This window comes from Verrucomicrobiia bacterium (assembly GCA_035629175.1).
GTDB lineage: Bacteria > Verrucomicrobiota > Verrucomicrobiia > Limisphaerales > DASXHY01 > DASXHY01.
This window is the reverse complement of sequence record DASPIL010000017.1, coordinates 1-57,671: the sequence shown is the minus strand read 5'-3', so window position 1 is coordinate 57,671 and position 57,671 is coordinate 1. Positions and strand designations below refer to the sequence as shown.

Sequence of the window (57,671 nt, the reverse complement as noted above, 5' to 3'; positions counted from 1 at the left end):
TGCGCGGGAAAGATTGTCGAACAGGATCACGGGCTTGCCACCCGACAACAGCCGGGCCGCGAGGTTGGTGCCAATAAACCCGGCGCCTCCTGTGATCAGCGCCGGCCGCCCCCGATGCCCGTTAACGCTATTGACGCCTGTTGCTGGCGAGTGCAGGTGGCCCGCCGCACCTCCATTGTCGCTCCCCAAGGCCTTCGTGGTTCGCCTGCTCATACAGTCAGACCTCGTGCTGAGAGTTCGGCGCTTGCCTGCGCGACGCGATCTTCCGCAACCTGGCCCTCGAGCCATGTCACCAACTCATTCAAGCCATTATCGAGCGAGACCTGCGGCTCGTAGCCGATGACGCTGCGCGCATGGCTGATGTCCGCGAAACAATGACGCACGTCGCCAATGCGATACTTGCCGGTAATTTCGGCCTCAATGTGCTCCTTGCCCATTACGGACGATATGCGTTGAGCGAGGTCGCTGATCGTGTAGTGCTGGCCGCTTCCGATGTTGAACACCTGCCCCGCTGCCGCGGGAGTTTCCAAAGCCAGACGGCATCCCCGCGCGACGTCGTGAACGCTCACGAAGTCACGCTTCTGGAGGCCGTCTTCAAAAATCATGGGTGGATTGTTGTTCAACAAGCGCGAGGCGAATATGGCCATCACGCCGGTGTAAGGATTCGAAAGCGCCTGGCGCGTTCCGTAGACATTGAAAAAGCGGAGCGCCACGGTCGGAATCTGGTATGCGCGGCCGATGATCAGGCACATCCGTTCCTGGTCGTATTTCGACAACGCGTAAATGGAAGCGAGGGCCGGTGATTTGTTTTCGGGCGTTGGCACCGGCGTGAGAACTCCACCCTCGGCATCGTGAAGCTCCCAGTCGCGCGCCTTGAGCTCCTCAAGGGTGCGTTCATGACCGGGAACAAAATCTCCTATCGGCGTCCGATACAACCCCTCTCCATACAAGCTCATGCTGGATGCAACCACGAGCCGCTCCACGGGCTTCTCAATGAGGGCCTCGAGCAGCACCGCGGTGCCCTCGTTGTTTACGGACGTGTATTTCGCCACTTCATACATGCTCTGGCCCACGCCGACCATTGCTGCAAAATGATAAACCGCGTCCACGCCTTTCAGGCTGCGGCGAACCGCGTCCCGGTCACGCACATCGCCGACCACCAGTTCCACGTCAGAATCCAGATACTCAGGACGCTGCTGTTTGGGTCCATGAACCTGTTCGGAGAGAGAATCCAAAATCCGGATTTGATAGCCCTGTGCGAGAAGTTCGTCCGTGAGATGTGATCCAATGAACCCTGCCCCACCGGTGATCAGTATTCGTTTCATTTTAAAGACTTCGAAGTGGTTCGAAGTTGTTTTCACAGTAGGCTGCACACCGGGACGAACAATCAGGGCTTCACCCCGTACTGCCCAGAGAAACGACTCCAGCGCAAGTAGCTGCTCACCAAAACACCTGTTGACAAGGCCTCGCACTGTTAGGCATAACACTGCCATGCTTCAAAAGGAACTAGTCGCCGCGTCAACCGTGCCGCTGGTCCTGTCTGTGCTCAGCGAGGGGGAAAACTACGGTTACGCCCTGATCCAGCGCGTGCGCGAGCTATCGCGGGGTCGCATCGAATGGACAGAAGGAATGCTCTACCCCGTTCTGCATTGGATGGAAAAGGAACGTTTGATCGAATCGGAATGGCGCGAAGCCGAAACTGGCCGGAAGCGAAAATACTACCGTCTTCGGAAGGAGGGACGGGCGTCGCTGCAAACGGAAAAGCAACAGTGGATGGCCGTGCATGAAACCCTGACCGCTCTATGGAAACGAAACCCGCGTTTGACCTGAACCAAAGGATCAGCGAATGGCGCGAGCATTTCGCGTCTTCCGCGGCGCTCCGCCCGGACGATGTGTATGAAATCGAATTGCATCTGCGTCTGCTGACAGCTGAGTTCCAGAGGATCGGATTATTGGAAGACGAAGCTTTCATGGTGGCTTTGAAGCGCATCGGAAGCAGCCAAACCCTTGAACGCGAATTCGCGAAAGTGAATTCGTCGGCTGTGTGGGTGGACCGGTTTCTCTGGATGCTGATCGGAATCCAAACCTGGGCGCTTGTCTACGGTCTCGCTCACACACTCGGCCGAAGCCTCCTCATGCTCGGCTTCCGAAATGCAGAACAAGTGAACATTAGCACTGGTGCAACCGTGTTCGTTGCGGGGCAGCTTCTCACGTTCGCAGGAAGTCTGTTCCTTGTAGGGTGGGCCACATCGGGTCGCGGCAATCGCTGGACTGCCGCCATCAGCCAGGGGCTTCAGCGACGCGGCGCAATCACAATCACCGCCATCGCTGGCCTCGCCCTGGCCCTGGTATATCTCCTCAACGCCGCCTTGCCGGTTTTCATCTGGAAGTTTATCACGCCCTCGGGAATGCTCGCCGTCTCACAATCCCAGCACTACGGTTACCTGATCAGCGGACCCATTCAGGCAATCGCCATGGTGGCAATGACCTTGATGGTGGCAAGGCGGCGCAGGGCGTTGAACGCACGATAAACTGTCATCGATGCGCCCGCCGCAGCAGGACAATTGTGGTCTCGGATGCAGCCACATTCATTTCAACCCGGCTGCCCGTGGCTGAACGCGCCAACGTCGCGCGAACGGGCTCGCCGGCGGCGTTAAAAGCCGATGCCGAACCTGATACACCGAACGGCAACTGCACGCTGACGAACCCGCGTCTTGGATTGTCCGTGCTTCCATCCCCCGGCCGCCACTGCCCGTACACATGGTTCTGCAACCAGGAAACCAGAACCACCCTTCCGTCGCGCAGTTCAAACGCATGCGCGTGAAACTTGGGTCGAACGGCAGCCGTTACGCGAACCTCGTGATCGATGCATCGAAAGCCCTGGCCAAACAGTGAAGCGAAAAATCGCAACGCATGCATTGCAGGCTTTGCGCCACCCTGTTCATCCAACACGCCCAGGTGCCGGTTGTTGACATCGCCGATCACCTCCTGGGTTTGAGGGAGGTCGTTGATGCGATACCATGCGATGAGGGAAACGTCGTCCATCGCTGCGAGCATGGTCAGCATGCGGAACAACGCCGCGGCCTGGAAGTTGTCGGTATGCTCGTAGCCGTACTGGGCGCGGTATTGGCCTGACACGTGCGCGCCCCGACGAAAGCTGCTGTAGCCGACCTCGGCCATCCAAATGGGCTGATCCAATCCATGCTGGCGAAGGATGTCGCGCGCGCGGCCCACGTAACCCGGGAGATACTCCAACGGCTCGCTCGACCACGTCTCGTAATAGTTGTGAAGATTCACAACATCGACGTGCTCCATCGCCTCGCCGTTCGTCAGCACGGACTCGAGAAAATTGAGGTCCCAGGCAAGGCCGCCAAACACCACCTTTGCATTCGGATCGGTTTGACGAACGGCGCGTGCCCCAGCGGTGAGCAACCCTGCAAACTGTTCGACCGAACCTGCCCAATACGCAGGATTATCAGGCTCGTTCCATAGTTCCCACGAGTGAATGCGGGTCTTGTAGCGCTCAACGAGTGCCCGCATAAAGCGCGCGAAATCTTCGCTGTCGCGCGGTGGATGCTGCCAGAAGTCGTCTTCATTGCTCGTCGAAGCCCAGCGCGGCGTGTAACAGACGTAGGGGATCAGGCGGATGTGGAATTCTTCCGTAGCCATGCGAACGAACTGGTCCCAGAAACTCCAGTCATACTGTCCGCGTTCCGGCTCCATCGCATCCCACCCAAATGCGATCCGCAATACGCGCAGCCCGTTCGTGGCTGCCACTTCCAGATCGCGGCGCGCCGCCGCGATCGACCGCGATTCCTCAGGGTAATCCTCGCAAATGCCGATCGGGAGAACGCGAAAGGCCTTATCTGCAGGCGTCTGGCAGCGCGACTCGTTCGTTGCGACACAACCCGCGCTCAGCCATGCCATGCACATCGAAGCTGCAACCACTTGCGCGAGGCGAGTAACTCTGGCTGGCATCATGCCGCCAACATTGCCGCCGAACGTCAATTGTCACTTGGGGTTGGCGCCCCCATTCAATCTACACGTTGAACTTGAAGAGGAGAACGTCACCGTCCTTGACGACGTATTCCTTGCCTTCCATGCGATACAAACCCTTTTCGCGTGCCGCAGCGACGGAGCCGCATTGCATGAGAGCGTCGTAGGCGACCGTTTCCGCCTTGATGAAGCCGCGTTCGAAATCGCTGTGAATGACGCCCGCCGCCTTCGGCGCCGTATCGCCCGCGTGAATCGTCCACGCGCGCACTTCCTTTTCACCAGCAGTAAAGTAGGTGCGCAATCCAAGCAGGTGGTACGTCGCGCGAATCAATTGTCCAACGCCGCTTTCCTGCACCCCCAACTCTTGAAGGAATGCCTTTGCTTCCTCCGGTGAGAGGTCAATCAGGTCGCTCTCGATCTGCGCGCTGATCACGACGGCTTCACAGGCGAGATGCGTCTTCACATATTCGCGCACCTGCAGCACGAATGGATTCTGATCGCCCGTGGCCAGTTCCGATTCCTTCACATTGCACGCGAAAATCGTCGGCTTGTCGGTCAGAAGGTAGAACGACTTTGACAACACCTTCTCCTCGGGCGTCAAGGTTACCGTCAGCGCGGGTTTGCCCGAGTCGAGGACAGGTTCAATCTTCGTCAGGACTGCGTCTTCCGCCACCGCCGCCTTTTCCCCTCGTTTCACGTCCTTGGCCAGCCGCTCGCGGCGCTTCTTCACTGCGTCGAGGTCGGCAAGCACGAGTTCCGTGTTGATCACCTCGATGTCACGCACGGGATTGACGCTGCCCGCGACGTGGTGAATGTCGGGATCTTCAAAGCAACGAACGACCTGCACGATCGCATCCACTTCACGGATGTGGCTGAGGAACTTGTTGCCGAGCCCTTCACCCTGCGCCGCACCTTTCACCAAGCCGGCGATGTCCACGAATTCCACCGCGGCCGGAACAATGACACTCGTCTTGGCAACGCGTGAGAGCGGTTCCAGGCGCGGATCCGGCACGGTCACAATGCCCACGTTGGGGTCGATGGTGCAAAAAGGGTAATTCGCCGCCTCGGCCTTTCGGGTGCGAGTGACGGCGTTAAACAGGGTGGATTTGCCCACATTGGGCAACCCGACAATTCCAGCTCTCAACATAAAAATCAGGGCGTGCCCGGAGCACGGCAAAATAGGTCTGATACAGTGCTCAGTCGGGCCGCCCAAAACAAGCGGGATCTGTTGCATTTATGTTGCCAAGTGGATGGCCGAAATCCTTTACTATGCCGCGATGCCAGACGAGTTGATCCCGACGCGAGCGTCGTTGCTAAACCGGTTGAAAGACCTCCAGGACCAGGCAAGTTGGCAGGACTTCTACAATATTTATTCCCGGCTGATTTTCGACATTTCCTTGAAGGCCGGATTAACCCGCACGGAGGCGCAGGACGTCGTGCAGGAGACGATTGTGTCCGTCGCCCGCCACATTCCGACGTTCAAGTACGATCCATCGCTCGGCTCGTTCAAGAACTGGCTGCTGACGATGACCCGCTGGCGGATTACGGATCAATTGCGGAAGCGTGGTCCAGTGATGGTGCATGACAGCGAAACACAAACCGGCACGCGCACGATCGAACGCATTCCGGATCCGACCGTGGACATATCCGCTGACACGTGGGATGCGGAATGGAAGCGCAGCCTGATCGCGGCTGCGGAAGGGAACGTGAAGCGCCGGATCGATCCACTGAAATACCAGATCTACGATCTGTATGTGCACAAAGGCTGGGCGCCGGAAAAGGTGGCAGCCACGTTCAACATCCAGAAGAACAATGTGTACGTGAACAAGACCCGAATCGATGCGATGATTCGCGATGAGGTGGGGCGGCTCGGGAAGGAGATGCTTTAGGGGCCGAGGCGATCTGGCTTGGCAGCATATTGGGATTTGCCTACCGTCGGGCCGTGATTGGCGTTATGCGATTGATCGGGGTATTCAACGCGGCGATCTGGCTCGGCGGGGTCGTGTTCTTCACTGTCGTTGCAAGCCCGGCGCTCGGGTCATCCGCGATGGGCACTCTCCTGCAGCCGCGTAACATGCCTTACTTCGCTCCGGGCATTCAGCATGTGCTGCTCGGATACTACTTCCAATTTTTTGTCGTGTGCGCCCTCATCGCCTTGATTCATCTGACTTTGGAATGGCTCTACCTGGGCCGCCCGAAGTCCCGCAAGCTTCCACTGATCGTCCTGCTTGGATTGCTCGGTTATGGAATCGTCGGCAGCAACATGATTCAACCTCATCTCAAGACCACGCATGCGATCCGCTTCTCGGCAAAGGCCAAGCCCGTGGAGCGGGACGCGGCGGCCCGTTCGGTCGGACGATGGCACGTTGTTGTGTTGCTTGCGCAATGCGGAGCAATCGCCTGCCTCGCGGTTCATTTCTGGCGCCTCGCAAACCCTTCAGACACACCACGTTTCGTGAGTTCCGTAAAATTCCGGGGTTGACCAATACAGGGTTATCGTCAAAGGTACCGGCGTTAAACCAAAGAGCGCCTCGGGCGTCTCACGGGAATATGTATGATCTCTAACGAACGTCCCTCGCCTTTCGGCAATCGTCCACCCTACGGCTCTCCGAAACCGCCCGTTAACGAGGACACTCTGAGGACCGACCGCATCCAGATCGAACGCAAGATGTTTGTGTTCACGCTGAAGGAAAATCCCCGCGGCCGCTTTCTCCGCATCACCGAAGACGTCGGTGGCCGCCGCGACACCATTATTATTCCGGCCCCGGGTCTCGAAGATTTCAAGCGGTTGGTTGATGAAATGGTTAAGGCGGCTGCAGAAACCCCTCCCAAAGCTTAACCTCTTCGCGGGTTTACGGAATTAGCTCGAGCTACGAGCCTTCACCTTTCGCGGCTTCACTCGAGGCGCATCTCCCCACAAAGTCTCAAGGTCGTATTTTTCCCGCATGTCGTGGCGCATGACATGCACGATCACGTCGAAGTAATCCAAAACAATCCACGCGGTCTGCAGAGCCCCATCGATCGCCCGCGGACGCAGCCCCTGCTCGTCGCGCAGTGAGTCAACAATCTCGTCCATGATTGCCCGCAGGTGCGGCTCGCTCGTTCCTGTCGCAATCACAAAATAATCCGTCACCGAAGACAGCTCGCGGACATCGAGAACCGTGATATTTTCGGCCTTCTTGTTATCTGCCAGTTCGCGGCAAAGAAGCGCGAGTTTTTTGGAATCCATGTGCCGGGAAAATGCCCCACGAACACTCAAAGATAAAGTCGATTGTTGTGGATGGCTTCAGCAACCGCGCGGGGAAGCAGCGCTCCGACTGGATGTCCCTCGCGGATTCGCGCCCGAATTTCCGACGACGAAATGCGAATAGGAAAACCGGAAAGAAATTGTCCCCGGAATGGCGGCGGAAACTGAACGTGATCCTGCCCGGGCCGGGGTACGACCACGAAAGTGGCAAGCCGCGCCAGCTCCTCGGCATCGCGCCACTTTGGCAGCTGCACAACGTGGTCGCCGCCAATCAGGAAAAACAATTCAGCTCCGGGAAACTTCACGGCGTAATCACGCAGCGTGTCGATGGAATACGAGATGCCGCCGCGGCCAATTTCCTGGTCATCCACCGCGCACCAATCATATCCCGCGAGTGCCAGGCGCAGCAGGCGCAACCGTTGGCGGCCATCGATCGCCTGAAGACCGGCCTTGAAGGGAGACTGCGCGGCGGGAATGAACACCAGGCGGTCGAGCCCGAGTTCCTCCCGGGCTGCCTGGGCTACGAGGAGGTGCCCGACATGCACGGGGTCGAACGAGCCGCCAAACAGTCCGATCTTCATTTATTGACGTCCTTCACTAACAACAGCGCCGAACACCATTAAACTGTTGCTCGGTCGTTTCGACATACAGTTGCTCGCGCGTTTTTTCCTGGGTGCAAGGGTTGTCCTCCCCGCAGCGAACCTGCTGCGCGATCTGCGCCCGCTCGAGCCTCGCCTCGCCAGACAATTCCTTCAGCAACGCGAACGCCACGGTAAGCAGGCTTGCAACATGCAGCGGGCGCGCCTCCGCGACCGCGTATTCGGGCAGCCAAACAATAGGCGCCTCCCTCAATTGCGCCGCTTTCCGCCGGGCGAGCAGCAGGATCCACTCGCGAATGCTCATCAAAACAATGATCGATACCAGAACCAGGAAAGCGCCCGCAACCAATGCATCCAGGGTTTGATTGAATCGCACCGCGCGGTTCGCGCGCAATGCCTTCTCCGCGGCAGTCACGGCGATCGCGTCTCCGCCTCGCCGTGCCGCTTCGAGCGCAGCGCTCAATGCAGGTGCCTGCTGCCTTAACTGTTCAGCGTGTGCGAGAAAACCGATGCGGGCGTCACTGTGCCAGATCTTTTGCACGCCAGCCGTGAAGGTCACTGCCAGCAGCCAGACCAGTGGAACCAGTGCGATCAATGCGACCGCGGGGCGCCGCCGTGTTGTCGCGTCCTGCCCCGGTTGCAATTGCATCTTCAGCAGGATGGTAGTGCCAAGGCAGAGCGCAATTGCGGCAAGCATCTGGTTGGCGATTCCAAACAACGGCCAAAGCGAGTTGATTCCACCCAGCGGGTCCTTCACCCCTTGAATCAGAAAATACCCCCAGCCCGCCACCATCAGTGCGCTGGCCAACACATTACCGCCCAGGCTTTTTGTGTCGCCCAACGGCTTCCAAGCCGCACCCAGAAAATCCTGCAGAATGTAGCGTCCCACGCGCGTGCCTGCATCCAGCGTTGTTAGGATGAACAGGGCTTCGAACATAATCGCGAAGTGATACCACAGGTCGAGCCATCGGCCGCTGACCACACGCGAAAAGATTTGCGCCATTCCCACCGCCAGGGTGGCTGCACCGCCCGTGCGGCCAAAGAGCGTCGTTTCGCCCAGGTCATCCGCGAGCGCCTCCATCTGTGCGGTGGTCACGGAATACCCGTAAGCATTGACCTTCTCCACGGTCGCCGCAGGGTCACCCTTGATGTTCATGCTCAGATAGACACCTGGATCGAGCGTGCACGCGGCAATCATCGCCATGATCGCGACAAGCGATTCCAGGCACATTGCACCGTAACCAATCGGCCGCGCATACGATTCTCGCGTGATGATCTTCGGGGTCGTGCCGCTTGCGATCAGGGTGTGGAACCCCGAGATCGCGCCGCACGCGATCGTGATAAAACAGAATGGAAAGACTTTCCCCGCCACGATCGGCCCCGACCCATCGATGAACGAAGTCACCGCGGGCATCTGCAGGTCGGGCAACAGCATCAGGATGCCCGTGGCGAGGGCAAGAATGGTCCCGAGCTTCATGAAGGTGCTGAGGTAATCACGCGGTGCGAGCAACAGCCAGACCGGCAGCACGCTCGCGGCGAGTCCGTAAATAATAATTGCCCACGCCAGATTCAGCTCGTTCAAAGCCAGCGCCTGCGACCATGACGCGCTTTCGTGCACCAGCTTCCCGCCCCAGACGGCGAGCAGCAGCAGCACGACCCCGATTGCCGATGCTTCAAGCACCTTGCCAATGCGCCAGAATCGAAGGTATCCGCCCATGAACAGCGCGATCGGAATCGTTGCAGCCACCGTGAATACGCCCCACGGGCTTTCCGCCAGCGCCTTCACGACCACCAACGCAAGCACCGCGAGGAGGATCATCATTATTGCCAGGATTGAAATCGACGCGATGGTTCCGGCAGGCGTGTTCAATTCCTCCTTCACCATCTGGCCGAGCGATTTTCCGTTGCGGCGCATCGACGCGAATAGAATGATCAAGTCCTGAACCGCGCCGCCCAGGACGACGCCGATCAAAATCCAGAGCGTTCCCGGAAGAAAACCGAACTGCGCTGCGAGCACCGGCCCGACCAGCGGACCCGGCCCGGAAATCGCCGCGAAGTGATGGCCGAACACGATCCATTTGTTCGTCTTGCAGAAGTCCTTGCCGTCGTCCTGAACCTCGCAGGGAGTGGCGCGCCGGTCGTTCAAAAACAGGACGCGTGCGGCGATCCATTTGGAATAAAAGCGATACCCGATGGCGTAGGTGCAGAATGCCGCGATCAATATGTAAGCGGAATTGATCCTCTCGCCTCGATGCAAGGCGAGGCTTGCAAACGCCCACGCTCCGGCAAGGGCAAGCGCCAGCCAAAACAACATGGCCAAAAACTTTTTCATTGGGATTGGTCTACCATTCGCTGCAGGGACGTTTTACATGCAATGCCGCATCGTAGACCAGACGCCCGCTGCGAGATCAACTCAGAAAGTGTGGGCGTCGCGTGCGGAGGCAGATCAGCATGCGCGCCGCGCAGGGTTCTGGCACCTTGAACCCGCCCGGCCGCGGCGGTAGCGTCTGACGAAATGGACGACCCCATAGAACTGCCGATCGATGGAGTGCTCGACCTGCATACGTTTCGTCCCAGGGAGGTGGGCGAGCTCGTGCCCGATTACCTGGCGGCGTGCCTTGCGAAGGGAATTCTCCAGGTGCGCATCATTCATGGCAAGGGAACAGGCCAGCTGCGCACGCGGGTTCACGCGATCCTGGCCAGGCATCCGGACGTGCTGTCGTTCACGCTGGACCACCCCGAATTGGGCGGCTGGGGCGCTACGCTCGTCAAGCTGCGCGAGCCCGGGACAGCTAAATCCCCGTAGCGGGCTCGATTGTCACCTTCCGCACCTCGAATTCGCTTCCCTCGCTCTGTATCGCGATGAAGCCCGAGGTCACGCTGCAATCCGTCACCTCATTCAACAGCTTCCCGTTGACCGAAGCCTTCAACGTATTTCCGCTGCAAACGATCTCGTAGCTATTCCATTGGCCGACAGGTTTCTCGTTAGGCTCGCCCTTCATCGCCACGCGTCCCGTCTTGTTCTCATCATTCACCTTGCACGTGGTGTTTCCCATGAGAATCAGGTCGCCGTGGTGGCGCGATTGTCCCTGGCATTCGATCGCGCGCGGCCACACCTGGTCGGGCGCTTGTACGTGCAGCAGAATGCCAGTGTTATCGGCCCGCGGGGCAACTTTTACGAAACGCCATTCGACGGTCAGCTTGTAATCGCGATACGGGGTCTCGGTGCGGATGTATCCGTAGGGCTGCCCGTTGCAGTGCAACACGCCATTCGTAATGCCCCACGTGCCTTTCGGATCCGCATTGGTTCGGAACGCAAACGTCCAGCCTGAGTAGTCTTTTCCATTGAACAATTCAGTTTTGCCGGCCGGCTTCTGAGGCTCAGGATCTGCGGCGGAAACTGCGGGGGCCGAAATGATGGCGAATATCGCTGCAGCCGTGATTATTGAAACGTGACGAAGGACAGTTGGCAGGGGTGACATAGGGCGGCAAGCTTCCCGCCAGAACACAATTCAGTCAAGCAATGCGCTTGGGATTCGATTACTCCGGACGCATCTCCATAAGTGGCGCCACGCGTCCTTGCAGCCTGGAAAATCGTGAACCAGGAGGCATGCTCGGTTTTCCGATTCTTCTTCGAATCAGTTGTCCATCCGAGCATTAAAGATTTGCCCACTCATCTTCCTCCGCTATCTCTACGTCCTCCTGTTCAAATCCGTTTGAACGTCTCCACGCACCCGCATCGTAAAAGGTTCCTTCCGTCTGGCTCGAAGCCGGGCTCCCACGGCGGGCAGTTACGCTGCGGGCTGCAGTTTCCGGAGCTCAGCAAACCGCAAGCGCGCTTCCTTCCATGCGTCGGGTTGTTTCGGCTCAAACTCAGTAACTTCGCTGGATGCGCGCACCACCGAACGGATGTCGCTGAGGGATTTCAATTCACCATTTGAGCGGGCCTGAACGAGGACGTTGCCGAGCACGGTTGCCTCAACGGGTCCTGCAACGACGAGCAGGTTGGCAGCATTCGCCGTGAACGTGTTCAGCAACTGGTTGCGGGAACCGCCGCCCACAATGTGCAGCACTTCGATCCGTTGCCCTGTCAATTGTTCGAGTCCCTCAAGGACCACCGCGTAGGTCAGCGCAAGGCTTTCGAAAATGCAGCGCGCCAGTTGTCCTTCCGTTTCAGGCACAGGCTGGCCCGTTTCGCGGCAGTACGACTGAATCGCCTCCGCCATGTCCGCGGGATTTAGAAAACGGCTGTCGTCGGGGTTCACGAATGAACGAAAGGCCGGGGCCTCGGCAGCCAGCCGGGTCAGTTCATCGTAACTCAGCGTGCGTCCCTTCTCGCCAAAGCACCGGCGGCATTGCTGCAAGAGCCAAAGCCCCATGATGTTCTTCAGGAGCCGATACGTCCCATCGATGCCGCCTTCGTTGGTGAAGTTGAGTTCCAGCACGCGCGGAGAGAGCAACGCATCCCGCACTTCAACCCCAAGGAGCGACCATGTTCCCGAACTCAAGTATGCCCAGTTGCTCTTGCCCGTATGCACGGACGGAACGCCCACCACGGCTGATCCTGTATCGTGCGCGGCGGGGGCGACGACATTGATCCGCTCAATTCCAGAACGTTCGGCCACCCGGGGCCTCAGCTGCCCGATGCGGGATCCTGGCGGAACGATCTCCGGAAAAATCCGCGCAGGCAGCCCAAGCTTTTGCAACAAATCCGAGTCCCAGGCGCGTTTACGCGGATTCACGCACTGGCTTGTCGTGGCAATGGTGAATTCCGATGTGCGTGTGCCCGACAGAAGGAAGTGCAGGTAGTCCGGCATCATCAACAGCGTCTCCGCTGCGTTCAACAATTCTGGATGGTTCTTCTGGTGCGCGAGCAGCTGGTACAGCGTGTTGATCTCCATGAACTGCAACCCTGTCGCGGTGAAAATGTCCGCTCGCGGGACTCGATTGAACGCGCGCTGAAACATGCCGCGTGTCCGGTTGTCCCGATAATGAAAGGGATGCCCAAGCAGTTCGCCACTTTGGGAAAGCAGGACATAATCAACACCCCACGTATCCACGCCCACCGAAACAATGCGTTTGCCGAAGCGCTTTGCAGCCGCCGCGAGGCCTTGCTGGATTTCAGCCCACATCGCCAGCACATTCCATCGAAGGCCGTCGTTGATCATCACACCGCCGTTCGGAAACCGATGGAGTTCCTCCAGTTGAATGCGTTTTCCGTCCCAGAGACCCGCCATGAGGCGTCCGCTTTCCGCGCCGATGTCGATGCCGAGATATACCTGCTGATCCATAACTGAGTGGTTGGGAATGAAGCGCGCCCGCCGAAGGCGGCGGGCGCGGGAGGGTTCACAAAACGATCTTCTTAAACCTGGGCACCAGCAGATGCATGAGACACCAGGCGGTGAGGTAGGCAAGGCCGCAAACAACAAACATGACTGCGTACCCAGCTTCGATCCGGTCCAGCGCCTTGAAATGCGCGAGGAGCTTGCCCGCAGCATAGGCAATCAAAATGCCGCCTGCCGCGCCTGCCATGCCGCCGATGCCGGTCACGGATGCGACCGCTTTCTTGGGAAACATGTCAGAAACCGTTGTGAAGATATTCGCAGACCATGCCTGATGGGCTGCACAGGCGATGGCGATGGTTGCAACCGCCAGCCAGGTGTTGATCGTCCCCAACTTCGACGCCAGCAGAACGGTGAGGGGGAACAACGCGTAGATAAACATTGCAAGCTTGCGCGCCTTGTTCGGATCCATTCCGCCATTGATGAAGCGCTTGGGCAGCCATCCTCCGACAATCGAACCCACGGTCGATACGCAATAAATCACTGCAAGCGCCACATCCCACTTGATGACGCCAGGGATGTTCGCCGGGAGTCCAGAATACGAGGGATTGAGAGCCATGAATGATGAAATCTTGCGTTCATTCTCACCTGCAAGAAACGCAGGCAGCCAGAACAGGAAGAACCACCAGATGGGATCCGTCAGGAACTTTCCAACAAAGAACGCCCAGGTCTGGCGAAACGTGAGAAGCTTGAACCACGAAACCTTTTCCTGCGCGACGTCCGCCTTCTCGGCCTCCTGTTCGTCGACATCGCTATGAATGTAATCGTATTCAGCCTGGGAGAGCGCTCCTGACTGAAGCTTGGCGATCGGCGACCCATAAAGACGATACCAGAAGAACAACCAGGTAAAACCGATGGCGCCGATGATGACGAATGCCCATTCCCATCCGATGCTGTTTGCGATGCGCAGCACAACAAGCGGGGCGACAATTGCTCCGATGTTAGCGCCTGAATTGTAAAGCCCGGTTGCGAACGCACGCTCCTTCTTGGGAAACCACTCCGCAACGCACTTGTTTGCCGCCGGAAAATTTCCCGCCTCCGTAACACCCAGCGCCGCCCGCCAGAAACCAAAACTCCAGGTGTGATGGCCGAACGCGTGACCGATCGCCGCCACGCTCCATCCAATCAGCGCCCAGGCGTAGCCCGATTTGGTTCCGACCTTGTCGATAAACTTGCCCGCGAACAACATGCCGACCGCGTAGGCAATCTGAAAACAGATAACCACCCTGGAGTAGTTGATTTCCTGCTGCGCGATGGTCGCCGTGGACTCGTTCGAACCAAAAACGCCGGCGGCCGAAAGCACCGGCTTCAATATGCCGAGCACCTGCCGGTCCATGTAATTGATCGTCGTCGCTGCAAATATCAGCGCGCAGATGGTCCAGCGATGGCGTCCGATGGCTTCGTTCACCGCCGTGAAATTCATTCCGGGTGTGGATCCTCCTGTGTTGGGGGCGACGGGCTCGGTCGGGTTCGGCATACGTGAGGTTGTTTATTGATTACTGATCAGGCTGACGCGATGGATCGCGAAAACAGCCGTTTCATCAGCCGCGTCCTGCGCGTGGATCTCGTCCCAGGGACGCGCTGCGATGGCTGCATGGTTGTGTTTTGTAGCCGTCGCCCCGCTACGGCACAAGCAGATACGTTTGCATTCCGCGATGAAATTTCGGCCCGCGAACCGGCCACTCTATCCGTTCGCAGTGATGCCTCACTCCACAACGCGCAGCCGATAGAATTTGGAACCGCTCCCGATCGGTTCGGTCACCACCTTCTGGTCGCCGATGAATTCTGGCTCGGTCTGGACTGTCGCCCATTCGTTGGAATTGCTGATGTCACTGGCCGACTGAAGCACGAAGTTGTTCAACACGGACGGCCACGCAATGCGGATTTGGTTCGCGGACGAAAAATCGGCTGTTACGACGGGCACAACAAAGATCGTCGTGTGCGTGACCGACGTGTTGTTGGTTGAAGTGGGGTCGGGAAAACCGCCCGCCACGGTGGCCACGTTCTCGATGACACCCGTCGCCTGGGGCGTGACGGTGAGGGTAATCACAGCCCGCGCATTCACGTTCAGCGATCCAACGCTCACCCGCACAGGATTGCCCGTGGTGATCGCGCCCTGCGTCGACGAGGCGGATTTAAGCGCAACGCTGCCCGGCAATAAATTGGTCAGCATCACTCCAGAAACTGCGAACGGCCCGCGGTTCGAGATTGTGATGACATAGGTGAAATCACCGCCCAGGACGCGTGATGCCGGCGCCACAACGCCGACTTGCAAGTCGCTCGTGTAATCCAGCGTGAAGATCTGGCCGCTGACCATTGTCCCTGCGGGTGACGTAATCGCGATCGGCCCCGTCGTGGCATTGGTCGGCACCACCGCTTCAAGAATTCCATTGGTGACGCTGAACGCGGCTGCTGTTCCGTTGAATGTCACTGCCGTTGTCCCGGTGAAATTGGTTCCGTGAACGATCACGTTTGTGCCCGGCAACCCGTTTGCCGGAGTGAATCCTGAAATGATCGGCAGAGCATAGAAAAACTGGCTGCTGTTCGTGGTGCTGTGAGGCGTGGTGACTTGAATCGGACCCGTGACTGCGTTCGGCGGAACCTCCGCTCCCATGGAACCATTGTTCGTGACCCAGAAATTCGGAGAAGGCACGCCATTGAAGGCCACCGCCGTCGCACCCAGGAGATTTGTTCCCACGATCGAGATGATGGTGCCTGCCGGGCCATTGGTCGGGGCAAACGAAAAAATGCGCGGCGGCATGTAGAACAATTGCGCGGATGTATTTGACCCCTGTGATGTGGTCACCGTGATCGGCGCGGTGACCGCACCATTCGGAACGGTCGCGGTCAAGCTGCCGAACGTGACCGCGGTAACATTCGGCGATGGCACCGAACCAAACCGCACCTGCAGCCCTGCCACATTGAAGTTCGCGCCAGTCACCGTGACACTTGTGCCAACAAAGCCGAAGTTCGGGGTGAACCCGTGCACGGTCGGCTGCACAACGAAATTGGTCGCGGTGATCGCGGGATTGGCGGCGGGCGTGTCGATTCGAATCGTTCCGGTTACTGCCCCCTGAGGAATGATCGCCCCGATGACGTTGTTGTTCGTGACCCAGAACGAAGTGACGGGAATTCCGCCAATCCTCAGTTGGGTGGTGTCGGTAAAGTTGGTTCCACGAATCGTGATGTTGGTTCCCGCGCGTCCAAACGCAGGGGAAAAACTTGTGATGACCGGATTGACATAAAACAGGGTGTCGTTGGTAAAGGAAGAGCCGCCACGCGTGACACTGATGTAACCCGTCGTGACGCCTGGAGGCGCGGGCACGACTAGAACCTGATCGGCTGAACTCGTGGGGGTCGCGACCCTTCCTCCGAAGCGGACGACCAGACTTCCAACAGGATTGAAGTGAGCGCCAGTCAGGGTCACCGATGTTCCTGAATTCCCGCCGCCGGGGGAGAAGCTATGAAGATATGGCCCGGGGCCAATCACCACAAAATCCTCGGCGCTAAACGTCTGGTTGTTTCCGACCTTCACCGAAATGGGCCCCGGCCCAAGCGGGGCTCCTGCCGGAACCCGCGCGTTGATCCATCCATCACCCGTTGCCGTCGCAGTTGTATCACGAACATTGTTGAAGCGCACATCGAGCGCACCGCCCGTGAAACCGCTGCCCTGGATTGTAACGAAAAAGGGATCGCCGGACGATGCATAGTGCGGCGAAAACGAAGTGATCACTGGCGCGGCAAAGGACCCGGCCAGGGATAATGCCGTCGCGACGACGGACAGAAGAAAGCGGCGGTTCATGTGTATTTCTGAATTTCTCCTCGGCAGAGACCGACCTTGCAGACCAGCCCGCCAATGCGAGTCGTTCGCTTATACCAGCGCAGCTATTCGGATGCAATTCGCTTTCCCGAGATTTCGTGTGGTTCGTGGTTAAAAATTCCCTCCGCCCACCTTGCCTTCAATTTGCGCAAATTCATCCGTCTCCTCCGTGGCCGGATTTCAATTCCGTTGCTGTCTTTTCGTGTGGTTCGTGGTTGACCATCCTCCCTTCAATTCGTGCCATTCGTGTCAACCCGTTTTGGCTTTCCCGATCTGCTTCCAGAACTCAAAAGAAGTTGCCCCACGGGAAGGGCACAAGGAGCGCGAAGACAAGACGTTTAACAGGAGCACGCAGAGGCAGCAGAGAAAGGGCAGAGGAAGCTGTTTCCGAATCCGTGTTCATCCGTTTCCATCCGTGATTAGATTTTCATCTCCACTGCTGTCTTTTCGTGTGGTTCGTGTGCTTCGTGGTTGAACTTCCTCCCTTCAATTCGTGCAATTCGTGTCAACCCGTTTTGGCTTTCCCGATCTGCCTCCAGAATTCAAAAGAAGGTGCCTCACGGGAAGGGCACAAGAAGCGCGAGGAGAAGACGTTAAACAGGAGCACGCAGAGGCAGCAGAGAAAGGGTAGAGGAAGCTGTTTCCGAATCCGTGTTCATCCGTCTCCATCCGTGATCAGATTTTCATTTCACTGCTGTCTTTTCGTGTGGTTCGTGTGGTTCGTGGTTGAACTTCCTCTCTTCAATCCGTGCAATTCCGCGTAAACCGGTTTTTCCCTTCCCGCTTTGGTTGCGACTCTGCCGCGCTGTGTATTCGTGGTAATTCGCTTTCTCCGCTTCCGAGTGAACCCGTATGATTCCTTGCGTGCCCAGCTGGCTCCCGAAAGCAAACAGAATGCAAGGAGACGTCAATCCACGCAGAAAAGCGCTTGCCCACGATTTCAAACCAACGGCAGACTGGCTCGATATGGCATTGCCGTACAAGCTCGCGACGCTGCTTTACTGCTTCGATGCCGGCGACCGGGTCCTGCTTCTGGAACGCACTCAGGAACCGAATCGCGGCCTCTGGAGTCCCTGCGGCGGCAAGCTCCACACCGAAACAGGCGAGTCCCCCTACGCGTGTGCACGCCGCGAGGCCGCGGAAGAACTCGGCCTGACGCTCGCCTCAACCGACCTGCATCTCGCGGGCATCGTGAGCGAGCACGGGTTTCTCGGACAAAGCCACTGGCTCATGTTCCTCTTCGAGGTGAAGCTGCGTCTCACCACGGTTCCTCCAGCGCATCGCGAAGGAAGGTTCGCTTTTTTTTCGCGTCACGAGCTCGATCACATCCCAATTCCAGCCACGGACCGCGAAATCATCTGGCCCTGGTTTTGGAAGCACCGCGGCGGATTCTTCGCAGCGCATTGCCATTGCCGGCCAGGATGCGAAAACGAGTGGACCATCGAAGAAACCTGGGTGCCTGTCGCGTCGAACGTTTCAGCATGAACCCGCCGATCATTGATCTCGAGAGCGACCATTACTTCATGGGCGAAGCGTTGCGCCAGGCCGCCAGAGCCTACGAAGCCGATGAAGTCCCCGTGGGCGCAGTGGTCGTGAAAAATGGCAGGATCATCGCGCGCGCAAGCAACCAGGTGGAACTCCTGAAGGATGCTACTGCCCATGCGGAAATGCTGGCGTTGACGCAAGCTGAAGGCGCGGTCGGAGACTGGCGCCTGACCGATTGCACCTTGTATGTAACCAAGGAGCCTTGTCCGATGTGCGCCGGCGCGATTGTTCACGTGAGGCTCGAGCGTGTCGTTTTCGGCGCGGCTGACCCCAAGGGAGGAGCGGCCGGCAGCGCCCTCAATTTGCTCCAGTTCCCCACGCTGAACCATCGTTGCCTCATCACGTCAGGCGTCAGGGAAGAGGAATGTCGAACACTCCTCCAAAGCTTCTTTGCCGAAAAGCGGGCGAAGAAAATCAATGGCGAATCTCATGATGGCGAGTCCATGTAGAAGTGCAGCCTTTCATCCCATCACAGAGCCCAAAATGCGCGGGTAATTTTAAATCGGAATCAAAACGCGTTGCACTGCCGTAACAACGCCGCTTAATGTTACGTGGCGTGCAGACCGAATCGAAGTACATCGAAAAGAAGGCGTATCTCTCCCGCTATACCCACGAGCGCGCGCTCGCCCGGCGGGAGTCGGACGAACGGATGGCAGCGGAGTTCAACAGCGAATGGCTCCGCGGCGTTAAGGAAGATCTCCCGCAATTCATCCCGTTTCTCACGGGCAACTGCGGCATGGAATTCCGCGGACGCATCCTGGAAATAGGCGCAGGCGCCGCGTGGCTGGGAGCCGAACTGAGCAAGCTGCCGAACGTCGTGGAGGTCATCGTCACGGATTATTCGCCCCGGCTCCTGAAGGAACAGGCGCCCCGCGTCTTCCGCGCGCTGCAGGCGCACACCTCGAAAATCACGCGGATGCCGCTCGATTTCAACAAGCTCGACTTCCCGGCAAATCACTTTGACGCGGTCGTCTGTTCGTCGGTCCTTCACCAGGCAGGCAACATGGTTCACCTGTTGCGAGAAACGAAGCGCGTCCTGAAGGCGGGCGGGCGTTTGGTGGCCATTCGCGAACCCGTCTGGCCGCTCGTGAAGCTCAAGTCCCGCGCGCGCGCGCGCGCGCGTCTGGCTGATGCCGGGGTCCATGATCCTTTCTACACACTGGCGGACTATCGCGAGTTCTTCAAGCAGGCTGGCTTTCCGATGGAAGCGAAAAGCGTGAACCTCGCGCGCGGCTTTCGATATTACGTGAACCAGCTGGTGAATGGCTTAACCCACGCACGTTACGCGTTCGTCGCAGTGAAGAGCGGGCGTTGATTCCGCCCCGACACCGCGCAACATCAGCGCAAGGACGTGCGTCCGCGGCGGGCGGGATTCGGATTCGGTCGAAGCTTGCTGGCCTGCCGGTAGCATTTATTAAACAATCGGCCCGCGTAAAACCGCCAGCCAGGGCGGTTGGCGTCGCTGGCAAAGGCAGGAACCTGCGCGTCAGGCGATAACCCTGCGCGCTCACAGAACCTCGGGAACACCTCGCGCACAGCGTAGTCGTACAACTGCAGGTCCAGTTGGTTGCGGCTGCGAATTTGTTCCACGAGCCGGGGCTGGCTCAAGATGGAATCCCGCACGGAATTGTCGCGGGCGATCCGGCTTCGCCGATACGCAAGATTCAACGGCACTGGCGTCAACCGCTGGAGCACGTGCAGCGAGAGCTCAAACTTTTCCGTCAACCCCACCGTGCCGCACCGATCGAGAAACTGTTTGGCACGTTCCAGGTCAGGGCCGCCGCCCATGATCCTGACGTGGACATTCGACATCAGCGGGCTTTGTTCCAGGGCTTCCTCCACGGTCCGCGTTTCGCCTTCACGAACGACTGCCTCCTGATATTGCGAAATCACGCGGCTGACGGGTTCGCGGAGGAAAGTCACGAAAAATGGATCAGGCGCAGGGATCCGCAGCGGATCGCTGAGGTTATGACCCGCAATGCTGCGAATCCCGGGAAACAACCGCCGCGCAAAAGCAAGGTCCTCGGCAGAAAAGCGGCGGGTGCGTGAATGCGTGGTGTGGCAATGATGCCAGCCGAAGTTGTTTTCCAGAATGAACCGGAACGACGTTCCCGCTGTTTTCGGTATGTGCACGAACACGATCATGGCTGAGCCGGGAAATAAACCGCCACAACCGCGCCAGGGTCAAGGATCATCGTGCGCGGGATTGCATGGCGCGGTCGTGAGTTGCCCATCGCCAGCCGTCAGTTGCCAGTTGTTCGTTGTTTCCCGTGCCCTTAGTATCCGCGCGAATGAAAGTCAGCGGATTCACGTTCGTGCGCAATGGCCACAAGCTGGGATACCCGTTCGTGGAATCCATTCGCTCCATCCTGCCGATCGTCGATGAATTCGTTGTCGCACTCGGACCTTCGGATGATGGGACTGGCGAAAGCCTCCACGCGATGAACGAGCCGAAGCTGCGAATCGTGCCGACTCAATGGAACGAGCGGATTCGAAATGACTACAGCATCAAGGGATATGTTTACGGCCAGCAGAAATCGATCGCGCTGTTTAACTGCACAGGTGACTGGGCGTTCTACCTCGAGGGTGACGAAGTCGTTCACGAGAACGACCTGCCGAAAATTCAGGCTTCCATGCAACGGCATCTCAACGACGAACGCGTTGAGGCGCTGTATTTCGACTATCTCCACTTCTACGGCAACAAGAACACCTATGCCTGGTCGCCTGCATGGTATCGGACGGCGCCGCGCATTCTCCGGAACACGATTCCAGCATGGGCGCCAAAGGGGCTCTTCTTCCTCGTGATGCAGGATCACAAGCGCGGGCGTTATCCGCGCGCGGCCCATGCAGACGCAACCATTTATCATTATGGCTGGGTCCGCAACGAGGCGCAGATGAATCTCAAGGCCGAGGCCGTTCACCGCTACTGGCGGAACAAGAACCACAAAATCCGCTATGAAGAGATTGATCCCCTGACATTGCGGCAATTCAAACGAGAGCATCCGAAGGCTGTGCAGCCGTGGCTGGAGCCCGCGGACGGAGTGTTCACCGCAAATCCAAACCATCGCCTCACACGCCGCGAAAAGAAGCACAGGATCATGTTGAAGCTGGAATCGTGGTTTGGATTCACGTTTAAAAAGACCCATTACTCTGTGGTTCGCTGAACCTATGACCACTCCAGGCGTCCACGAGCCGCGGGTTCTCCAGCCGGCCGGATCCGTTGATTCAATCGCACCGCCAGCCAGGACGCTCTTGCTGATCGCGTTCGTGCTCGCGCTCCTGCCCATCATCACGGACACGGCACGGTTTCATGGGGATGAGCGCTTCTACACCGACGCGGCAATTGGAATGGTTGAATCGGGCGACTTCTGGACACCACGTTATCCAGACGGAAGCATTCGTCTGTTGAAGCCGGTAATCACCTATTGGGCCGCGGCAGTGCCTTTCAAGCTGTTCGGGATCAGCCTGTTTTCTGCGCGCCTCCTGTTCCTGCTTGCGGGCGTCGGCGTCATCGTCCTCACCCACCAGCTCGCCAAAACAGTTTTCCGCTCGAACCTTGCAGCCCTGTTCGCCGCCCTGATGATGGGTTCGAATATTCAGCTCTGGACAGTTGCGACGCGGGCTACGCCAGATGTGCTGCTCTGCCTTTTCGTGCTCATCAGCATGCTGGGGTTTGCAAGAATCTGGTTTTTAAACGATCGAAGTTGGATTGCGCCGCTCATGATCTACGGCGGAATGGGACTGGCGGTACAAACCAAAGGCCTGCTGGGCCTCTGTCCGCTCGCTGCGAACCTGCTGTTCTGGATCGTGGCCCGGCCAACGGCTTCGCCCCGCAGGAGATTGCTCCATTGGCCATCGCTGCTCTGCGGGTTAACGCTGGCACTGTTCTGGTACGCCATCATGTTGCGGAGGCATGGTTGGGACAATCTCCACGATTTTTATTCAGACCAGGTGGGCTCGCGCCTGACGTGGAGCGTTGGCTTCATTCTCGGAAACTTCTGGACCTACCTGTTTGCAGGCGTTCGCCACTTCCTTCCATGGACGCTTCTCCTTGCCGGAGCGCTGGTCTGGTGCCGCAGCACGCTTCAGAACTTTTGGAAGCAACATAGAACGGAATGCCTTTTCCTGCTCTGCCTCTTCGTTCCACTCGTGTTCATCTTCGGCCTCGGAAATATTCGTCGATCGCGCTACCTCATCGCCTCGTATCCGATGCTTGCGGTTCTGATTGCGGCGCTGCTGTCGGAAGTCTCGCGGAATGAGACGCTGGTTCGGCGGCTCGGCATGGCCGTTAAGTTTCTTGGATGGGTGGCCCTGCTTCTGGGAATCGCGCTGCTCGTGCTCGGCGCGCCCGTGCATGGCAGGCTGGGCCTTGCCGGGGCAATGCTTGCGGGCGTGGGGATCATTCCCGTTCTTCGCCGCGGCCATTTGCAGGGATCGGCGCCATGGCTCTGGCTGGGCACGGCAGCGCTGGTCGGTTTCGTCTCCTTCGGAAGCTGCGTTCGTCCCGTATTCTCACCATCGCCCCTCGTCGACATTGCGCGGCAACTGCCCGCCATAACATCACCTGGCAGCACTCTTGTCACGTGGCGGGTGAGCGCGACAGATGCGGCACGCCTGCGATTGATGACGGGCAGCCAGTACTCAATCTCGGCATTGAAAACCAACATGCCGGTGCCCGCTCCAACGACGAGCCCGGTCATCACCACGGCGGCAGGGCGGGAGTTGATTTTGCAAGCGAGTTACGAACTGCGCCCAGTCACCAACCGCAACGAACGTCTTCGGCAGTCGCGATTCGGGCGGCTTGCCCTTTCTGTGGCTGAGAAATCACGAACGCACGCGATTCCTGGGTATTGGATAGGAATTCCACCGCAGCCGCCCGGCTTGCCGCCGCAGGAATGAACGATCCTGAGATCGAAGTAGAATCTTCTGTGGCCGGCGGCAAGGGGGGCGGCCGGTATGCCGTCCTTCGCAACCGCGATTTCATTCTCTATCTCGTCGGCCGGTTCTTTGCATCGATCGGACAGCAGATGCTGATCTTTTCTGTGGGCTGGGAACTATATGAGCGGACGCATGCTCCCCTGGCGCTGGGATTTGTCGGGCTTGCATTCATGATCCCAATGGTCGCGCTGACATTGCCGGCAGGGCATGTGGCGGACAGCTTCAATCGGAAGCGGATCATCATTTCGATGGCGACCGTCCTCTCCTTTGCGAGTCTCGGGCTGGCCGTCATTTCCTGGTTGCAGGCTCCGGTCATGTGGGTTTACGCCTGCCTGTTTGTGATTGCGGGGGCTCGGACGTTTCTTTGGCCCGCAAGCGCGGCTTTCCTGCCGCACATTGTGACACCGCGCCTCTTTCCGCAGGCCGTCGCATTCAACAGCGGCATATTCCAGCTTTCGTCCGTGGCAGGCCCCGCCATCGCCGGAATCCTGCTCACATGGCTCGCCAAACGCACTGAGACCCCAGCGGCCATCATTTACCTCATCAACTCCGCAGCCGGGCTGTTCTGCGTCCTGCTGTTGAGCTTGATTCGACGCGAACACGCGGTGGTGAAACGGGAACCAATATCTTTCCGCAACCTAGGAGCCGGGTTTCGATTCGTGTTCGAAAATAAGATCATCCTCGGGACGCTTACCCTCGATCTGTTCGCTGTCTTTCTGGGCGGCGCGACGGCGATGCTTCCCATTTACGCGAAGGACATTCTCTCAACGACCCCCAGCGGATTGGCAGCATTGCGCATGGCGATGCCGATTGGCGCGGTGATTTGCACGCTGATCATCGCGTATCGGCCTCCCCTGCAGAAAGCTGGACGGGCAATGCTGTGGTCAGTTGCGGTGTTTGGTGTAGCGACGATCGTCTTTGGAGTCGCACACGTGCTATGGCTGTCATTCGGGGCGTTGGTCGTGTGCGGCGCGGTGGATAACATCAGCGTCATCGTGCGCCAGACGCTCGTGCAGGTGCTCACTCCTGACGAAAAAAGGGGACGCGTCTCCGCCGTGAACAGCCTGTTTATCGGCACGTCGAACGAACTTGGGGAGTTCCGCGCGGGCATGGTGGCTCACTTCCTCGGCCCCGTCGTCGGCAACTCGATTGCAACAGGAACCATCATCGCCGTGGTCACGGGCGGCGTCGGTACCATTCTCGCCGTGATAGCGGTGGCGTGGATCTGGCCGGAGCTGCGGCGGTACGGACGGTTGGATTCGAAGGCGTGATCGAGAAAAGTCCGCAGCCGGCTTCAGGTCTGCCTTGCCCATCGATTCGCGAGCAACCCGTTGGCGAACAATTGCAGCGGATGGTACAACATGATTGGCAGCAGGATCAGCGACAAATCCTCGCGTGTTCCAAAAATCAGCATTGCGAGCGGCACGCCCATCGCCAGCGTCTTCTTCACGGAACAAAAATACGCCGCGATCAGATCCTCGCGGTTCATCTTCAGCGCGCGGCACGTCACGTACACGAGGGCCGAAATGAAGCCGAACAACAACGCCACTGCGATCAACACCTGCGCGGTCATCAACCAGCCATGACGTTCCCAGATCCGCTCATGAACAGAATCGCAGAACGCCGTGTAAACGATGAAGAGAATGACAGTGTTGCTGATGCGCGCCACCCAGGCTTTGTTCTTTTCGATGAATCCGCGCATGTGCGGGCGCAGCAACATGCCAGAGAAGAATGGCACGAGCGTCAGCATCATGATCTTGAGCAGCAGCGGCGCGAGCGGTGCTGATTGTCCTGACTGGTGCATCAGCAACTGCACCAGGATGGGTGTGAGGAAGACCCCGAGAATGTTCGACGCGGCAGCATTGAAGAGGGCTCCGGCAGTATTGCCGCGTGCGACGGCTGTGAGCACTACGGAAGTCGAAACCGTGGAAGGCAGGAGGCACAGGTACAGAAATCCCGCGCGAATGGCAGCGGGCTCCGCCGGCCACGCCACAGCCGTGATCGCATCGAGCAGAAGGCCTGCGAGCGGAAAGACGATGAAGGTGAAGGACTGAATCACCAAGTGGAGCCGCCAGTTCCCCGCCCCGCTGCGCACCTGCTCAAATGCCAGTGAAAGGCCCTGCAGGAAGAGGATCAGTGCGATCCCGCCATTATTCAGAAGGCCGGGATTCAGCCAGCCGCCGCGCGCGCCCGGCTCAGGAAAGAAAAACGCCAACGCGACCGCACCCGCGAGTCCGAGGATGAAGCCGTTGCTGCGAATCCAATGCGCCTTTGCCGGCGGAGTTTTCGTTGCCACGAGCTGCGCCAACGTTACATCGCGGCCGCGCGAAACGAAATGCGTCAAACGGTGAGGTGTGCGCGAACCATGTCATCGTTCAAGTCCCGGATCGGACCCTGCGCCACAACCGCGCCACGATCCATGATGAAAAAGTGATCGCCGACATCGAGGCAGAAATCGAGGTACTGTTCCACCAGCAGGATGCCAATCTGGCCTTCCTTCCGAAGAGCCTTGATGGCGTTGGTGACTTCCTGGGAATAATCCCGGCGTTCTCCGCCATGCAAGCCTTCGTCGCGCAGGACTTTGATCGTGTCGCCAATCTGGTCGATGATGTTCGGCTGGATTCCTTCGGTCGGTTCGTCGAGCAGGAGCACTTTGGGATTGGTCAGCAGCGCGCGGCCGATTGCCAGCTGCTGCTGCTGGCCTCCGCTGAGCACACCGCCCTTTCGCTGCAGCATGTCCTTCAGCACGGGAAACAACTGATACACGCGATCCAGTTCGCCGTTCAGTTTCTTTCCCTGCGCCACCGCGCCAATCCGCAGATTCTCCCAGACAGTCATGTTCGGGAATATATCGCGCCCCTGCGGCACGTATCCGAGCCCATGCCGCGCGCGCTGGTCTGGCTTCAGGCGCGCCAGCTCGGTGCCGCCGATCCTCACGGACCCCGAGTCGCATTTCACTGTTCCGACAATGGCCTTGAGCGTGGTGGTCTTCCCCACGCCGTTCCGTCCCATCAGGCACACGACCTGTCCCGGCGCCACAGTGAGGCTCACGTCGCGAAGAATTCGGGAACCATCGTAGGAAACGTGAATGTTGGAAATCGTCAGCATGAAGCCTGTTCAGTTCTTCTTTTTTCTTCCGAGATAAACCTCGATCACTCGTTCGTTGTTCTGAACCTCGTCAACGCTTCCCTCGCACAACACGCTTCCCTGGTGCAGCACCGTGACCTTGCGGGCAATCTGGCGAACAAACGTCATGTCATGCTCAATCACCACGATGCTGTGCTTCCCCTCCAGGCTCATCAGCAACTCGCCGGTCTTGTGTGTCTCCTCATCGGTCATCCCGGCGGCCGGTTCATCCACCAACAGGAGCCTGGGGTTCTGCGCGAGCAACATGCCAATTTCGAGCCATTGCTTTTGCCCGTGGCTTAAGAGGCCCGCTTTGACACTGGCCTTTTCAGAAAGCCCCACGGTCTCCAGCACATTCTGAATCCGTTCCCGCTGCGCGGCTGTGATTCGCGCGAATAGCGTGCTCCAGACGGTGCGGGTCCCTTCGAGTGAAAGCCAGATGTTCTCGAGCACCGTGTGGTCCACGTAAACCGAGGGCGTCTGGAACTTGCGCCCGATGCCAAGGCGGTTGATCTGATATTCGTTCAATCGCGTCAGGTCAGTGTCGCGCCCGAACTCGATCTTGCCGCGATCCGGTTTTGTGCGGCCCGTAATCAGGTCGAGCATCGTGCTCTTCCCTGCCCCGTTCGGCCCGATGATCACCCGCAGCTCGCCCTCATCCATGTAGAAATTCAACTTCGAGATCGCCTTGAAGCCATCGAAGGTTTTGCTGACGTCTTCCAGCGATAAAACAAAATCCTTGGAGACTGCTTTCATGGCTGGATGGGATGTTTTGCTGGCAGCAGGCTTTGAGAATCCTGGCCGGGTTCAGTGCCTGCCGGGAGGCGCTGCGCTCCTCCTCCGCGATCGGGTTCGGTTCGGCCGCGATTCCAATAACGGCGCTTCAGTTCACGGAACTGTGCGGGCAATCCAATGATTCCCTTCGGCATGAACAATGTCACGAAGATGAAGAGCAAGCCGAGGATGTACGGCCATTGCTCGGCAAACGCATGGGTGGCGTAGCTCTTCAAGGCGTTGATGCCAACCGCGCCGATGATGGGGCCGAGCATGCTGCCGCGGCCGCCCACGGCCACCCACACAACGGCCTCCAGGGATTTTTCCGGAGACATTTCGCTTGGGTTGATGATGCCAACCTGCGGCACGAACAAAGCCCCCCCGAGCCCCGCTATCACGGCTGCCGCGACAAAGACGAAGAGCTTGAAGTTTGCAGTCGCGTATCCCGAGAAAAGAACGCGGTTCTCCGAATCGCGGATGGCACGCTGAATCAATCCGAACTTTGTCGAAGTCAGCCATCGGCAGAAGAGATAAACTCCGAGCAACAGCGCAGCCGAACACATGTACAACGCGCGCTTCGTTCCGGGCGCGTTGACGTCGTAACCGAGGATGAACTTGAAGTCGGTCAGGCCGTTGTTGCCACCAAAGGTGAAGTCATTGCGAAAGAACATCAGGCAGGCCGCGTAGGTGAGGGCCTGGCTTAGGATCGAAAAATACACTCCCTTGATTCGCGATCGAAATGCCAGGAAGCCAAAGATGTACGCCACTGTTGCGGGCACAACGATCACCATTGCCGCTGCAAACCAGAACTGTTTGAAGGGAATCCAATGCGGAGGCAATCCGCCGGATTCGGGATACTTGGTTGCGAATTCGAGGAACACCATGAAATCGGGAATGGCGGCCTTGTATTGGCCGAGGTTGCCGATCTTGAGCATGAGATACATGCCGAGCGCATAGCCGCCCAGGGCGAAGAAAAGGCATTGCCCAAGGCTCAGGATTCCCGTGTAACCCCACAGCAGGTTCACGCCGAGCGCCAATACAGCATAGGTCAGGTACTTTCCGTAAAGGCTGAGTGTAAACGAACTCACGTGCAGCGCGCTCGTCGCGGGCACAAATGCATTCAGACAAGGCAGGAGAACCAGGGCGACGAACGACAGGATGCCAATGATCCAGAGCTCGCGTAGTTTGAAACAGGTGGAGAGCATTTCGATATAGCGGGATTAAGCCTTCATCCATCAAGGCTGCGGCTGCGGGTGACGAAAATCCCGTTCGGCCTCCATTGCAGGAACAGGATGATCGCAGCCAGCACGGTGATCTTCCCGAGGACCGCGCCGAGCCAGGGCTGCAGAATCTGGTCGGTAACCCCGACGCCAAGCGATGCCGACACGGTGCCCACGATGTTTCCAACGCCACCGAGAACCACAATCATGAAGCAATCAATGATATAGCTCTGTCCGAGGCTGGGACCCACATTCGCGATCTGCGACATGCACGCACCCGCCATGCCTGCGAGACCTGAACCCAGCATGAAGGTCATCATGTTCACGCGATCTGTGCGGACTCCCATGCAGGAGGCCATGGTGCGATTCTGCATCACGGCGCGGATCTGCAACCCAAGCGATGTTCGTGTCAGCAGCAGGTAGGTGCAGAACACGATGAATACTGCAAAGCCGATCACAAAGAGCCTGTTGAAGGCGAACAGGACGTCGTGCAGGACATAACTTCCGGTCAGCCACGATGGCGAGTTCACCTGAACGTTCGCGGCGCCGAACGTGTGCCGGAGAATCTGCTGCAGCACCAGGCTGACGCCCCACGTGGCGAGCAATGATTCCAGGGGACGCTTGTAAAGGAATCGGATGACGCCGCGTTCGAGTGCGAGCCCGGCGAGTGCGGCCGTCACAAACGATGCGAGCAGAGCCACGATGAAGTACGAATCAAAAGCGTAGCCAGTGAGCCCAAAACCGCCGACCGACATCTGCTTCCCAAACAGCGAAAACAGCAGACCTGTCCCAAAGATTCCCTGAACGAAGTAGGCGGTGTAGGCGCCAATCGCCATGACTTCGCCATGCGCCATGTTGATCACGCCCATGAGCCCAAAGGTGATCGCAAGGCCCAGCGCCGCGACCAGCAAAACTGCCGCAAGGCTAAACCCGCGGAACGCCGTGCCGAACAGGTTTCCCCACCAGAGGTAATTTTCAATTTGCGCAATGGAGAGGCGAACCGCGTGCACCAGCGTTTCGGGATGGCCCGAGGACTTCCCTGCGAAAGTCTTTTGCAGGTTCTTGAGGAATTCGAGCCCGTTGATCGATCGCATTTCGCCCAACTGGGTCACAGCGGCGATCTGCACGTTCGTATCGGTCGACGCCATCAGAGTGAGTGCGATCGCTTCCTTCAAAAGCTTTCTCACCTCCGCGTCGTTCTCAATCGCGATCCGATTTTGAAAGTGCGGGAGATACTCTGCGTTCTGTTCCTGGCCGAGCTTGATCACAGCGTCTCTTCGCATTTTTGGCTGCGGATTGTTGACCGCGTACAGATCGAGCGTGGTCTTGATGGCGCGGCGCAGGCGCGAGCTGTTGTCGATTGCGGTGAGATCACCTTGCAGAAACAGGACCGGTTTGCCGGCGGCATCAACAATGAATTCACCTGTGCTGACATCGATCCCCCGCGCGCGGCCTTCGGCATCGAGTTTTGAATCCAATAGGATAGGCGCAGGAGATCCGTTTGTGGGGTGATGAAGAAAGAGCTCGCCGACGCGCCATGCGGCCAGGGCACGGGAAATCAGGCCGTCATCGGCGCCGACCAACTCCCGAATCAGCGCGATCTGCTCGGCGGCATCCTGGCTGATGGCGGCCTGGGTGAGAACTGATCGAAAACGATTCGTGGGTGCAGTCGAATCCGCCGCATCGGCGGCCAGCACGAGGCAACAAAGCGCCAGGACACAATAAATGCGATTCACGTGGTTGTTGGTTGTTGGGTTTCCGCAAAGGGGAGGCGGGCAGTGACGCCCGCCTCCTTGAATTCTGAACTGATCCTGGAGGAACTATTTCAGAAATTTTTCGCTGAAAGGCTCGGCGGCCACGCCAGTATAGGTCTTGATGACCTTGAACTGGCCGCTCGCCATCGTCTCGCCGATGTAAACATTGTTCACGAGGTGATGGTTCTCCTGCATCGTCACTTCTCCCGCAGGACCTTTGAACTTCTGGCCGACCAGCGCCTTGCGCACGGCATCCACTTCAAAGGTGCCCGCCTTTTCCACAGCCTGCTTCCACAGGTTCACGCCGATGCGGGACAGGTTCATGGGGCTGCATGTGACGCGGCCTTTCGGATCGACGCCCGTAACCTGGTAATCAACGCCGGTGACTTTCGGATCCTGCAGCCAGGCCTGGAAGCTCTTCACGAACGCGTCGTTCTCGGGATTCTTCAAGGACATGAAATAAGTCCAGCAACCCAGCTGGCCGACGAGCTCCTTCGCGGGCAGGCCGCGGAATTCATCCTCGGAAATCGAGAAGGAAACCACAGGGCAATTTTCCGATGTCAGCCCCGCGTTGGCGTACTCTTTAAAATACGGAACATTCGTGTCGCCGTTGAGAGTGCTGATGACGCAGGCGTTTCCGGAGGCAGCAAACTTTTTGATTTCCGCCACGATCGTCTGGTAGTCCGTGTGGCCGAAGGGAGTGTAGATCTCAATGATGTCCGAATCAGGAATCCCCTTCATCTTGAGATACTGCTTCAGGATCTTGTTGGTGGTGCGGGGATAAACGTAGTCGGAGCCAAGCAGGTAAAACTTCTTCTTTCCTTCCGCGAGCATGTAATCGACCGCGGGGATCGCCTGTTGATTCACCGCTTCGGCCGTGTAGAAAATATTCTTCGACAACTCCTCGCCCTCGTACTGCACGGGGTAGAAGAGCAGGCCGTTGTTGCGCTCGAACACCGGCAGGACCGATTTGCGGCTGACCGAGGTCCAGCAGCCGAACACGACCGAAACCTTGTCCTTGACGAGCAACTGCTCCGCCTTCTCTGCAAAGAGCGGCCAGTTGGAGGCTGGATCCACGACCACGGGTTCGATCAGGTAATTCTTCCCGGCGACTTTGACACCGCCGCTTTTATTGATCTCGTCGAACGAAAACAGCAACACGTCCTTCAGCGAGGTTTCGCTGATGGCCATGGTGCCGCTGAGGGAATGCAGCACACCGACTTTGACGACGTCAGCCGCCTGGACACCAAGCGAAACGCCGGCGGCAATAGCGGCAAGCAGGGATTTTTTCAGCAGTGAGAGCTTCATTGGATTGAGTGCGATTTCTTCGGGTTTAGTTCTGAGCTGCACCGATGCGACGGCATCATTCGCGTCAGCGAATTGCCATCACCCAATGATGGCAGCGCAAGCGATTCCCCTTTAGCACCCGATATGCCACGGACCAATTTCATGATTTCCACAAGGAATGCGCCTGTGACGAAAACGATTCATCTGAATCGTGAGTATCGATTTGCACAGTGCGCGCATTACTCAACAGCGGGTGCTGATTCCGTGCAGCACTGAAGCGCGCGGGGAACGGTGTTCCGTCGGACCCGGGATTTTCGCCACAACAGTCACGCGTCGAATTCAGATTGGCGGCCGATCGAGTTTGCGAAATGCCCACGGCGACACGGCGCAGCGCGGGCAATTCACGCCTTCACCGTTTTGAAATTCGTGTGCGTGCGAGGCAGAACATTTTCCATCGCGGCGATTCTGATTGGACCTTCGTTATGCAACACGAATTGGGGGAGGCATCGATTCTGCTTGGCGGGGCGTGAACCGAACGCGGTGCGCAAATGGGCGCCCGTCTCAAAACCAAAACCTATAACAAACAAACTATGAACATAAGTAAATGGACGCAGGTCCTCTTAGGCGCCGGTCTGATCACCCTCCCAGCAGTTGCGCAGGCCGCAGAGCTCGAAACACCCTCGCTTTTGACCGCCGTATCCTCCACCACCCTGAGCGGTTACATCGATACCTCCGCCGTTTGGAAGGTGGGAACTGGCAACGCAAACATGCCTGGCCGCGTCTATGACGGAGCCGATACGCAGGATGGCTTCAATCTCAATGTTGTCAGCCTTACGCTCACCAAGCCGCTCGATGAAGGTGAATGGTCCGCGGGCTACAATGTGCAGATGCTGCTCGGCCCCTGGGCGACAAAGCGCGGGACCCGATCGATCATTGGTTCCGGGGGCGACCTCGCGATGAACGAAGCGGTCATCCTGCTGCGCGCGCCCGTCGGCAACGGCATTGATTTCAAGGTCGGCCAGTTCGGAACCTACAACGGTTACGAAGCGTTCGATACTTACAAGAACCCGAACTGGAGCCGTTCTTACGGGTTCTATATTGAATCCTCCGCGCACACCGGCATCTCGGCGAGTTACAAGTTCAACGACATGTTCAGCGCCATGGTGGGCGTCGGCAACATCGCCGGCTTCAACAATCAGGCCGACGCGAAGTCCTCCATTGAATCGCGCAAAGCCTACCTCGGTATCCTGACGTTCACGGCGCCCGGAAGCTTTGGTGCGATGAGTGGCGCCACATTGTCGGCGGGCTACACCTATGGCGACGCCGTGCCAGCGGGCGGAACCAATGGATTCAACAATGTCTCGGGCATTCCGAACCCGGACGGACGATGGAGCCAGGGGAACTTTTATGTCGGCGGCGCCATTCCATTGCCGGTCTCGGGCCTCAGTCTCGGTTTCGCATATGATTACACGCATGGATATCTGTTTGAAGAATCCTATGCCGAAGCAGCGGCCTTGTACCTGAGCTGGCAGATCACCGAGAAGATGAAACTGAATACCCGTGCTGATTATGCGTGGGGCAGCAACGGAACCTTCGGTTACATGACCTCGGACGGCGAAAAGAACGAGCTCCTGTCACTCACCGGAACTCTGGACTACGCCCTTTGGAAGAATGTCATCAGCCGCGCCGAAGTGCGCTGGGATACTGCACTGTCGGGTGACCGTCCGTTTGGAGGCAAGGTTGATCCAACCGACCGGAACGCCGTGTCGCTGGCCCTGAACTTCATTTACCAGTTCTGATGGCTGGCTGTTGAAAAAGATCTGATCGCTCTGGTTGTGGCGATCATGTTGGGGGGCGGGCGCATCCGTTGTCCATTTCGGGTGCGCCCGTCTTAATGCTTTGCCACCGCTGCCCCGTCCTCTGCCTCGTGTTCGCGGTTTCTCTGAACGGATTCAACCGCCTCCCGTTCGTCGGACGGCTTCTTCGGCGGAGCTTCCTGTTCAGCGGCCGCGCCGGGTTCCAGGCGCAGGACGGCAAGGATCGGAAAGTGATCCGAACCGATCTTCTTCAAGCGCTCGATCTTCACCAGCGTGAAGTCATCGGAGTGGAAGAGATGATCCAACGGAAATCGCAGTATCGGAATGCGGGCATGATAGGTATTGAAGAATCCGCGGCCCACACGCGGATCGAGCAGCCGGCTGATTCGACGGAACATGCGGCTCGTATGCGACCATGCCACGTCATTGAAGTCTCCAGCAACGATCACGGGGCCTTTGACCTTCTGAATCTCCTTCGCGACGAGCACCAACTCGGCATCCCGCTGCGTGCTATCCATCGGCTCATGATCATTTTCCGCAGGTCGTCCCGGCGGCCTTGGATGCACCCCGTAGAAGAGAACCTCCTGGCCGCCGCATCGAACGCCCGTTCGTATGGACGGTACGCCGCGGTCCGTCAGGAAACGCACCTCCGGATTCACCAGCGGTAATCGCGAATACAGGCTGATTCCATAAGTATTCTCCAGTGGATGCAGCAGGGTATGCCGATATTCGTTCGTCAGGGACTGCAGCTCTCTCGTCCACCGCTCGTCTGCCTCTGTGATGAGGATCAGGTCTGGATTCGTTTCGCGGATGATGTCGAGGAGAGTTTTTGCATTGCGATTCCCCTGGAGAACGTTTGCCGCGAGCACCGAAACCATTTCCTGATTTCCCTTCGCCGGGAGCACCTGTTTTGAAGCGAGGCGGGTGTATGGAAAAATCCAGCAGAAGTTCGCCGCCACGCACAAGCCGGCCACGGCGAGCAGGGTCCACCCGAAGGTTGGAGGAAACATGCCGCGAGAAAACACGAGTGCAATCGCGAGCAGAAGCCCGAGGATTGCGATCTGCAGATGAGAGAAGTCAAACACCCGCACCCACCAGGCGTCCGTCCGAAACAGCGGCAGGACGGTGCCGAGAAGCACCACGACTGAACCCGCGATCAGCAACGCCTTGAGCATGTTGGCCGGCAGTTACATAACCCATGCAATCCCTTTTATTATTGCCGCCAGCAAACCCACGCCCCCCGCTACCAGCGCGAATACACTGAGAACTCCTCCCCTGACATTTTTTGAAAAGGCCAGCAACACGCCGATGACGCCAAAGAGCATCGCGATCATTGCGAGCATGAATCCCCAGAACGCTCCCGTGGCGAAACTGAAGATGGCGGCGACCAGTGCGATGATCGAGGGGATGCTGAAGGTGGCTTTCTGCGTTTGAATGTCTTTCATGTTCCAACGTAGCGCGACGAAGGCTGGGGTGCATTGGGGTGCATAGCTTCCCCGGCGGCGGCATCAATGAGCCCGTTGGCTGTGGTCGCGGCAGGTGTTTACGCCCCCACCTATGCCAAGGTTAACCCCATAGAAAGCCTCACCCGGGTATCCCAAACTCACATAGAACCAGAGTAAGGATGAAAGACACAAAAAATGATTACTGCGAAGGGGGAATGTTCCGTGAGAGCGAAGTTGTTGGAAGATTTATACGGCGACCAGATCGCGCGCCTCCTCGATGCTGAACTCCAGCAGCAGTCGGTTCTCCCACGCCTCGAACAGGGCGCCGGCGCGATTGAACTCAAGAAAGCCCTTCAACGGCATATCGTCAAAACGCGGGAACATGTCCGGCGGCTGGAGGCAGTCGCGGCTGCCTTGCATCCGCACCCTTTCGCCGAATCGAAGGCCATGCTTGGAATCCTCGCCGAAGCGGCGGACTGCATCGACTCGGGCATGGACACGGACCTCTTGGACGCGGCGTTGATCGGATCGCTTCTCGCAGCCGAGTCTCACGAGGTCGCTTGCTACACGTCCGTAGTCAGCCTCGCACGGCTGCTCGGAAGGACCGAAGAGTCGGACCTGTTGATGCAGTCGTTGCATGAGGAGAAGGTCATGGATGATACGCTCTATGCCCTGGCGGAAATCCTGACGGGAGAAACAGCTGACGCGGAGCACCAGCTGCATTAACGGATCAGCCGGAAAAACCGCGATGCTTCGGACGCAGGCAGGTCCAGGCGATAGGTTCGATCGTGGAGAGTGGCAGCGCTGCCAACATTGGTCCAGGTTCCTCCCACGTTCGCCGCTGATTGGAGTACATAGCCGGATGGATAATCCGGCCATGTGAGGCTGACACCCTGGGAGTTGGCTTTCAACGACACCAGGAGGCGAACAAACTCGAACGCAACAGCATAGGTCTCGGTCTCGCTCACGGCCAAACCGTCCCTCTTGATCACCTGCAAATCGTAGCGGCCTGCGGGCAGCGCGGGGACGAACACATGCTCGACATTGTCGACGACACTCGTGCTCGAGGCCACTAACGCGCCCGAATCCATCGAATAAAGGGCGAGGTCAAGATTGTTGATGTTCGTCTGGCCCTGTTGGCGGTGCCAGACGAGAGTCGCCGTTCCGGAATGCGTCGCAGCGCCGGAGGGAACTTCGAAATAATAGTGATTCACCTGATCGGAGGCCGTGCTGTTTGTGATGCCGTTCAAGTCCCATCCGCGCAACGATGAAAGCGATGTGCTGGAGGCGATTGGCACGGGGAGGATGTTCACTGGACGACTTTCCACGAATGTGTGGCGTCCGCCCTCAAGCTGCATGTACGAATTGAAAACGTTTAACACGCCGGCACCATGCCTGCGGTCCAACGGAGAAGGTGAAAGAGCTGTCCATCCGTTCGGCTTCACAGCGCCATTCATGAGAAGCGCCTTCAAAGTCCTGCTGTCGGCAGCCCGGTTTGTGTCACCGCCGTCGCCGCGCAAAGCAGCCTGCAACAGCAGCGTTGCCGCCCCCGCGACGCGCGGAGTGGAATAGCTGGTCACCTGCGCTGGCGCGACCAGATCCGGCTTCGCTCTGCCGTCAAAGGCAGGTCCCACGCTGGATGCCCCGCCGATCGCCCCCGCGCCAATTCCGTTGTAGCTGGACGCGGGCGCATAAATGGGCCCGCCATTGCCGATCCCGGAAATAAACAGCGTGTTGTGAATCGCCGCGTAGTCATCGTATCGGGAATCCCACGCCCGTTGTTCCTCCGCGGAACCCGGCACGACAAAGGTCTGATTCACAATTTTGCTGTCAATTGCATCCAGTCCCACAACGAGCGTCTCAAAAAAATACGTAGCTTCGTAGTTGTCCACGTTCGCCACGTTGGTGCTGATGCCGATGAGCGGACCATAGAAGTAACCCGCCACGGCGTGCGCATGTCCCGAGCTCTGGCCGAACGCATTTGGGAATGCGCTCGATGACTCCGCAGCCTCCTCGGTGGGCGGCCCAGTAAAATACTTGAACTTGGATGCTGGCTGCCCAACCACGGCGGGATTCACCTGGAATGGCGGAGGCAGAGCATTCCCAAACGGCGCCTCAACCTGTGCCACTCGGATTCCTTCCCCAAACAGATTGGAAACCGCCGCCCGCAAAGGCGCCAGGCCGATATCGTCAGCAGCGGCCGCGCTAAGGCCAGCGGAGAGGACAAGTGCAGGGATCGCATGCGTGGCGAGGATAACGGCAGAACCAGAACGTCTCATTTGGAAGCGCTGCAATGTGGCCTGATCCGCCGTTTTCGCAACTCGAGAAATTGAGGCGGATACGACCAAAGTCGCATAGGGCGAAGGCCCGGCCCGAAACTATCGTTTTGTGAATGAGCATGAGCCTGCACGGGAATCCAGCCGCAGCCGATCGGCTGACGCCGCACGAGATCGCGGTGCTGCGCCGGACGTTCGCACAGGTGCAGTCGCAGGGAACCATTGCGGCCCTGTTGTTCTACCAGATCCTGTTCGACCGGGATCCCTCATTGCGGGGCATGTTTCATACGAGCATCGAATTACAGGGCCGCAAGTTGATGGACGCGCTCAATTTCATCATCAGTTCCCTCGACTCTCCAGCCCGGCTGTCGTTGATGATGGAAGGGCTGGGACGCCGCCATGTGGCCTACGGCACCACGAAGGAACACTACAACACGGTGAGACTGGCATTGCTGCAGATGCTGGCGCAGACGCTTGGAACGGGATACACGCCCGAGGCAAGTGCAGCCTGGCAGAAGGCGCTTGAACACGTGTCGGCGATGATGCTGAGGGGAGCGGAGCGTTCTGCGCCGGCGGAGAGACCCCGTTGACCGCGCCGTGCCGGACCGGCAATGTGGGGCGCAATGACCTTGGAAATCGGGCTGTTGCTAGGCCTTATCGTCGTAGCCGTGGTTCTGTTCTCCACGGATTGGGTGCAACCCGACGTGGTGGCTCTTTCCCTGATGCTGACCCTGGTGTTCACCGGGTTGCTCCCGGCGGACCAGGCATTCGCCGGGTTTGGCAGCGACACCGTGATCATGATCCTGGGCCTGCTCCTGCTGACGGCAGCGCTCTGGCGAACGGGAGTCGTTGAGTGGGCGGGTGCGCGCATCCTGCGGCTCACCGGCACGTCGATTAACCGCGTGCTGATCGTGGTGATGCTTGCCACTTCGGGGTTCAGCGCGTTCATGAGCAACACGGCGGCAACGGCGTTTTTTGTTCCCGTTGTTCTCGGGATAGCCAAACGCGCGCAGATCAATCCGAGCCAGGTCTTGCTGCCCCTCGCCTTCGCGTCCATTCTCAGCAGCTCCGTCACCCTGATCAGCACATCGACGAACATCGTCGTAAGCGGCTTGATGGTCCAGCAACGCATGGCCCCCATCGGCCTGTTCGAACTAACCCCGGTTGGCCTCCCGATCGCATTGATCGGCCTGACCTACACGTTTTTCGTTGGCCGCAAATGGCTGCAGCATCGCACGGCCGGGGAGAAGGTTGAGGAACTCGGGATTCGTCCTTATCTGACTGAAATCATCGTTCTCGCCGGGTCGCCGCTCGTGGGAAAAACCCTCGCCGAAACCGGCCTCGGCAAGGACCTTGATCTGACGGTGCTGCGGCTTGTGCGCAAAGGCGCCGACTACCAGGTGCCGCGTTCGGACGTGCGCCTCGAGGCCGATGACGTTCTGCTCGTGGAAGGCCAGAGCGATGAGATCCTGAAGATCAAGGATGTGACGGGCATCGAAATCAAATCCGATGTCAAACTGTCCGACCCCACCGTTCGCAGCGAAGACACCGGGCTTGTGGAAGTCGTGGTTCTGGCACGATCACCGTTGATTGGCCGCACTTTGAAAGGGATTGGTTTCCGCGAGCGCTACGGCCTGCAAGTGCTCGGGATCAACCGCCATGGAACGACGCTTTTTCAGAAGATTAGCATCATCCCGCTGCGTGTGGGCGACACGCTGTTGATCCAGGGACGCCGCTCGCGCATCGCCGAGATGGAAACCGAAAACCTTTTCCGCGTCATCAGTGCGGTCTCCGACAAGCGCCCGCTGCGCAAACGCGCGCCGGTCGCGATGGCCATCTTCGTCGCCAGCCTTGCGGCGGCCGCCTTCAACATCCTGAGCCTGCCCGTTGCAGTCATGACCGGCGCCGCGCTCGCCTTTCTCACGCGCTGCGTCACGCCAGACGAAGCATATCGGGAGCTGGAATGGAAGGCTGTCATACTGATCGGCGCAATGCTGTCCGTGGGTGTCGCCATGGCGGAAACCGGCACAGCCAAGTACCTCGCGACGCTGATCGTAAACGGCGCGGGCAGCATGAACCCGCTTTGGCTTCTCTCGGGATTCTTTCTGCTCACCGTCCTTCTCACGCAACCCATGTCCAACCAGGCTGCGGCAGTGGTGATTGTTCCAATTGCAATTCAGACCGCGCTTCAGCTTGATCTGAATCCGCGGACATTTGCGATGATGATCACAGTGGCTGCCAGTTGCTCGTTTATGACTCCCCTGGAACCTTCGTGCCTGATGGTGTACGGGCCGGGACGTTACAAGTTCTCGGATTTTCTGAAGATCGGCACACCTCTGACGCTGTTGATCTTTGCGGTCGCGATCATCCTTGTGCCCCGCGTCTGGCCCCTAGTTCCGAACGCGGGCAGGTGAATTGAGCACCTCCAGAGCGCGCACGGTCGCCGCGTTGCGCCCTTCCAGGCCAAGCTTCTCGAAGATGTTGCCCATGTGCTTCTTTACCGTCTTCTCGGCCATGCCAAGAATGATTCCAATCTCAGCGTTGCTCTTTCCCTGCGATACCCATAACAACACTTCTGATTCCCGTTCGGTCAAACCGAGGCGCTTCAACGGTGCAGGTGAGGAAAAATCGGGCTGGAACCCGCGACCGCTGTGCGCCGCGTCCACCGATCGCCTCCGCTCGAGCCTCGCAGCGATCGCCGCGAGCAAATCATCGCGTGTTACGGGCTTGGTGAGGTAATCGTCCGCTCCGAAATTCATCCCGGCACGTATATCCAGCTTTTCGCTCTTCGCCGTCAGAAAAATGAAGGGGATGTCAGCGGTCGCCGATTCCTCCCGCAATGCCTTGAGAACTCCGTAGCCGTCCAGGTCGGGCATCATGACGTCGCAGATGATCAGGTCGGGCGTCTCGCGTCGCGCGAGCTCCAGTCCCAGCCGGCCATTTTCCGCGCTCAACACCGTGAAGTTCTCCATGGTCAGAATGGTCACGATATTCTTCCGCATCTGCGGCTGATCTTCGATGACAAGTATCCTGTTCATATGGCATCCATGGAAGCGGCAGCCTGTCGTTTCGTCTTTGTCGCGCCATTGCGAGTGTCACTGCGGCGCGTGCGAAAGAGCGGCAGGCGAACCGTGACGCGCGTGCCTTTGCCGGGTTCGCTGGAGATCGCAATCGTGCCGCTGTGCAGGTCGACACAGCTTTTCGCAATCACCAGGCCCAGGCCCGTCCCCGCGATGTCGCCAACGTTCTGCCCGCGATGAAACGCCTCGAACAGGCGTTTCTGATCAGATGCGGGAATTCCGATCCCGTGATCCTGAATTTCGAACACCGCGTCCCGCTCCTCGCGCCTGACCACAAACGTCACAACACTGCCAGCGGCCGAATATTTCACCGCATTGGACAGTAGATTGTTGAAGACATGGCGCAGGAGGGCTTCATCAGCAGACGCCTGACTCGCGCATCCTTCAACGGTCAATTGGATGGGACATTTGCGATGCGTCGCAGAGAGCTGCTCGTCGACGAGCCGTCGGCAAAAGCCCGCCATGTCGAGCGGTTCGGGATTGCACTGCATGCGTCCGGAATCGACCCTGCCGAGCAGAAGCACCTCATCCATCAAACCCGCCATCTGCTGCGCTGCGAATCCGATGTCCTGCAAATGGCCGGCGCGCTGCTCGCCCGGCAGCCGCTCAAAGTAATGCTCAAGGATTTCAGCCGACGAAACAATGACCCCGAGCGGAGTCCGAAACTCGTGTGAAACCACGTTAACAAAGTTTGTCTTCAGCTCGCTGAGTTCGCGTTCCTGTTCCAGCGCCATTCGCAATTCGGCTTCGGCGCGTTTGCGCTCGGTGATGTCCATGATCGCGGCGATCACGAGGGTCTCGTCCTCGGCTGGCATCCGGGCGATGCGAATTTCGCACGGGATGTCCCTGCCCGACCTGTCACGGTGCAACCATTCGAAAATCCGCGTCTCGCCATTAACTGCGGCCCCGATGTTCTCGCGTGCGACATCCTTGCTTGGGCGTCCATCGGCCTGCCTCGGCGGGCTGAGTTCGGCGGGCCCTGTGTCCAGCAATTCCTCGCGCGAAAGGCCAAACAGCCGGACGGCGTTGTCATTGGTTTCAACAAACTTTCCCGTTGCTGCGTTCAGCACCACGATCGCGGCGGGGGTGTGTTCAATGGCGGCGCGATACCGCGCCTCGCGATCCCGCACGGCGGCTTCCATCTTCTGCCGCTGGTCGGTCTCAATGGCGAGCGCCACGAGATGCGCAAAGCTGCGCGCCGCTTCCACTTCCATGTCGGTCCAATGACGCGGGGGACCCACATGCTCGTGACAGATGACGCCGTATAACTGGCCGGCGCGGTGAACCGGGACGTCGAGCATGGACGTGATTCCCAGTGGCTTGAAATAGGTTTGCTGGAATTCTGCAAGCCGCGGGTCCGACATCACATCGTGCGAAACGATGACATTCGAACGCGCGTTCAATGCCGCGAAATACCCGGGATAATCCCGGGCGTACAGCCGCAGCAGGGAACCTGCGTCACAATGCCGGCGGGAAAGGTAATATTGAAACTCCTGCTGAATCGACGACCCATCGCGTTCCATCCGCGAATACCCGACGCGTTCCACCTCCATCAATGCGGCTATCTCCCCGAGCAGGTTGGAGAGCAGTTCGGCAAGCGGCGTGACCCCAATCTGCGGCACGAACCCGTCAAAGATGGCTTTAGAGTGATTCGATGGCATGGCGTCTCTGGATGCGCGTGATTACCAAAAGATGGAAAAAAAGGGGATAAAAAAATCGCGCGTCCGTGAGTTTTCGGACACAGGTGCGGGCCGCGCGGGCCTGCGCCTATTGCGGATTCTTTGGCAGGAATGTGAACGCGACAGCCGCAAGGATGCAGAGAAAGGCGGCGATGTGGTTCCAGCGGATTTTTTCGTGCAGGTACAGCACCGCGAAGCCGCAAAAAACAACGATCGTAATCACCTCCTGCAGGATCTTGAGCTGTGTCGCGGAATAAACCGAGTGGCCCCACCGATTGGCGGGAACCATCAGGACGTATTCGAAAAACGCAATTCCCCAGCTCACCAGGATGACCAGCGCGAGCGGTTTGCCTTTGAACTTTAAATGGCCGTACCAGGCGAAGGTCATGAAGATGTTCGAGCACGCCAGGAGCAGGATCGGCAGGAGTCGGGAACCCAGGTCAGGAGTGGTATTCATGGATGTGCTGCGTTCGGCGCGGCTCAGAAGCGAACCGGGATTTTCTTTTCGGCAAGGAACCGCTTTACGTCCGCGACCGTATAGGTTCCAAAATGGAAGATGCTCGCGGCCAGGACCGCGTCTGCTTTGCCTTCGAGCAGCACCTCCGCCATGTGCTCCAGTTTGCCAGCTCCCCCGCTCGCCACCACGGGAACCCCGACTGCTTCACTGACGCGGCGCGTGATCACCAGGTCGAACCCCGCCTTGGTTCCATCAGCGTCGATGGAATTCAACACGATTTCGCCAGCTCCGAGCTTCACTGCATTCTGAGCCCATGCGACGGCTTCCAGTCCCGTATCCTTTCGGCCGCCGTGCGAGAACACCCGCCACTGGTCAGGCGCGATCCTCTTTGCATCGATCGACACCACGATGCACTGGCTGCCAAACTTTTCCGCTCCGCGCCGGATCAACTCCGGATCCACGAGTGCAGAGGAATTGATGCTGATCTTGTCAGCGCCAGCGCGAAGCATCGCGTACATGTCGTCGACCGATTTAATTCCGCCGCCGACCGTCAGCGGCATGAAACACTCGGCGGCGGCGCGTTCGATGACATCCACCATCGTCTTGCGGCCATGGGCGCTGGCGGTGATGTCAAAGAAAACCATTTCATCGGCGCCCTGCTCATTGTAGCGGATTGCGAGTTCCACAGGATCTCCGACGTTGCGCAGTTCACCCGATTCCGCTTTGCCAAACTGCACGCCACGGGTGACTTTTCCATCGTGGACGTCGAGGCATGGTATGACACGTTTTGCAATCACCACAGCATTTGAGCGGCAGCCGCAGCGCAGTGCAATCACTTTGCGCACGGCAGCCGTTGGGAACGCCGGACACACCTGCGCCCTTGCTGAGCGCGGAGATTTGCTGATAAACACGCGTCGTGTTTCAGCCCAGCCAAACAAACCCTAGCCAGCATCGGCGTCCCTGGGCGTGGATTCCGACGCTCTATCTTGCGGAAGGTTTGCCCAATGCGCTGGTCACGACGGTGGCGCTCCTGCTCTACAAGGCGCTCGGCGTGTCGAACACGAAAGTGGCTTTTTACACGGGACTTTTTTATCTGCCCTGGGTTCTGAAACCCCTTTGGAGCCCCCTCGTGGACCTCCTGCGGACGCGTCGCCTCTGGATTTGGAGAACGCAGATCCTGTTAAGCGTGGCCGCGGGAGCGCTCGCGTGCCTCCTGCCGGCATCGTGGTTTGTGCCAGGCTCGATTGTTTGCTTTTTTCTCCTGGCATTCAGCTCCGCCACGCACGACATCGCAGCTGATGGATTTTACATCCTGGCGCTGTCGGAGCAGGAACAATCCTTCTTTGTGGGCGTTCGCAACGCCGTATACCGGCTCGCCACCCTTTCAATGAAGGGCCCATTTATTTTCCTGGTGGCCGCGCTGCAGGCTGAACTCGGGAATGTCCGAACGGCGTGGATGATTGCGTTTGCAGGTCTGGCAATCCTCTTTGCGGCCCTCGGCATTTACCACAGGTCAATCCTTCCCCGGTCGGCGGCCGATCGGGAGGGATCGTGGGAAGGATCAACGCGTTTCTGGCGGGATTTCGTTGAAACCTTCCGCAGTTTTTTCGGGAAGAGACGAATAGGTGTCCTGCTCTCGTTCCTTCTTTTGTATCGCTTTGCCGAGGCACAATTGCTGCCGATGGCGCAAGCCTTCCTGATTGATTCGAACGAGTCAGGCGGGCTGGGCTTGAGCAACCGCGCATTCAGCATGGTGTATGGAACGGGCGGCGTCATCGCGCTCATGACGGGCGGGCTGTTGGGAGGCTGGGTGGTTTCACGGTTCGGGTTGCGCCGCTGTCTCTGGCCCATGGCATTTGCAACGCACGCTCCGAACGCGTTGTTCGTATATCTCGCATACGCGCTGCCGTCCAGCACAGGCGTGGTCGCGGCGTGCGTCGCCGCCGAGCAATTCGGATACGGTTTCGGCTTCACGGCGTACATGCTCTACATGATCCATATTGCTCGCGGCCAGCATCAGACTGCGCATTACGCCATCTGCACGGGGTTCATGGCGCTTGGCTTGATGCTGCCAGGCATGTGGAGCGGATGGCTGCAGGACCTGTTGGGCTACCCCCGTTTTTTCATGTGGGTGCTCATCGCGACACTGCCCGGGTTTATAGTGACGGCATTGATCCCGGTTCAGGAAGGGTTCGGCCGGAAACAAGATACCCGTTGACTGGATTCGCAAACCTTCTCCGCAGGACGTTTACGATTGTAAACCGGTTCCGTTTGTGATTTCGTATCGCCGCCTCGGACGAGGAGGATGGGCCAGCAGGCTGGCGCCTTCAGGAAACGTTAATGAAATCACCAAGTGAAACTGTCACACCAGATCACCTGCATTGTCGCCGTTGTATTGCTCTTTGAAGCCAGCACCTTGTGCGGATGGGGACAAAGTTCCCAAGCGGAGCAGATCCGGATTGTAGAATTACAGGGCACCGTGCAGGTCCTGCCTGCGGGGACTTCGACGTGGACACCGGGCGCGACAAACCAGCTTCTCTCGGCGGGCGACCGCTTGAGGACGAGCGCCAACAGCAGGGTGGCGCTGCGCTGGAGTGGAGAAAGCGTCATTCCATTCGGAGCGTCCACCGAGCTCGAAATCCTACCGGTGCGCGATGGGCAGTCCGGCCTCGAACTTTTCCGCGGTGTGCTTTCCTTCTTTCACCGCGACAAACCGGGACGTATTCGCGTTGTCACCCGGGGCGCCAGCGCGGGCATCGAAGGGACTGAGTTTGTGATGGCGGTGAATGGTCTGGGCCGCACGACGCTTTCTGTGATCGATGGAACAGTGACGTTTGGAAATGAACAAGCGACGCTGATCCTGACCAACGGGCAGCAGGCGGTTGCTGAACCAGGACGCGCGCCTGCTCCAACGGCCGGCTTCATCGTGAACCACGTGCTTCAGTGGGCCTTTTATTATCCGGCCGTCATTGATCCTGCTGAACTGGCGTTTGCGGATGCAGAACGCGCAGCCCTTGCCGATTCGCTTGCGGCGTATCAACAAGGCGACCTGCTCAATGCGCTCGCGCGGCATCCAACCAATGGAGCGCCTGCCTCAAATGCCGGGCGGGTTTTTCATGCGGCGTTGCTGCTGTCCGTTGGACAAGTGGAGCAGGCGCAATCGCTGCTGGCCGCGGTGGCGCCCGATGCAGTTCCGGAACAACGATCCGCTGCTGCCCTGCGGCTGTTGATCAACTCCGTTCGGCGGGATTCGTATTCTGGAATTTCCAATCCTGAAACCGCCTCGGAGCTTCTGGCCTCGAGTTATCACGCGCAATCGGGCGGCCTTCGCGGCGAGTCCCTCGAGCGCGCCCGCAGGCTGGCGCGCCAGGCCGCTGTAGTGTCGCCCGGTCTGGGATTTGCCTGGACCCGGCTCGCCGAACTGGAGTTCAGCTTTGGACGCCTGGCAGAGGCTCGCGAAGCGCTGACAAAAGGCCTTGAACTTTCGCCGCGAAACGCCCAGGCCCTCGCGCTCCAGGGGTTCCTCGAGGCCGCCGACAACCGCTTTGATGAGGCATTGACGTCGTTTGATCGCGCGATTGCTGTTGATTCAGCGCTCGCCAATGCATGGCTCGGGCGCGGCCTTTCCCGGATTCGCCGCGGCGATGTCACTGGCGGCCGCGAAGACCTGATGGTCGCGGCGGCGCTGGAGCCGCAGCGCGCGGAATTGCGCAGCTATCTCGGCAAGGCTCACGAAGCCATCGGTGATTTTCCGCACGCAGAACGAGAGCTTCAACTCGCCGCGGGATTGGATCCTAACGACCCCACGCCGCATCTGTATTCCGCGCTGGTGCATCATCGCAACAACCGCATCAACGAAGCGATTCGGGAACTGGAACGTTCACAGGAACGTAACGACAACCGCAGCATCGTTCGCTCGGAGTTGTTATTGCGGCAGGATCACGCAGTCCGCAGTGCGAACCTGGCCCGGATTTATGAAGACGCGGGCATGGGGGAAGTCGCAATGCGGGAAGCGTACCGCGCCGTTGCCTACGATTACGCCAACTATTCCGCGCATTTCTTCCTCGCCAACAGCTTTGAATCGATGAGAGATCCCAACCACTGGGATCTCCGCTTTGAGACGCCGGCATCTGCCGAATACAGGCTGGCATCTCTTCTTGCCCCGGTGGACGCCGGGCCTCTCTCGCCTGCCGTGTCGCAAAGTGAATACTCGCGCCTGTTCAATCGCACGGGCATCGGCCTGGTTTCGAGCACGGAATACCTGAGCCGCGGGGCGTGGATGCAAAGCTTTGCGCAGTACGGGACGTTTGACACCTTCAACTACAGCCTGGAAGGAGACTACCAAATCGATCCGGGACAGCGTTACAACAACGACCAGGAGACCCGTGCCCTTGGCCTCTCTTTGAAGCAACGGATTACCGCGCAGGACGATCTACTGTTCCATGTCAGAATTTCGGAAACCGATGCGGGCGACCTCGCAGAGGCGTACGATCCCGATGTGCGGGTTCGGGGCCGTTCACGGGAAACACACCAGCCAACGCTGGAACTTGGGTATCACCATGAGTGGAGTCCGGGGAACCATACATTGGTGATCCTGACACGTGAAGTGGACCATTATTCGGTGGCCTTCCCGGATCGTTCCCAACTGGTCACTGCTGTAGTCGACGGTGGCATCACCGGCGTCCATGCATTGCCGGCCGGGGGAACGGCAGCTAACAGCCAGGAACTGTACAGCGCTGAGGTTCAGCAAATTTTCCAAATGGGCGATCATCAGACGGTGCTCGGCGCTCTGTTTCAACACACCGATTTTCGCCTCGAGCAACTTGCCTTCGATATTGAGGGTACAGTTTTTTCCCCCGGCGCGATACTCGCCGACCAGGATGTGCGTGCGGAATTCCATCGCTACAGCCTTTACGGCTATCATTCGTGGCAGGTTGCGGAGCCGCTTCAGCTGACCGCGGGTCTCACGTATGACTGGATCAAGTATCCACGCTTTCTTTTTACACCGCCCTTCTGGGGAAGCGAAGATTCCGAGGATCAGCTCTCGCCAAAGGCCGGGTTCCTTTGGACGCCTCTGCCGGGAACGACCGTGCGCGGCGCCTATACTCGCTCGCTCACCGGCGGGAGCCTGGATCAGAGTCATCGCATCGAACCCACCCAAGTCGCGGGGCTGAACCAGGCGTTTCGGAGCCTGATTCCTGAATCCCTAAGCGGCGGGACTTCCGGAGGAGAGAACGACACGTTTGCACTGTCGCTCGAACAGAAATTCAAAACTGGAACCTACCTTGGCCTTCGGGGCGAATTACTCTATTCCGAGGTCGATCGCTGGCGTGGCAGCATCTACGTGGACCCCTTTGGTTTAGAAGACGATGTGCTTGTTCTGGTGAACGGATACGGCCTGCGTGAAAATATCGATTTTCGGGAACGCGCAGTGGTGTTTACTGCCAATCAACTGATCGGAACCGAATGGTCGGCAGGGCTTGTGTACCGGCTAACGCAGTCTGATCTGACGGCCACGCGCCCTGACACGCGGCACCTGCTGCCTGGCGAGTTCAGCGGCGGTTTTGTTCCTCACGAAGACGCGGAAAGCCTGATGCATCAGCTGGTCCTTCACGCGAACTTCAACCACGCGTCAGGACTTTTCTCCAGCTTTGAAGCAGTCTGGTTTCGCCAGCAAAACTCGGCGGATCTCTCCAGCCAGCCTGGCGACGACTTCTGGCATTACAACGTGCTTGGGGGGTATCGCTTCTGGCAGCGCCGTGCCAGCATTGCAGCGGGAGTTCTCAACCTCTCCGACGAAAACTACCATCTGCACTCGCTCACGGTTACCGGCAATCTACCCCGGGAGCGAACATTCATCGCGCGGCTGCAATTCAGCTTCTAGGAGGTTTCAAGGATTCCAGTCTACTTCGAGAACCAGCGGCTGCCCGTTCGTCGGAGGCGGCGGCGTGCTCTTGAGAAAAATCGTGAACTTGTATTGCTGCCCTGCATTGGCCGGGAAACTCACGGAGTTGGTTCCACACCACGACATGAGATTGCTGCGGCGGACGGCTTTCACGACGGAAACGTAGGGGGACGCAAAACCGGAGGAATCCGTGACAACGCAGTTGGTAGCTCCCGCGGGCGCCGTGAACCAGATCGTCCCGGAAGCCGAGTTCGTGATGATTGCGAATCCTGTGTAAGGCCCGACACACGCGGTGGAGCCGCTGGTTCCGTTAAATCCGCCGCAGTTATTCCCACCGATTCCCAGAGTGGCGGTCCGAACGGCAAATGAGTTCGATGTCAGCCCGGGTTCGGAGTTGCTCACGCAGCCGGCAAAAACAAGCAAAGCGGAGGCAGCAAATCCAATTTTTATACAATTCGTGATTTTCATGTTCGGTTCCTTGGGATGCAAGTTCCTTGCCGGAATCATGGATGCAGGGATTTCTTCTGACAAGGCTGAGCCCGAACTGCCGTTTTGACCCCCATCGAAAGAACACGGCACTCCGGCGGCCATTGGCTGGAAAGGCGTGAGGCGGCCGATTTTTCAATGTGCTTTGCAGAAGTGGCGGTTTCCTCAGCCATCGATCGTGTCTACTCTGCGTCCCATGGCACGCCCGCTGTTGATTGTCTTCCTGACGCTTATGGCCGCCGCGGTTCGACTGCAGGCGCAGAACCAATCGCCGACGGGTGGCGGATGGGCCGGCTTGCCGCGGATTCTCGAACGCATTGTGCCACCGACGTTTCCGAAGCACACGGTCTCCATCATGGATTTTGGGGCGATTGCAGGTGCGAAAACGAACTGCGGGAAATCGTTTGCTGCTGCCATACGGGCCTGCTTTGAAGCGGGAGGCGGGCGCGTCGTTGTGCCGGCCGGCAAATTCCTCACGGGCCCAATTCACCTTCGGAGCAATGTGGAATTGCATCTGAGTGAAGGCGCCGAAGTGATTTTCAGCGACCGCATCGAGGACTACCTGCCAGTCGTGTTTGTGCGCGTGGGCGGGATTGAACTCTACAACTATTCGCCGCTCGTCTACGCGCGGGGTTGCACGAACATCGCGATTACAGGAAAAGGACGGCTGAATGGCAATGCCCGCGTGTGGTGGGATTGGAAGACGCGGGAAACAAAGCAATTTTTTGACATGGGCGCACAGGGCGTGCCCGTGGAACAGCGTGTTTTTGGAACGGCCGAAGCCGCGATCCGCCCGAGTTTCGTCAGCTTCGTTGACTGCACCAACATCCTGCTTGAGGACTTCACGATCGGCAGCGGCCCCAACTGGACCATTCATCCAATCTACTGCCTGAACACGACGATTCGCCGCGTGTGTGTGGAAACCGATGGGCCGAACAACGATGGGGTCGATCCCGATTCGTGCGTGGACATGTTGATCGAGGATTGCACCTTCAGCACGGGTGACGATTGCGTGGTTCTGAAATCCGGCTACAACGAGGACGGCTGGCGCGTGAATCGCCCCACGGAAAACGTGGTGATGCGGCGCTGCTACAGCAAGCGCGGCCACGGCGGGCTTGTGATCGGCAGCGAAATGTCAGGCGGAGTGCGGAACGTCTTCATGTACGACTGCGAGTTCGATGGCACCGACCGCGCCATCCGCATCAAGTCGCGCCGCGGTCGCGGCGGCATCGTGGAGAACGTGTTTGCCCGCGATCTCAAGGTGCGGAACATGCAACGCGAGGTCGTGATAATGAACATGGATTACAGTTCGGACCGCAAGCAGGCCGCCAATGAAAAGCCCCCGCTGTTCAGGAACATGGTCATCAGCAACGTAACGGGCGACGGCGTACCGACCGCCATCGTGATTTCAGGACTCGACGACTCCCCGGTTGAAAACATCCGTTTCGAAAACATGAACATCCATTCCACAAAGGGCGTCGTCGCGCATCACGCCAGGGGATTGGTGTTCACGAATGTCCAGGTCACCCCAAAGGCCGGCGCGGTTTTCTCGCTCACGAATGTCTCGGGCATTCGGATACAACAGACTGCTGCGCCCAGGGATTCACCCTTGTTCCTGCAACTCGAAGGTGCCGCCTCGCGCGACGTCGTGCTCGAGAACTGCGATCTCACCCATGCCCGCGAAAAGGTCCGCACAGGCCCTGCCGTGTCAAAAGACGCGGCAGTGATCCGCTGAAATGCAAGCCGCGCCTTCCCAGCACACTGCCGCACCCGGAACAGCGAAAAGCCCGGGACATTTCCGATGGGCCATCTGCGGCCTCCTCTTTGCATCGGTGGCGATCAATTACATCGATCGCAACATCATCGGCATCCTCAAGAAGCCGCTCAGCGATGAGCTCGGATGGGGCGAAACGGATTACGCACATATCGCCTCGGGGTTTCAACTGGCCTACGCATTCGGTTATCTTCTTGGCGGACGCTTCATGGATTGGATGGGCGTCAAGCGCGGCTTGCCGCTGGCGGTGCTCTTCTGGAGCCTGGCTGCTGCGGCCCACGGGCTCTGCACCTATATCCCGCTCGACGCAAATGTTCCCATTTCCATCCCATGGACGAGCATTTCCTGGACGATTCCGGGAACCGTGTTTGGGTTCATGGCGGCGCGCGTCGCCCTCGGCCTCGCGGAAGGCGGAAATTTTCCGGGCGCGATCAAAACCGTTGCCGAATGGTTTCCCGTCAAGGAACGCGCACTTGCGACGGGCCTGTTCAATGCGGGAACGAACGTTGGCGCAATCATCTGCCCGATTGCGGTTCCGTGGATGTACAAAGCGTGGGGCTGGCCCATGACATTTTACGTAACGGGTGCGCTCGGGATCTTCTGGCTGATTGCCTGGTGGTGGCTTTACGACAATCCTGAAAAGCATCGCCGCCTTTCAGAGGGAGAACGGGATTACATCCGATCGGGCCAGCCGCAAACAATCGAAAAGAAGGAATCGGTTCCCTGGCTCTCACTGCTGGGATATCGCGCCGTCTGGGCCTATCTCGCTGCCAGCATTCTCGCTGGCCCGGTGTGGGGCATCTACATGTTCTTTTTGCCCGATTTCCTGCAGAAGAAATATGATTTGCCGCTCGTCCAAGTCGGCAACTGGACCGCCGTCTTTTACCTGATCGCTTCCTTCGGCGGCATTGCGGGAGGGTGGCTATCCGGGCGGCTCCTGACACGCGGCTGGACAATCAATGCGGCGCGCAAAATTTCGCTGCTGGCGTGCGCCCTTTCGGTGCTGCCCATTTTCCTCGCGCCGCACGTGCCCAGCATCTGGCTGACCGTCATCATCGTTGGCATCGCAGGTTCCGCGCATCAGGGCTGGTCCGCCAATCTCTTCAGCTTTGTTTCAGACACCATGCCGAAGAAGGCAATCAGCTCGGTCGTCGGCCTGGGAGGCTTTGTAGCATTCCTGACGGGAGCATTTGTGGCCGAGCTCATTGGCGTGATCCTGAAGAAAACGGGCAGCTACGCATCCATCTTTGCCGCGGCCTCAATCATGTACCTGCTTTCCCTGACCATTCTCCACCTGCTCGTGCCGCGAATCGGCGGCAAATCGTCCACATGAACCTGACGACCGAGCGCTCGCGGCCGATCGCCGATGTGGCGATCCATCATCCCTGGTTTCCAGACCAGGGTGACGGCACTTACCGCAATCCCGTGCTGTGCGCGGATTATTCTGATCCCGATGTTGTCCGCCGCGGCGATGACTTTTACCTGGTAGCGTCGAGTTTCAACTGCACGCCCGCGCTGCCAATCCTTCATTCGCGCGACCTCGTCAACTGGACGCTCATCGGCCACGCGTTGAAAAATCTGCCGCACGAGCGCTATCGCGAGGTTCAGCACGGATGCGGAATCTGGGCGCCTGCGATCCGCTTTCACGCGGAAAAATTTTGGGTTTTCTTCCCGACACCCGACGAGGGGATTTTCGTTGTCACTGCGAAAGATCCGCGCGGACCGTGGTCCGAACCCCGGCTCGTGCAGGAAGGCAAGGGATTGATCGATCCTTGTCCGCTCTGGGATGACGATGGCTCGGCATATCTGGTGCACGCATATGCGGGTTCGCGTGCAGGCATCAAACACATGCTGCGCGTGCGTCCGATGGCACCTGACGCCTCGCGGTTGCTGGGCGAAGGTCAGATCGTCTTTCACGCACCCGAGCGCCATCCTACGGTCGAAGGACCAAAATTTCTCAAGAAGGACGGATGGTATTACATACTCGCGCCAGCGGGCGGAGTGGAAACGGGCTGGCAACTTGCGTTGCGATCAAAAGCTGTTTACGGGCCTTACGAGGAACGCGTCATCCTGGAAACCGGCAGCACGGGCGTCAATGGCCCGCATCAGGGCGCTCTCATCGATCTCCCGGTCGGCGACTGGTGGTTCATGCACTTTCAGGACGCAGGCGTCTACGGACGGATTGTCCACTTGCAGCCTGTGAGGTGGAATGACGGCTGGCCGCTTGCAGGAAAGGATTTCGACGGTAATGGCGTCGGCGAACCCGTGGCTGTGCACGCAAAACCGAACGTCGCACATCGAGGGCCCAGAACAGCACCTGAGACATCCGATGAATTCGACGCACCCCGTCCAGGACTGCAATGGCAATGGCATGCAAATCATGACGACGCATGGGCGGATCTGACCGTCCGTCCAGGATGGCTCCGGCTGATCGCGCAATTCAGCACGGATGGCAATCTTCTGCGATTGCCCAACCTGCTGCTGCAAAAGTTTCCCGCGGAATGTTTTACTGCCGACACAGTCATCGAACTCGATGCGGAGGACGGCACCGAAGCGGGACTGGCAATCATCGGCAAGACGAGCGCCGCAATAGCCCTTCGCGCGATGCCGGGGGGCACCCAGTTTGTCTTCCGTGTCAACGACACTGACACCATTCTCAGCGCCAACTCGCCGAGCCGCCTCCACTTGCGCGCCTGTGTTTCATCGACCGGAATGACTCGATTTGAGTATTCCGAGGATGGTGCCCGGTTCACGCCCGTTCCTGGATCGTTTGCTGCAACGAAGGGCTATTGGATCGGCGCGAAGATCGGCTTGTATTGTCTGCGGCGAAACGCAGGGGGCCAGGGATTTGCGGACGCCGACTACTTCAGGTTCTCGCCGCTTTGAGGAGGGTTGCCTCGGAACGCGGCGCGGAACTTTCGGCTGGACGGCAGATTTTGCTTGAACATGCTCCGCTTTAGCACGACTTCTGGACGTGCATCATGAGCTTTTCGACTCCTCGATTCTCCCGGCTTGAAGCTCCTCTGACAGAAAGTCCGCTGCAGGATCTGGAGGCTGTGATTCGCTCTCGAGTCCCCCTGATCGCCATTGAAAGCAATGAAGAACCTGAGGTGGTCCGGCTGGTTCGCCGAATCGGCCAGCGGCTGCAGTTGAAGGCATATCGCTGGACAGTGTCGGATGGATTGCAGGCATTCGAACCTTGCGATCAACCCCGTGAATCAGTGCGCCGTTCAAACGAACTCCTGGCCTTCATCCGCGCCGACGCGTCGCACAGCCTGTTCGTCCTGCTCGATTTTCATCCCTTCATGGATGATAACCTGCACGTGCGGCAGCTCAAGGACATCGCGCTAAATTACACCAAGCATTATTGCACGGTCATGCTGGTGGGTCACACGTTGCGAACACCGGAAGAACTGCGTCCCTACACAGCGACATTCAAGCTGCCGCTTCCGACGACGGACGAACTGCGGGCAATTGTCCTGGATGTGGCGGCGGAATGGGGCGCGGCGAATGGACGCCGCGAAGTGCAGACGACGAACAAAGCGCTCGACCTGCTGATACGAAACCTCGCCGGCCTGAGCGCGAGCGACGCGCGGCGCATTGCCCGCAAGGCAATCGAGGACGACGGCGCTATCTCTGAATCGGATCTTCCGGCCGTCGCGCGCGCGAAATACGAACTGCTAAGTCACGACGGACTTTTGGCATTCGAACACGACAACGTCGGACGCAATGAAGTCGGAGGCCTGAAGCGCCTGAGCAACTGGATCGACGCGCGAAAGAGCTTTTTTCATGGCGAGAACGACGTTCTCGACCCGCCTCGCGGCGTTCTCCTGCTGGGTGTGCAAGGCTGCGGAAAAAGTCTCGCTGCAAAGGCGATCGCGGGAATTCTTGGCGCCCCGCTTCTCCGCCTCGATTTTGGCGTGCTCTACAACAAGTATTACGGCGAAACCGAACGCAACCTGCGCAAGGCACTTGATATGGCAGAGGTCATGGCCCCTTGCGTCCTGTGGATGGACGAAATTGAAAAGGGGATCGCAACCGACAGCGATGATGACGGCGTGTCGCGCCGCGTGCTGGGAACACTGCTGACGTGGATGGCAGAGAAGAAGAAGTCCGTGTTCCTCGTTGCGACCGCCAACGACATCACGCGGCTGCCGCCCGAACTCGTGCGGAAGGGACGCTTCGACGAAATCTTTTTCGTGGACCTGCCGAGTGACGCGAACCGTCGCGAGATCTTCGAGATTCATCTGCGCAAACGAAAGTGCGGGGCCGGCGATTTTGATGTCGCGGCTCTGGCTTCCGCAGCAGAAGGATTTTCCGGTTCTGAGATTGAGCAGGCGGTTGTGTCGGCAATGTATGCGGCGCACGCGAATGGCCGAACGTTGGAGCAGCAGGACCTCATCAACGAACTTCAACAAACCAGGCCGTTGTCTGTCGTCATGGCGGAATCCGTCGCCGCCCTTCGCGCCTGGGCTGCGCCCAGGACGGTTCCCTGCGACTGACCGAATCCCGTTATGAGATCCAACGTTTTGCTGTCGTTGCTCGCCACCTTGGCCGCACTTTGCAGCGGTACGCTTCCCGCAGCGACGAACCCGCCGAACGTGTTGTTCCTGATCTCTGATGACCTGCGAACGGAGTTATCGTGCTATGGCAGTTCGCTCGCTAAAACTCCCAACATTGACAGGCTGGCTGCCCGTGGCGTGCGGTTTGATAGGGCCTATTGCCAGTTCCCCCTGTGCAATCCTTCACGGGCATCGATGCTCACTGGACGCCATCCGAGCCGCACCGGCGTCCTGGGAAACCGCGCCGATTTCCGGACCTTGCACCCCGGCATCGTCACGCTCCCGCAGTTGTTCAAGGAAAACCGATTCGCAGCACTCCGCGCCGGGAAAATTTTTCATGGAGGCATGGATGACCTCAAGTCCTGGACGGAAGGCGGCGACCCGCAGAGAATCAGCGACGACGCCCGACTCCTGCCCAACCCTGCGCAGGACATAATGTTCATCCAGGATCGCTCCATTCCAGAAAGCGTGGGGCAGAGGCGCGCGCGCAATTCGGATCGATGGATCGTGCTGGAGGGCGACGGAGAATCGCATGGAGATTACCGCACAGCCGACCGCGCGATTCAGTTCCTGCGGGATCACACGAACAAGCCGTTCTTCCTGGGCTGCGGGTTTGTGAAGCCACACAGCCCGCCTTCTGCGCCCAGGCGATTCTACGAGTTGTATCCGACGAACCAGATTGAACTGCCGCCGGATTTCGCGACGCGGCCAACGGTGCCTGAGGGATTTCCGCGGGCAGCCATTCGCCAGCGGAACGCAGACCTTTTCATGGGTCGCGAGGCCTCACCCGCGGAGGCGCGCCAGATGATCCAGGCCTACGTGGCGTCAACTTCATGGATGGACTGGAACGTGGGCCGGGTGCTGGACGAACTTGATCGCCTCGGTTTGCGGGATCGCACAATTGTGGTGTTCTGGGGCGACCACGGGTACCAGCTCGGCGAGAAAGGCAAATGGTCAAAGGCGGGGTCACTCTTTGAGCAAGGCACGCGTTCGCCGCTGATAATTGCCGCGCCGCGTGCAAAAGGAAACGGGAAGGCATCGCAGCGCATTGTTGAAGCCATTGATATTTACCCTACGCTCGCCGAACTCTGCGGTCTGGACGTCCCGTCGACGGTTGACGGCCGCAGCCTGGCGTCGCTACTGGAGAACCCGAGTGCGGAATGGAATCATCCTGCATTCACCGTGTGGAGCGAAGACGGGAGGACGTTCCATGGAGTATCCGTTCGAACCCCCAAGTATCGGTATGCGGAGTTTCAGGGCGGCGGCGGAGGCGCGATGTTGTTCGATGAAACAGCCGACCCGCACGAGCTCAGGAATCTTGCTGACGATCCAAATTTTGCCGGGATCAAAGAGGAGCATTCGCGGCTCATCCGGGATTACATCCAGCGCATGCAGCAATGACTGGCTATTGGCTTCCTTTGCTGCGATTCAAAGCTTCCGTAAACCAATCGACCGACTGCGCTTTAGCGGGCTTCGCTGGCATCCTCGGCGCGGGCTGACCTGGCGTTGTGCGTCCCGCCGGTGCCGGTCCTAACTGAGGCGCAGCCTTCATCGACAGCGCAATCCGCTTTCGTGGCAGGTCGACTTCCGTGACGGTCACGGCGACCTTTTGATGCACTTTAACGACTTCGGCAGGATCCTTGACGAAGCGATCGGCAAGCTGGCTCACGTGCACAAGACCGTCCTGATGGACACCAATGTCCACAAACGCGCCGAACGCCGTGACATTGGTGACGATGCCGGGCAGCTTCATTCCGGGTTTGAGATCCTCCATTTTCTCAACGCCCGATTGAAAGGCGAACACTTCGAACTGGTGCCGCGGATCCCGCCCGGGTTTCGCCAGCTCCGCCATAATGTCATTCAACGTGGGCAGGCCGACGGTCTCGGATGCATATTTCTGCAATTGAATTTTTTGACGGAGGGCGGCGTTCGTGAGTAGATCGCGAACCGAGCAATTCAGATCGCGCGCCATGGTATCAACGATCAGGTAACTCTCGGGATGCACAGCGCTGGCATCGAGCGGGTGCTCGCCGTCGTGAATGCGCAGAAATCCAGCGGCTTGTTCAAACGCCTTCGGCCCAAGTCGCGGCACATTGCGCAGTTCGGCGCGGGATCGGAAGGGCCCGTTCTCATTGCGATAGGCAACAATGCCCGCCGCCAAGGCCGGGCCAAGACCCGACACATAGCTGAGCAATTGCTTGCTGGCCGTGTTTAGCTCCACGCCCACGCCGTTCACACAACTCATCACCACGTCGTCGAGACTCCGCTTCAAGCCGCCCTGATCCACATCGTGCTGATACTGTCCCACGCCGATCGACTTCGGATCCAGCTTCACGAGTTCAGCCAGTGGATCCATAAGGCGGCGGCCAATCGATACGGCGCCGCGCACGGTGACGTCATGGGCGGGGAATTCCTCCCGCGCGACTTCGGATGCCGAATAGATGGAGGCGCCGCTTTCGTTCACCATGACGATTGGGATGGCTGCGGGAAGCTTCAGCGCGCGGACAAATGTTTCAGTTTCGCGGCTCGCCGTGCCGTTGCC

The 57,671-nt window shown here is 58.7% G+C and carries 50 protein-coding genes (1 of these 50 running past the window's edge); 23 read left to right on the top strand and 27 right to left on the bottom strand.

The annotated features are described in order from the left end of the window. Together VEH04_02150 and VEH04_02145 are read right to left on the bottom strand one after the other, a co-directional pair. A protein-coding gene (locus VEH04_02150; protein HYG21555.1) for an NAD-dependent epimerase/dehydratase family protein crosses the window boundary here: on the bottom strand, window positions 1-213 show its 5' end (the start). It extends 1,068 nt beyond the left edge of the window; 213 of the gene's 1,281 nt are visible here — the first part of the coding sequence; the start codon lies at window positions 211-213; its stop codon lies beyond the left edge, outside the window. After that, window positions 210-1,325, bottom strand: a complete 1,116-nt coding sequence (locus tag VEH04_02145; GenBank protein HYG21554.1) for an SDR family NAD(P)-dependent oxidoreductase — start codon at window positions 1,323-1,325, stop codon at window positions 210-212. Before VEH04_02145 ends, VEH04_02150 begins: the two co-directional genes overlap by 4 nt. 166 nt (window positions 1,326-1,491) lie before the next feature. Here VEH04_02145 and VEH04_02140 point away from each other — a divergent pair, with 166 nt between their 5' ends. Both VEH04_02140 and VEH04_02135 read left to right on the top strand, forming a co-directional pair. Then, entirely contained in the window at window positions 1,492-1,830 is a 339-nt protein-coding gene (locus VEH04_02140; GenBank protein HYG21553.1) for a helix-turn-helix transcriptional regulator, read from the top strand. Then, window positions 1,803-2,531, top strand: coding sequence for a hypothetical protein (locus VEH04_02135; GenBank protein HYG21552.1), 729 nt, complete (start codon window positions 1,803-1,805; stop codon window positions 2,529-2,531). The genes VEH04_02140 and VEH04_02135 overlap by 28 nt, the downstream gene beginning before the upstream one ends. Window positions 2,532-2,535: 4 nt before the next feature. Here VEH04_02135 and VEH04_02130 read toward each other — a convergent pair whose 3' ends face one another. Both VEH04_02130 and ychF read right to left on the bottom strand, forming a co-directional pair. Continuing rightward, on the bottom strand, window positions 2,536-3,981 hold the full coding sequence (locus VEH04_02130; protein ID HYG21551.1) for a beta-galactosidase: 1,446 nt from the start codon (window positions 3,979-3,981) through the stop codon (window positions 2,536-2,538). Between the two features lie 58 nt (window positions 3,982-4,039). Then, window positions 4,040-5,143, bottom strand: a complete 1,104-nt coding sequence (ychF, locus tag VEH04_02125) for a redox-regulated ATPase YchF (protein ID HYG21550.1) — start codon at window positions 5,141-5,143, stop codon at window positions 4,040-4,042. Between the two features lie 103 nt (window positions 5,144-5,246). Between ychF and VEH04_02120 the strand changes: the two genes are divergently transcribed. From VEH04_02120 to VEH04_02110, 3 genes are all read left to right on the top strand, one after another. Beyond that, window positions 5,247-5,885, top strand: coding sequence for a sigma-70 family RNA polymerase sigma factor (locus VEH04_02120; protein ID HYG21549.1), 639 nt, complete (start codon window positions 5,247-5,249; stop codon window positions 5,883-5,885). A 53-nt stretch (window positions 5,886-5,938) separates the two neighbouring features. Beyond that, window positions 5,939-6,478 carry a DUF4149 domain-containing protein gene (locus tag VEH04_02115; GenBank protein ID HYG21548.1) on the top strand — a complete coding sequence of 180 codons (540 nt, stop codon included), beginning with the start codon at window positions 5,939-5,941 and terminating at the stop codon, window positions 6,476-6,478. Window positions 6,479-6,550: 72 nt separating this feature from the next. After that, window positions 6,551-6,835 (top strand): RNA-binding protein, encoded by a 285-nt coding sequence (locus VEH04_02110; GenBank protein ID HYG21547.1) that lies wholly within the window; start codon window positions 6,551-6,553, stop codon window positions 6,833-6,835. 21 nt (window positions 6,836-6,856) lie between these two features. On the opposite strand, the gene rsfS is transcribed toward VEH04_02110, so the two are convergent. Genes rsfS through VEH04_02095 form a run of 3 tightly spaced genes read right to left on the bottom strand, consistent with a single transcriptional unit; the run spans window position 6,857 to window position 10,174 of the window. After that, the gene (rsfS, locus tag VEH04_02105; protein ID HYG21546.1) at window positions 6,857-7,225 is read right to left on the bottom strand and encodes a ribosome silencing factor; all 369 of its coding nucleotides are present in this window, start codon (window positions 7,223-7,225) and stop codon (window positions 6,857-6,859) included. Between the two features lie 26 nt (window positions 7,226-7,251). Further along, window positions 7,252-7,824 carry a nicotinate (nicotinamide) nucleotide adenylyltransferase gene (nadD, locus tag VEH04_02100; protein ID HYG21545.1) on the bottom strand — a complete coding sequence of 191 codons (573 nt, stop codon included), beginning with the start codon at window positions 7,822-7,824 and terminating at the stop codon, window positions 7,252-7,254. Between the two features lie 16 nt (window positions 7,825-7,840). Then, on the bottom strand, window positions 7,841-10,174 hold the full coding sequence (locus VEH04_02095) for a carbon starvation CstA family protein (protein ID HYG21544.1): 2,334 nt from the start codon (window positions 10,172-10,174) through the stop codon (window positions 7,841-7,843). A gap of 183 nt (window positions 10,175-10,357) precedes the next feature. Here VEH04_02095 and VEH04_02090 point away from each other — a divergent pair, with 183 nt between their 5' ends. Next, complete coding sequence (locus VEH04_02090; protein HYG21543.1) at window positions 10,358-10,648, top strand: Smr/MutS family protein; 291 nt, start codon at window positions 10,358-10,360, stop codon at window positions 10,646-10,648. Here VEH04_02090 and VEH04_02085 read toward each other — a convergent pair. From VEH04_02085 to VEH04_02070, 4 genes are all read right to left on the bottom strand, one after another. Beyond that, window positions 10,635-11,324: a DUF1080 domain-containing protein gene (locus VEH04_02085; GenBank protein ID HYG21542.1), complete on the bottom strand. Its 690-nt coding sequence runs from the start codon at window positions 11,322-11,324 to the stop codon at window positions 10,635-10,637. The genes VEH04_02090 and VEH04_02085 overlap by 14 nt on opposite strands. 309 nt (window positions 11,325-11,633) lie before the next feature. Continuing rightward, entirely contained in the window at window positions 11,634-13,133 is a 1,500-nt protein-coding gene (gene rhaB / locus VEH04_02080; protein ID HYG21541.1) for a rhamnulokinase, read from the bottom strand. A 55-nt stretch (window positions 13,134-13,188) separates the two neighbouring features. Next, window positions 13,189-14,661, bottom strand: coding sequence for an MFS transporter (locus VEH04_02075; protein HYG21540.1), 1,473 nt, complete (start codon window positions 14,659-14,661; stop codon window positions 13,189-13,191). A 228-nt stretch (window positions 14,662-14,889) separates the two neighbouring features. Continuing rightward, window positions 14,890-16,986: an IPT/TIG domain-containing protein gene (locus tag VEH04_02070; GenBank protein HYG21539.1), complete on the bottom strand. Its 2,097-nt coding sequence runs from the start codon at window positions 16,984-16,986 to the stop codon at window positions 14,890-14,892. 912 nt (window positions 16,987-17,898) lie between these two features. On the opposite strand from VEH04_02070, the gene VEH04_02065 reads away from it, so the two are divergent. The 3 genes from VEH04_02065 to VEH04_02055 all read left to right on the top strand — a co-directional run bounded on the left by VEH04_02065 (window position 17,899) and on the right by VEH04_02055 (window position 19,864). Beyond that, complete coding sequence (locus tag VEH04_02065) at window positions 17,899-18,489, top strand: NUDIX domain-containing protein (GenBank protein ID HYG21538.1); 591 nt, start codon at window positions 17,899-17,901, stop codon at window positions 18,487-18,489. Next, window positions 18,486-18,998, top strand: coding sequence for a tRNA adenosine(34) deaminase TadA (gene tadA / locus VEH04_02060; GenBank protein HYG21537.1), 513 nt, complete (start codon window positions 18,486-18,488; stop codon window positions 18,996-18,998). Before VEH04_02065 ends, tadA begins: the two co-directional genes overlap by 4 nt. A gap of 95 nt (window positions 18,999-19,093) precedes the next feature. Further along, window positions 19,094-19,864 carry a class I SAM-dependent methyltransferase gene (locus VEH04_02055; protein HYG21536.1) on the top strand — a complete coding sequence of 257 codons (771 nt, stop codon included), beginning with the start codon at window positions 19,094-19,096 and terminating at the stop codon, window positions 19,862-19,864. 23 nt (window positions 19,865-19,887) lie between these two features. On the opposite strand, the gene VEH04_02050 is transcribed toward VEH04_02055, so the two are convergent. After that, window positions 19,888-20,694 carry a sulfotransferase family 2 domain-containing protein gene (locus VEH04_02050; GenBank protein HYG21535.1) on the bottom strand — a complete coding sequence of 269 codons (807 nt, stop codon included), beginning with the start codon at window positions 20,692-20,694 and terminating at the stop codon, window positions 19,888-19,890. Window positions 20,695-20,840: 146 nt separating this feature from the next. Here VEH04_02050 and VEH04_02045 point away from each other — a divergent pair, with 146 nt between their 5' ends. From VEH04_02045 to VEH04_02035, 3 genes are read left to right on the top strand one after another with little or no spacing between them, the layout of a single operon-like run. Further along, complete coding sequence (locus tag VEH04_02045; GenBank protein ID HYG21534.1) at window positions 20,841-21,713, top strand: glycosyltransferase; 873 nt, start codon at window positions 20,841-20,843, stop codon at window positions 21,711-21,713. A gap of 4 nt (window positions 21,714-21,717) precedes the next feature. Then, window positions 21,718-23,448: a glycosyltransferase family 39 protein gene (locus VEH04_02040; GenBank protein HYG21533.1), complete on the top strand. Its 1,731-nt coding sequence runs from the start codon at window positions 21,718-21,720 to the stop codon at window positions 23,446-23,448. Continuing rightward, window positions 23,445-24,758, top strand: coding sequence for an MFS transporter (locus tag VEH04_02035; protein ID HYG21532.1), 1,314 nt, complete (start codon window positions 23,445-23,447; stop codon window positions 24,756-24,758). The genes VEH04_02040 and VEH04_02035 overlap by 4 nt, the downstream gene beginning before the upstream one ends. A 23-nt stretch (window positions 24,759-24,781) precedes the next feature. Here VEH04_02035 and VEH04_02030 read toward each other — a convergent pair whose 3' ends face one another. From VEH04_02030 to urtA, 6 genes are all read right to left on the bottom strand, one after another. Continuing rightward, window positions 24,782-25,783 carry a bile acid:sodium symporter family protein gene (locus VEH04_02030; protein ID HYG21531.1) on the bottom strand — a complete coding sequence of 334 codons (1,002 nt, stop codon included), beginning with the start codon at window positions 25,781-25,783 and terminating at the stop codon, window positions 24,782-24,784. A 44-nt stretch (window positions 25,784-25,827) separates the two neighbouring features. Beyond that, window positions 25,828-26,595 carry an ABC transporter ATP-binding protein gene (locus VEH04_02025; GenBank protein ID HYG21530.1) on the bottom strand — a complete coding sequence of 256 codons (768 nt, stop codon included), beginning with the start codon at window positions 26,593-26,595 and terminating at the stop codon, window positions 25,828-25,830. 9 nt (window positions 26,596-26,604) lie between these two features. Beyond that, window positions 26,605-27,369: an urea ABC transporter ATP-binding protein UrtD gene (urtD, locus tag VEH04_02020; protein ID HYG21529.1), complete on the bottom strand. Its 765-nt coding sequence runs from the start codon at window positions 27,367-27,369 to the stop codon at window positions 26,605-26,607. After that, the gene (urtC, locus tag VEH04_02015; GenBank protein ID HYG21528.1) at window positions 27,366-28,592 is read right to left on the bottom strand and encodes an urea ABC transporter permease subunit UrtC; all 1,227 of its coding nucleotides are present in this window, start codon (window positions 28,590-28,592) and stop codon (window positions 27,366-27,368) included. Before urtC ends, urtD begins: the two co-directional genes overlap by 4 nt. 23 nt (window positions 28,593-28,615) lie before the next feature. Beyond that, window positions 28,616-30,343: an urea ABC transporter permease subunit UrtB gene (gene urtB / locus VEH04_02010; GenBank protein HYG21527.1), complete on the bottom strand. Its 1,728-nt coding sequence runs from the start codon at window positions 30,341-30,343 to the stop codon at window positions 28,616-28,618. Between the two features lie 84 nt (window positions 30,344-30,427). Then, window positions 30,428-31,669 carry an urea ABC transporter substrate-binding protein gene (gene urtA, locus VEH04_02005; protein HYG21526.1) on the bottom strand — a complete coding sequence of 414 codons (1,242 nt, stop codon included), beginning with the start codon at window positions 31,667-31,669 and terminating at the stop codon, window positions 30,428-30,430. 569 nt (window positions 31,670-32,238) lie between these two features. Here urtA and VEH04_02000 point away from each other — a divergent pair. Next, window positions 32,239-33,447, top strand: coding sequence for an outer membrane beta-barrel protein (locus VEH04_02000; GenBank protein ID HYG21525.1), 1,209 nt, complete (start codon window positions 32,239-32,241; stop codon window positions 33,445-33,447). Between the two features lie 92 nt (window positions 33,448-33,539). On the opposite strand, the gene VEH04_01995 is transcribed toward VEH04_02000, so the two are convergent. After that, window positions 33,540-34,640, bottom strand: coding sequence for an endonuclease/exonuclease/phosphatase family protein (locus VEH04_01995; GenBank protein HYG21524.1), 1,101 nt, complete (start codon window positions 34,638-34,640; stop codon window positions 33,540-33,542). Window positions 34,641-34,652: 12 nt separating this feature from the next. After that, complete coding sequence (locus tag VEH04_01990) at window positions 34,653-34,910, bottom strand: hypothetical protein (protein ID HYG21523.1); 258 nt, start codon at window positions 34,908-34,910, stop codon at window positions 34,653-34,655. A 222-nt stretch (window positions 34,911-35,132) separates the two neighbouring features. Here VEH04_01990 and VEH04_01985 point away from each other — a divergent pair, with 222 nt between their 5' ends. Continuing rightward, the gene (locus VEH04_01985) at window positions 35,133-35,636 is read left to right on the top strand and encodes a DUF892 family protein (protein HYG21522.1); all 504 of its coding nucleotides are present in this window, start codon (window positions 35,133-35,135) and stop codon (window positions 35,634-35,636) included. Here VEH04_01985 and VEH04_01980 read toward each other — a convergent pair. After that, entirely contained in the window at window positions 35,633-37,189 is a 1,557-nt protein-coding gene (locus VEH04_01980; protein HYG21521.1) for a S8 family serine peptidase, read from the bottom strand. The genes VEH04_01985 and VEH04_01980 overlap by 4 nt on opposite strands. A gap of 113 nt (window positions 37,190-37,302) precedes the next feature. On the opposite strand from VEH04_01980, the gene VEH04_01975 reads away from it, so the two are divergent. Both VEH04_01975 and VEH04_01970 read left to right on the top strand, forming a co-directional pair. Continuing rightward, window positions 37,303-37,776, top strand: coding sequence for a globin domain-containing protein (locus tag VEH04_01975; GenBank protein HYG21520.1), 474 nt, complete (start codon window positions 37,303-37,305; stop codon window positions 37,774-37,776). Window positions 37,777-37,809: 33 nt separating this feature from the next. Further along, on the top strand, window positions 37,810-39,600 hold the full coding sequence (locus VEH04_01970; protein ID HYG21519.1) for an SLC13 family permease: 1,791 nt from the start codon (window positions 37,810-37,812) through the stop codon (window positions 39,598-39,600). Here the strand turns inward: VEH04_01970 and VEH04_01965 are convergent. The 4 genes from VEH04_01965 to hisF all read right to left on the bottom strand — a co-directional run bounded on the left by VEH04_01965 (window position 39,577) and on the right by hisF (window position 43,199). Beyond that, entirely contained in the window at window positions 39,577-40,224 is a 648-nt protein-coding gene (locus VEH04_01965) for a response regulator transcription factor (protein HYG21518.1), read from the bottom strand. The genes VEH04_01970 and VEH04_01965 overlap by 24 nt on opposite strands. After that, a complete protein-coding gene (locus VEH04_01960; protein ID HYG21517.1) occupies window positions 40,221-41,927 on the bottom strand; it encodes an ATP-binding protein in 1,707 nt (568 codons plus the stop codon). Before VEH04_01960 ends, VEH04_01965 begins: the two co-directional genes overlap by 4 nt. Window positions 41,928-42,033: 106 nt before the next feature. Next, window positions 42,034-42,402, bottom strand: a complete 369-nt coding sequence (locus tag VEH04_01955) for a DMT family protein (protein ID HYG21516.1) — start codon at window positions 42,400-42,402, stop codon at window positions 42,034-42,036. Between the two features lie 23 nt (window positions 42,403-42,425). Beyond that, window positions 42,426-43,199 (bottom strand): imidazole glycerol phosphate synthase subunit HisF, encoded by a 774-nt coding sequence (hisF, locus tag VEH04_01950; GenBank protein HYG21515.1) that lies wholly within the window; start codon window positions 43,197-43,199, stop codon window positions 42,426-42,428. Window positions 43,200-43,318: 119 nt separating this feature from the next. Between hisF and VEH04_01945 the strand changes: the two genes are divergently transcribed. Together VEH04_01945 and VEH04_01940 are read left to right on the top strand one after the other, a co-directional pair. Beyond that, window positions 43,319-44,620 carry an MFS transporter gene (locus VEH04_01945; GenBank protein HYG21514.1) on the top strand — a complete coding sequence of 434 codons (1,302 nt, stop codon included), beginning with the start codon at window positions 43,319-43,321 and terminating at the stop codon, window positions 44,618-44,620. 135 nt (window positions 44,621-44,755) lie between these two features. After that, complete coding sequence (locus VEH04_01940) at window positions 44,756-48,286, top strand: TonB-dependent receptor (GenBank protein ID HYG21513.1); 3,531 nt, start codon at window positions 44,756-44,758, stop codon at window positions 48,284-48,286. A gap of 6 nt (window positions 48,287-48,292) precedes the next feature. On the opposite strand, the gene VEH04_01935 is transcribed toward VEH04_01940, so the two are convergent. Next, the gene (locus VEH04_01935) at window positions 48,293-48,775 is read right to left on the bottom strand and encodes a hypothetical protein (GenBank protein HYG21512.1); all 483 of its coding nucleotides are present in this window, start codon (window positions 48,773-48,775) and stop codon (window positions 48,293-48,295) included. 214 nt (window positions 48,776-48,989) lie between these two features. On the opposite strand from VEH04_01935, the gene VEH04_01930 reads away from it, so the two are divergent. From VEH04_01930 to VEH04_01910, 5 genes are all read left to right on the top strand, one after another. Then, window positions 48,990-50,528, top strand: a complete 1,539-nt coding sequence (locus VEH04_01930; GenBank protein HYG21511.1) for a glycoside hydrolase family 28 protein — start codon at window positions 48,990-48,992, stop codon at window positions 50,526-50,528. A gap of 1 nt (window position 50,529) precedes the next feature. Next, window positions 50,530-51,900, top strand: a complete 1,371-nt coding sequence (locus VEH04_01925) for an MFS transporter (GenBank protein HYG21510.1) — start codon at window positions 50,530-50,532, stop codon at window positions 51,898-51,900. Continuing rightward, window positions 51,897-53,453 carry a glycoside hydrolase 43 family protein gene (locus VEH04_01920; GenBank protein ID HYG21509.1) on the top strand — a complete coding sequence of 519 codons (1,557 nt, stop codon included), beginning with the start codon at window positions 51,897-51,899 and terminating at the stop codon, window positions 53,451-53,453. Before VEH04_01925 ends, VEH04_01920 begins: the two co-directional genes overlap by 4 nt. A 95-nt stretch (window positions 53,454-53,548) precedes the next feature. Continuing rightward, window positions 53,549-55,069 carry an AAA family ATPase gene (locus VEH04_01915; GenBank protein HYG21508.1) on the top strand — a complete coding sequence of 507 codons (1,521 nt, stop codon included), beginning with the start codon at window positions 53,549-53,551 and terminating at the stop codon, window positions 55,067-55,069. A 12-nt stretch (window positions 55,070-55,081) separates the two neighbouring features. Continuing rightward, the gene (locus tag VEH04_01910) at window positions 55,082-56,530 is read left to right on the top strand and encodes a sulfatase (GenBank protein ID HYG21507.1); all 1,449 of its coding nucleotides are present in this window, start codon (window positions 55,082-55,084) and stop codon (window positions 56,528-56,530) included. A 4-nt stretch (window positions 56,531-56,534) separates the two neighbouring features. Here VEH04_01910 and VEH04_01905 read toward each other — a convergent pair. Beyond that, a partial coding sequence (locus VEH04_01905) for a helix-hairpin-helix domain-containing protein (GenBank protein ID HYG21506.1) occupies window positions 56,535-57,671 on the bottom strand: 1,137 nt, incomplete at its 5' end.

Excerpts from the sequence above, each read along its gene's own strand:
- VEH04_01980 (HYG21521.1), bottom strand. The coding sequence starts at position 37,189 with ATGAGACGTTCTGGTTCTGCCGTTATCCTCGCCACGCATGCGATCCCT.
- tadA (HYG21537.1), top strand. The coding sequence starts at position 18,486 with ATGAACCCGCCGATCATTGATCTCGAGAGCGACCATTACTTCATGGGC.
- VEH04_01925 (HYG21510.1), top strand. The coding sequence starts at position 50,530 with ATGCAAGCCGCGCCTTCCCAGCACACTGCCGCACCCGGAACAGCGAAA.
- VEH04_02130 (HYG21551.1), bottom strand. The coding sequence starts at position 3,981 with ATGATGCCAGCCAGAGTTACTCGCCTCGCGCAAGTGGTTGCAGCTTCG.
- VEH04_01920 (HYG21509.1), top strand. The coding sequence starts at position 51,897 with ATGAACCTGACGACCGAGCGCTCGCGGCCGATCGCCGATGTGGCGATC.
- VEH04_02045 (HYG21534.1), top strand. The coding sequence starts at position 20,841 with ATGAAAGTCAGCGGATTCACGTTCGTGCGCAATGGCCACAAGCTGGGA.
- VEH04_02095 (HYG21544.1), bottom strand. The coding sequence starts at position 10,174 with ATGAAAAAGTTTTTGGCCATGTTGTTTTGGCTGGCGCTTGCCCTTGCC.
- VEH04_02025 (HYG21530.1), bottom strand. The coding sequence starts at position 26,595 with ATGCTGACGATTTCCAACATTCACGTTTCCTACGATGGTTCCCGAATT.
- VEH04_02000 (HYG21525.1), top strand. The coding sequence starts at position 32,239 with ATGAACATAAGTAAATGGACGCAGGTCCTCTTAGGCGCCGGTCTGATC.
- urtD (HYG21529.1), bottom strand. The coding sequence starts at position 27,369 with ATGAAAGCAGTCTCCAAGGATTTTGTTTTATCGCTGGAAGACGTCAGC.
- VEH04_01960 (HYG21517.1), bottom strand. The coding sequence starts at position 41,927 with ATGCCATCGAATCACTCTAAAGCCATCTTTGACGGGTTCGTGCCGCAG.
- VEH04_01970 (HYG21519.1), top strand. The coding sequence starts at position 37,810 with ATGACCTTGGAAATCGGGCTGTTGCTAGGCCTTATCGTCGTAGCCGTG.
- VEH04_01990 (HYG21523.1), bottom strand. The coding sequence starts at position 34,910 with ATGAAAGACATTCAAACGCAGAAAGCCACCTTCAGCATCCCCTCGATC.
- VEH04_01910 (HYG21507.1), top strand. The coding sequence starts at position 55,082 with ATGAGATCCAACGTTTTGCTGTCGTTGCTCGCCACCTTGGCCGCACTT.
- VEH04_02070 (HYG21539.1), bottom strand. The coding sequence starts at position 16,986 with ATGAACCGCCGCTTTCTTCTGTCCGTCGTCGCGACGGCATTATCCCTG.
- VEH04_02135 (HYG21552.1), top strand. The coding sequence starts at position 1,803 with ATGGAAACGAAACCCGCGTTTGACCTGAACCAAAGGATCAGCGAATGG.
- nadD (HYG21545.1), bottom strand. The coding sequence starts at position 7,824 with ATGAAGATCGGACTGTTTGGCGGCTCGTTCGACCCCGTGCATGTCGGG.
- VEH04_02055 (HYG21536.1), top strand. The coding sequence starts at position 19,094 with ATGTTACGTGGCGTGCAGACCGAATCGAAGTACATCGAAAAGAAGGCG.
- VEH04_02040 (HYG21533.1), top strand. The coding sequence starts at position 21,718 with ATGACCACTCCAGGCGTCCACGAGCCGCGGGTTCTCCAGCCGGCCGGA.
- VEH04_02140 (HYG21553.1), top strand. The coding sequence starts at position 1,492 with ATGCTTCAAAAGGAACTAGTCGCCGCGTCAACCGTGCCGCTGGTCCTG.
- rhaB (HYG21541.1), bottom strand. The coding sequence starts at position 13,133 with ATGGATCAGCAGGTATATCTCGGCATCGACATCGGCGCGGAAAGCGGA.
- VEH04_01955 (HYG21516.1), bottom strand. The coding sequence starts at position 42,402 with ATGAATACCACTCCTGACCTGGGTTCCCGACTCCTGCCGATCCTGCTC.
- rsfS (HYG21546.1), bottom strand. The coding sequence starts at position 7,225 with ATGGATTCCAAAAAACTCGCGCTTCTTTGCCGCGAACTGGCAGATAAC.
- VEH04_02035 (HYG21532.1), top strand. The coding sequence starts at position 23,445 with ATGAACGATCCTGAGATCGAAGTAGAATCTTCTGTGGCCGGCGGCAAG.
- VEH04_01935 (HYG21512.1), bottom strand. The coding sequence starts at position 48,775 with ATGAAAATCACGAATTGTATAAAAATTGGATTTGCTGCCTCCGCTTTG.
- VEH04_02050 (HYG21535.1), bottom strand. The coding sequence starts at position 20,694 with ATGATCGTGTTCGTGCACATACCGAAAACAGCGGGAACGTCGTTCCGG.
- VEH04_01930 (HYG21511.1), top strand. The coding sequence starts at position 48,990 with ATGGCACGCCCGCTGTTGATTGTCTTCCTGACGCTTATGGCCGCCGCG.
- VEH04_02090 (HYG21543.1), top strand. The coding sequence starts at position 10,358 with ATGGACGACCCCATAGAACTGCCGATCGATGGAGTGCTCGACCTGCAT.
- VEH04_01975 (HYG21520.1), top strand. The coding sequence starts at position 37,303 with ATGAGCATGAGCCTGCACGGGAATCCAGCCGCAGCCGATCGGCTGACG.
- VEH04_02075 (HYG21540.1), bottom strand. The coding sequence starts at position 14,661 with ATGCCGAACCCGACCGAGCCCGTCGCCCCCAACACAGGAGGATCCACA.
- ychF (HYG21550.1), bottom strand. The coding sequence starts at position 5,143 with ATGTTGAGAGCTGGAATTGTCGGGTTGCCCAATGTGGGCAAATCCACC.
- VEH04_02110 (HYG21547.1), top strand. The coding sequence starts at position 6,551 with ATGATCTCTAACGAACGTCCCTCGCCTTTCGGCAATCGTCCACCCTAC.
- VEH04_01965 (HYG21518.1), bottom strand. The coding sequence starts at position 40,224 with ATGAACAGGATACTTGTCATCGAAGATCAGCCGCAGATGCGGAAGAAT.
- VEH04_01995 (HYG21524.1), bottom strand. The coding sequence starts at position 34,640 with ATGCTCAAGGCGTTGCTGATCGCGGGTTCAGTCGTGGTGCTTCTCGGC.
- VEH04_02085 (HYG21542.1), bottom strand. The coding sequence starts at position 11,324 with ATGTCACCCCTGCCAACTGTCCTTCGTCACGTTTCAATAATCACGGCT.
- VEH04_02065 (HYG21538.1), top strand. The coding sequence starts at position 17,899 with ATGCAAGGAGACGTCAATCCACGCAGAAAAGCGCTTGCCCACGATTTC.
- VEH04_02120 (HYG21549.1), top strand. The coding sequence starts at position 5,247 with ATGGCCGAAATCCTTTACTATGCCGCGATGCCAGACGAGTTGATCCCG.
- urtA (HYG21526.1), bottom strand. The coding sequence starts at position 31,669 with ATGAAGCTCTCACTGCTGAAAAAATCCCTGCTTGCCGCTATTGCCGCC.
- VEH04_01915 (HYG21508.1), top strand. The coding sequence starts at position 53,549 with ATGAGCTTTTCGACTCCTCGATTCTCCCGGCTTGAAGCTCCTCTGACA.
- VEH04_02145 (HYG21554.1), bottom strand. The coding sequence starts at position 1,325 with ATGAAACGAATACTGATCACCGGTGGGGCAGGGTTCATTGGATCACAT.
- urtC (HYG21528.1), bottom strand. The coding sequence starts at position 28,592 with ATGCTCTCCACCTGTTTCAAACTACGCGAGCTCTGGATCATTGGCATC.